This window comes from Zobellia russellii (assembly GCF_018728565.1).
Classification (GTDB): Bacteria; Bacteroidota; Bacteroidia; order Flavobacteriales; family Flavobacteriaceae; genus Zobellia; species Zobellia russellii.
This window is the reverse complement of record NZ_JACSOI010000001.1, coordinates 1-56366: the sequence shown is the minus strand read 5'-3', so window position 1 is coordinate 56366 and position 56366 is coordinate 1. Positions and strand designations below refer to the sequence as shown.

Here is a 56366-nt window from a genome sequence, read left to right as displayed (position 1 = left end):
ACAATACGCAGGTAGCTTGTTTGAGCAATCGTTACTGTTGGTGTTTGACGCACTTATACAGACGCTATGGGGTTTGGAAGGCAGTTCTGCCTCTGAGCTTTGGAAGCGACACGCAAATATGGAATAACAGATTTTGAATATAAATACATATAGATAAATAGCAAATTATGGCAAAGTTACAAGTAGCAATAGATTTATTAAAAATTGAGGATGCCATTGCATTGGCAACAAAAGTGGCACCTTACATTGATATTATTGAACTGGGTACACCGCTTATTAAAAGTGAAGGTCTATCCGGAATCAGAAAAATGAAAGATGCTTTTCCCGATAAATTGGTCTTGGCCGATTTTAAAACTGCGGATGCAGGTGAGTTGGAAGCTAATATGGCTTTTGGAGCAGGAGCGGATTATATTACCGTATTGGGAGCAACCGGAGACTCTACCATAGCAGGAGCAGTAAAAGCAGGAAAGGAACATGGTAAAGGTGTAGTGGTAGATACCATTGGAGTAAAGGATAGGGTAAAGCGTGCACAGGAAGCTATAGCTTTGGGCGCTGAGTTTGTAGAGTTACATGCCGGTTTGGACGAGCAGGCGGAAGATGGTTACTCAATTCAGGTTTTGATAGATGAAGCCGCAAGATCTGGGGTATCCGTTTCTATTGCAGGTGGTGTTAACAAAGGCAGTATAACTGCCGTTAAACAATCCGGTGTAACCGTAGCGGTAGCTGGTGCGGCCATATACGGAGCAGAAGACCCTGCAGAGGCGGCCAAGGAATTAAAGCAACTATTGGAAGCATAAGTACGCTGGGTACAAGTTAGGGCAAAAGCCAAATTGGGTTAAATGAGGCATTAAAGGAAGGCCCATTTTGGCAATTGCCTATTTCTTGAAAGTTATATGTGCTTTGGACAAAGACAAAGCAAGTACGATTGGTTTAGTATAGGCTTGCAGGATGATTACCGTTGTGCAAGCCTATAATTTTTTATTAGAAACTGCTCCTTAAAACCTAGTTTTAGATATAGGTTTAACCCCATGTTGGAAGCCTGCAGTGTTATATACTCAAATCCGTTTTTGATGATTTTGTTTATCAGCAATCTCATAATTTGGTCTGCGTAGCCTCTTCTTCTCATTTCTGGAGGTATGCCAATGGCATGGATACCCATAACCGAATTGGTTTGGTGCAGTATGGCCGTTCCCACGGCAAGCCCATCGGAATAGGCTATGTAATACTCAATTTCACTAAGTGTTTTACTAACGGTCTCCAGGCTAATTTCATATCCGAACGATTTTTGAAAGAGCACGGACCATAACTTGGCTTCGGTAGAATCCGTAACCCGTTCAATATTTACATCGCCCTGAATATCAAAAAAGTGCGAAGGTTTTAAGGACATGCCCACTTGTTCAAAAATGAAAACAAAGTCGTTGTTCTCTAAAACTGCACTTTGGTTATCATCATAAATATCCCAAACCGGTAAGGTAATAGGTGTGGCCGTTTCCCCTATTTTCTGTTTGATCAAATCAACTGTTTCTTGATTTATAGGTTGATGTAGCCATAACCTATTAGGCCATTCAGAAGCATGAATCTCGCAATATTCAAAAACCGGTGTTTTATGGTAGCTGTCAAAGGCCGCTCCGGCGGTTTCCCAGAGCGATTTTAGATTCTTTATGTTCGTATGTATTAATTCCGCCCTTGTTTTCATTTTATATTGATTAAAATAATTCCTGAAATGAGTATAACAAAACCTGCCCCTCTCTTAAATGTTATGGGTTCTACAGGTAGGTTTAGCCATCCAAAGTGCCCGGCAACAATAGAAAAGGCCAATTGCCCGAACAAACCCAAAGATATCATTGTGGATATGCCCAGTTTTGGAATGGTGTAATAGTAGAGGCTTATTCCCATTACACTAAATAATCCACCGGTAAACCAAAGGTAAAGGGGTATCTGTTTTACCTCGGTCCAATTTGCGGAGCTTTTAGAACTTAAGAGTACAAAGGTCACCGCAAAAATGGTACTGCTAAAAAATGCGGCAACAGATGCCAATAGGGGATTTTTTAACAGCACGGCCAAATTGGAGTTGAAACCACCTTGCGCGGCCAAAAAAACTCCACCTAACACGGCTAGAAAAGATAATGCGGTCTGGTTCATACAGCTTCAAATAATTCTTCCAATGGTTTTCTAACCTTAGGGCGATGTTGGGTGTGGTCTTCATGGGAGCGGTAGCCAATAGTTGCAACTACAGCGGCATTCAAGCCTTTTTCGGTAAGGCCTAGAATAGCGTTGTATTTATCGGCTTCAAAACCTTCCATAGGGCAGGAGTCAATTTTTAGTTCGGCACAAGCACTGAGCAAATTGCCAAGTGCCAAATAGGTCTGCCGGACCGTCCAATGAAAAGACTCCAATGCTGTCATTGCCTTAATTTTTCCTTTCATAAAGTTGCCATAGTCACTTAGGTTGTTCATTTCAATGTTCTGTGTGATGGCCGTCCGGTGTAGAAAATCATCTACGTGTGTATCTTCCACATGGGTATAATTACAAAAGACGATTAAATGCGAAGCGTCCGTAATTTGGTCTTGCCCCCAAGAAGCAGTTTTTAACTGTTCCCTTATTAACGGATTTTCAATTATGAGCACTTTGTACAACTGTAAACCGTATGATGAAGCGGATAGTTGAATGGCCTCCTTTATTTTTTCAAGATTGTCCGAAGCTATCTTTTTTGAGGCATCAAATTTTTTGGTGGCATAGCGCCATTTTAGATGGTCTATGTAATTCATGATATTCTTGTTTTAAATTGATTGGACAAAAATATCCGAACGGAAAACCTCTGGCATTTACATATGTTGATTCAGGCTCTTTTTTTTAAATCTTTACGGATTCTACTGAGCTGAGTAGGCGTTATACCTAGGTGGGAGGCCAAATGGAGTTGTTGTATTCTTTGGTCAATATTGGGGTGCTTGGCGCGCAATTTTAAATACCGTTCCGTGGCATTTTCCATAACCAAGGAAATTTCCCTTTGTTCTTTTTCTATGACCCAATTGTATTCTAAATAAGCAATATAGAAATCTTTCAAGTCGGTTTGGCGGCTAATGAATTCTCTGTATTTTTTATAGTTAAGACTTATGAGAATGGTATCCTCTAAAGCTTCTAAGGTGAAATTTGAGGGCTTGCCCAAAAGGCAGGAAACCGTAGAACCGGCAAAATCCGTTTCCAAAAAAATGTTCTTGTTGTAGATATTGCCTTCGGCATCCGTTACGTATGCCCGTAATGCTCCTTTGCATACAAAATGAATGCTTTTTGCTATTTGCCCGTTTTGGAGTAGGGTTTCGTCTTTTTTCAGCTTTCTAAACGTTACTATAGACTGAATTAAAGACCAGGATTGGGCCGAAATTTGAGTATAGCTTTCAAATTTTAGTTTTAAGTCCTTTATGTATTCTTCTTCTGTCAATAGCAATAAGATTGGTTCGGTGTCAAGCCATGTATTCAGCTTACACTACCACAACCTAAAAATACGTTTTCATTTCTAATCACAAACAAAAAAAGCCCCGTAAAGAGGCTTATATGAATCCGGTCCGTGGAGAATCAACGACTTGTGCAACGGTTACTTTTGTTGTAAACAGTTATTTCTCTGCCCAAATTAGCAAGTTTATCAATTCTATTTTAGCATTATCTTCTTCGGTTCTATTTCTAGTATTTTGAAATATTTCTACGATTTTGAATTCATTTTTCGCAGTTTTAATGTCCATAGCCATATCCCTAATACAGTCTGAGTTTCTTATCATAATGCCGTTGTACTTCGAATATAATTGGTCAATTAGAATTTTGTCTTTTGCTTTGGCTCTACTTTTAGGAATCGTTTCATTTAATAGAATGGCATATGTGTCTGGGAAAACACTTAAGGTTTCAAAAATCAATAAAGTATTTAAGTTACTGTAACCTAAAGCATTTTGATATACACTTGCATTGGTTTTTTTAAATTCATCTAAGTATTCTAATCGATTTTTTTCATACGATTTTGCAAGTTCCTCAATTTTTGCCCTGTCCTCAACTTCTATTTTTTGTTTTATTAGTTTTTTTAGTCCAAAATACTTGGGGAGAATCATTTTGCTCAATTTAACATAATACTCCATTCGAAATTGAACGTCCTGTTTGTAGATAGAATCTGTGCTTGTTTTTATTTCAAGTTCTTTAGAAATATTAGGTTTAGGACAATTTTGAGCAAACATTTTTACGTTTAAGCACATAACGGTTATTAGAAGTAAAATGTTCTTCATAATTGTTTACAACGGTTGGGCTAAGGTTCATTGCTGTGATTCGTCCGAAGGACAATCCAGCCGAACCTAAAGATAGCTTTTTGCGCAGGATTTCCGTTTAGGTAATACGCAAGCAATGAATTTTAGGTTTTGTTAGGTGTTGGCTTTATTTGTTAAAATTTGTTGGAACTAGATTATTTTCTGTCAAAATTCTGACAAGTTCGTTTACCTTGTATATCAATTCCTTTTGAGTTGGGAGTTTGCTGCGTCCGGAATTCAGAATTCCTTCGATGTGGTTTTCGCTCAGTTTGATACGCTTACTTTCAAGAAGTTCAAGAAAGTTTGTTGTTAGTTCAACATCACCTTCAAATTCGAATATTACTCGAACGGCATAAGAAAGTTTACCTTCGGAGCCATAGGGGTTTCCTTCCGTCCAATATGCATAACCATAATAACCATTATATATCCCTTCCAAAATTATGCCTCGTTTTTGAAATCCAGCCTTCAGTAATGGTTTAAAAGTTGGAGAGTCCAACCGCTTTGACATAATCTTTTTCAACTCAATTTCCTCGTACCAATAACCCATTGGGACTATAATTATTGCAGATATTATTCCAAGGACACCTCCCACAGTTAAACTTGTTATCAATGAATTTCCGGTAAGGAGCATTAAGACAACCAGAAGAACTGTAAATCCAATCAGCCATTCCAAAAATGCCCTAAAGTATCCTTTTGACTTAAAATCTCTATATGTTCGAACGATTTTCATTTAGGATAGAAGTGTAGCTTACACCTAACGGTAGGTATAACCGAAGTTACGGGATTAAAGTTACTGTTTTCGGCTTATCCCAGACTTTAGCAATTGGGAGTGGATTCGGACGTAGTCGAATCCGCCGTAATTGCGGTTATACATGGTTAGCTACAGTATTTTATTCTATTATGTCTAATTCTTTGTTGATTATGAATCTATTTAAATAATTAGATAAATTATCTAAATCCTGATATATTGAGAATTCATTTATTCCATATACTTCTAATTGTCTTTGAAGCTCTTTTTTTGAGTTTCCTAAAATCTTGAGTTTTACAATCTCATATTTTGGCAACAATTTTTCAAGACTTATTTTAGGTATATGTGATAAGCTAAAAACTCCTCTTTGGTTAATTACTCTAGCGGAAAGACCTCTTGGATAAAAAACACCTGATACTTCACTTTCAAATGGGCCAAATTTATCAGTCATTAACGTTTCATTATTGAAATCCATAATATAAACTGACCCATTGATGTTTTCCTTAAAATCGCAAGTAGCAAAAAAAAGTGCAACCAATGGATTTTTTGTCCAATCTAGAAGCCGAGTTGCTAATCCATGGTGTTGAGCAAGTGTTAATTCATCCCATGTGTCTTTAGGTTTATTAACTGTTAAGTGCTCAGAATATCTAAGCCAACCTCTGAGTATGAAATCTTCTTTAAAATATGCAGGTACAGTCTTAGCAAAATCATCACGCCCAATTTTGGGTATTAATTTCCAATCAAAATTTTGCTGACCTCTAAACAAATAATTAGCTGATGAGAATTCTTGAATCACTTCGTGATACTCAATAAATGTATTTATTTCAATTATCTTCATTTTCTCATATTGTAGCTAATAATTGTATTAAGCAACTAGTTGCTTTATCTCTATTTTAGACCTAATTTAATTAAATCCATCAAACTATAAAGGTTTACAATGGTTGAAGTGTCTTCTTACAGTACATTTATTCGTTTTCAAACGTTTACAAACGAAAACAATTGTTTTGTAACCGAATACAATTTGCACCCCGTTCTATGTTTGCAGTGTTGAATCATTGTGGTTCAATAGTATGAACTGTTTAACGTAAAAATTAGTAAAATGAACGCCTTAAAGAACAAAGTACAGTTGATAGGAAACTTGGGTCAGGACCCGGAAATCGTAAACATGGATAATGGTAATAAGCTGGCCAAATTTTCCATAGCTACTACAGAGAGTTATAAAAACGCACAAGGAGAGCGGGTAGACGATACCCAGTGGCACAATGTAGTGGCCTGGGGCAAGACCGCAGAAATTGTAGAAAATTATCTCACCAAGGGAAAACAGGTAGCGGTAGAGGGCAAGCTTACCCACCGCTCCTATGAGACCAAAGAGGGTGAAAAACGATACATTACAGAGGTACGTTGTAACGAACTTTTAATGTTGGGTAAATAGAATATACCGTTCTTTGTAAACCGGGCAGGACCAAATTGTGTAATAGCACACTTTGGTTTTGCCTCGGTTTATGGCAACGGCCCTTTGCGGGCAAGAATTTCAATACTATTCATGGCGCTTACTACAGAACAAGAACTACTTCCTCTTTTAAAAACAAATTTTGGTTACGATTCGTTTCGGCCCAACCAATGGAACATCATTAGCGATGTGCTCGCCCAAAAAGACGTTTTGGCCATTATGCCAACGGGTGGCGGAAAATCGCTTTGCTTTCAACTTCCGGCCTTGGCCATGAACGGTACCGCTATTGTTATTTCTCCGCTGATCGCTTTAATGAAAGATCAGGTAGATGCCTTAACGGGAAATGGTATTTCCGCGGCCTATTTTAATAGTTCTCTGGAAGCGGAAAAAAGAGAAGCGGTAGAAACCCAATTGTATAAGGGCGAGCTCAAATTATTATACGTGGCACCGGAGAGTTTGGGGCTCTTGCAACACATTCTTTCGGAAATAACCATTAGTCTCTTTGCCATAGACGAAGCGCATTGTATTTCTTCATGGGGGCATGATTTTAGGCCTGCCTATACCCAATTGGGCGGTTTAAAACAGCGGTTTCCAGAGGTTCCTATAATTGCGTTAACGGCCACTGCGGATAAAACCACTCAGGACGATATCCTGGATCAGTTGCGTATTCCACATGCGTTGCGGCATTTGGCCTCTTTCAATCGTCCTAATATTTCATTGGAAGTACGTCCGGCGCAAGACCGTATCGGTCAGATTTTGGAGTTTTTGGCAGAACGGCCCAATGAAAGCGGAATCATCTATTGCCTTAGCCGAAAAAGTACGCAGACCATTGCAGATAAGCTATTGGCATCCGGTTTCAATGCCAAATCCTACCATGCCGGACTTCCCGCAGAAGAGCGGAGCAAGGTACAAGAAGATTTTATTACCGATCGCGTGCCCATAATCGTGGCCACGATTGCCTTTGGTATGGGTATAGATAAAAGTAACGTGCGTTGGGTGATCCATTACAACCTGCCCAAGAACGTAGAGGGCTATTATCAGGAAATTGGCCGTGGCGGTAGGGATAGCCTACCTGCCCACGCTTTACTTTTTTATAGTTTTGCCGATGTGGCCCAGCTTCGCAGGTTTATCGCCAATAGCGAAAATGCAGATGTGGAATACGCCAAGTTGGAGCGGATGCAGCAATTTGCCGAAGCATTAAGCTGCCGCCGGATTGCCCTGCTCAATTATTTTGGGGAGCACATGACCCAGAATTGTGGCAATTGCGACATCTGTAACCGTCCGCCCCAATATTTTGATGCTACCGTCCTCACCCAAAAAATCTGTTCCGGAGTGGCGCGTTTAAAGGAAAAGGAAGCCATGGGCATGTTGGTTGATGTGCTTCGTGGGGCACAGAACGCCCAAGTGGTCGAGAAAGGGTATCAACATATCAAAACCTATGGCGCCGTCAAGGATGTGTCTTGGCAAGATTTACAACAGTATATCATTCAATTGCTGAATCAAGGGGTGCTTTCCATTAATTTTAGGGAAGGTGGCCGTCTTTCTCTTACGCCCCTCGCCAAAGAGGTACTATATGAGGGAAAGGAAATTCAGCTGGCTATTCTGGAGAAAAAAGAAAAATCGCAAGCCAAGAAAACCAGCAAGAGCAAAACGGCCGCAACCGGATTGTTCGAGCGGCTACGGGTGTTGCGCCAACAAATTGCAGCTGAGCAAAATGTTCCGGCTTACGTAGTTTTTAGCGATGCCAGTTTAAAGGATATGGAACAGAGGCTGCCTAAGAACGAAACGGAATTTATGGAAGTTTCAGGTGTAGGTCAGGCCAAATTGGAAAAGTATGCCGCTCCATTTTTAAAGGAAATAAAGGCGTTCAATCAACCGGTAAAGAAGAAGAAAAAGAATCCCAGTCATCAGCTTTCGTTTCAAATGTTGAAAGATGGTTTTTCGGTGGAAGAAATAGCAATGCAACGCGGTATTCAGGAAGGTAGCGTTTACAATCACCTACAAAAAGCACATGCCGAAGGCGCAGATGTAGATTTGAGTCGGTTTATTTCCAAAGACGAAATCACAAGCATTAAAAAAGCACAGTCCAAACTTGATCAGCCCGAAGGCCTAAAAGTGTTCTTTGAATATTTTGAGGAGAAAATGCCCTACTGGAAAATTCAAATGGGCTTGTACCTGATCGGGAAGTAAAATGCTGACTTCGGCTGTGCTCAGCCATGCATTTTACATGAACATGCAAAAAGCAAATTTTATGGGACCATACTATGTTTACATCTTAGAATGTGCCGATAAAAGTTTCTATGTAGGTTTCACCAATAACGTTGAGAGAAGGTTAGAAGAACACCAAACGGGATTTTACGAGAATGCCTATACGAATAAAAGACTATCGGTGAGGTTACTATATCACTTACAATTCACAAAAGCATATCAAGCGCTTCAGATTGAGAAACAGTTAAAAGGCTGGTCTCGTGCTAAGAAAATAGCATTAATGAACGGTAAGTTCAAAACGCTTCAAATTCTTTCTGAATGCCGGAATTACTCGCATTCAAAGTATAAACCAGAGTAGGGCGAGATTCGCAATGTCAGCAGCACAGTATGGCTGAGTACAGCCTGAAAATAGCTTTTGTTTATTAGCACCGTATGGCTGAGCGCAGACGAAGCCAGGTGCTACTGCCTCTTATCAATCACGCTAATAGGTTTCCTACCCAGTTTGGACATCCGTAGTTTCTGGATTTCCTCGTTAGGACAGATTTCAATATTTGGGGAAACCCGCAACTTGGACCTAAAATGGTCCTTAATGGCCTGCATCAATTTATGGTCTGCCGAGGAAGAAGCTATCTTTATCAGGATTTCATCCGTACCAATATCATTATGATATATCTCGAACACGTAACCGTCCACTTCCTCAAAATCGTTCAAAAGATTGTCCATTGCAGGCGGGTAGAGGGTAGTGCCCTTGTACTTTATCATTTGTTTTTTTCGGCCAACCACAGGTCCTAAACGCATGGTGTTCCTGCCACAAGCACAGGGTGAGGTATGCGCAACCACAATATCTCCGGTCTTAAAACGAAGTAAAGGCATGGCTTCTACACCCAAAGTGGTAATGGTGAGCTCTCCTTCTTTCCCATGGGCAACGGGCTGGTCGTTCTCATCTAAAATTTCCGCAATGATAAGCTCGGGATGATGATGCCCTCCTTGCTGCTCCGAGCATTCGGCAAAGGCGGTGCTCATTTCAGTGGAAGCGTAGGTGGAATACAGTTCAATATTCCATTTTTCCTTAATTTTTTGGGCAAGGACGTTCAATGAAAAATCTTGGTTTCGCAAAGATTCGCCAATGCAAATGGCACCTTTTACACCAGAAGCGTTAATATCTATCCCATGATTTTCGGCATATTGAATCAATTTCAACAAAAACGAAGGCACCACAATTAGATAGGTTGGTTGGAATTTCAGGATGGTGTCCCATTGCAATTCCGGAATACCCGCACCCACACGAATAATACCTGCTCCCAATTTTCTCACTCCTAGAAAATAGGCAAGACCGGCCATAAAACGGCGGTCCATAGTAGTGGTCATTTGTATAATATCATCTTCACCCACTCCCGAACAGGACAAAGAAATGGCTTCGTTATGCGCCAAGCGGTCTAAATCCTTATCGGTCTGGCCTAAAATTACAGGGTCGCCCAAAGTGCCCGATGTGGTCACAAAATCTATAATCTGCGATTTGGGCACGCAAAGAAAATCATTGTTATGTTGCTGTAATTGCTCCTTGGTGGTTACAGGCAGTCTGGCCAAGTCCTCAAGTGTATTAATGTCCGTTGGATGTATTTTATATTGACGAAAAAGACGTCTGTAGTAAGGCGACTTCTCGCTTACGTAACCTACGAGTTCTTTTAGCTTTTCTTCTTGAAACGCCTTGATTTCCGGGATGGATGCTTTTTCTATTTCTGGAATCATTATTTGAGCTTCCTTTTGGTTTTTTTAATGTACTTGTCTAGGACTTCCGTATCGGGTACTGTGGTTATCTCTTTGGAGCGTGCCGTCTCAAAAGCTTTGAGCGCTTCTTGATAGTTCTTTTCTTCATAGTGGTACTGTCCCACAAGAAAATGTACCTCCCAAAAGTCGGGATTTATGGCTACAAATTCGGACAGGACTGCAGGTTCAATTTTCTCTTCGGAAGCAATAGCAGCGGTTATTTCTCGGTTTAAATCTCTATAGCGCTCATAATGACGATAGGCCAAAGTACGCAGAAAAGGGTCTGGAGCTATATTTTTATCCGATAAAGAAATAGGTTTGGCCCCAGAGTTTTGGTCGGCATTTTTAAAGACCTCGTTTAGGTCATAAGCCACAAATTCTCCCAATTGATACGGGTTGCTGGAAACCCAAACCACAAGGTCTTCCGGTTGAAATACAATACCGTGGTGCGCCAACATTTGGTTGAGCGCCTTTTCATTCCCGTACCCGATACGTTTGTTATCCAGTCCGTTTTTGTTCCTTAGGATGTCTACCGCGAGCTCCGGGGTAACTTTGGGAGCTTCGTCCAAAAGTTCTTCCATTCGCTCATAACGGTATTGGGAATGGCTTTCAAATATGTGTTTACGGTTCTTTTTATCATCGGCGTATGCCTCACTTTGAAAGTGATTGGAGCAAACCAGTTGGTTCCCGTTTTCTACTTCGTAAACTCCAAAGTTATGCGGCGAAACCTCAATAAGAGCGGCTTTTTTATCTTTGGCACTTCCCACAAAAATAGATTCGGAAACAAAGACTTCGCGCTTTCGTGCAATGGCTATCGCTTCCTCAATAGTTGAGGCATATTGTAGAATTTCCCGTGTTACCAATGAAATGGGAGTCTTGGCCACTAGGGGGAATTTAGATTTTCCGGCATTGATGGTTACCGTTAGTCCTTGGTCGTTCATGCCAGAGACTACGCCCACCATACCTGCCCAGGTAACGGACATGAATTTGTGGCCTTCATCCGGGGCTACAAAAGCAATGATTTTGTTCTTGGCAAAATCATCTCCCGCATAAAAATCAAAGTTCCTGCCTATTAAAAGTTTGCCGTCCGCAGTATGGTCTCCCCAAGCAGCAAAGGAGGAACAACCTACCAATGCAAGGTCTTGCAGGGCATGGCCAATGTCATGCGCTCCATGAAAGTACATGACGCGTGGGTATGGTGCCGCTATACGGTCATAGTCTTTGGAGGCATATTGAGAAATGCCATAAATTTCTGCCTTGTACTGCTCATCTACATGCTTGTACATTTTTCGGTTGAACCAAGCCAAGAATTTCCGGAGCAGTTTCTGTTTTCCTTTTTTGGGTACGAGGTCGTCTATTTTTTCAATGAACACACGTTCCTGTTCCTGAAAAAGCTCTTGGGTAAGATTTCCTGTTTTAAGCCCCAGTTCATAAGGATTTCCGGAGACATAAAGTTCATAAAGCCCCTGTTGGTTCTTGGTCAAAAAATTAGTACCCAGTAGATATGTTGAATCTGTAAGTTGCTGCCGTTCCGTTACATTTGCTTCGTATTGGCTTATGTTGGGCAAGTCTTTTAGTGATTTAGAAACACCGCAGGACCCCAAAAGAAGGCCCAGGACCAGAAGAACGTATATTTTGGGTGCTATTTTTTTCGGCATTACATCAATCGGTAAAAGCTAATAGGAACACTTAAGAGGTAAAAGTACGCCGCCTCAACTATTTTTTATGGTTTTCAAGTTTTTTTCTGTCCGTTTTTTTGCCCATCGGTCTTTATAATCCAACCATTTTTGTCCGCGGTATTTGCGGGTTATGTTATCTATGTGGCGCATAATCATAACATTGTAGAGCATGTTGGCAAAACGCCCCGGGTGCCTAGGTAAGGCACGTAGCGTCATAGAAAAACCACCGTTTAAATAGCGTATGCTATGCCAATAGCCACTGGGCATATAGAGGGCATCTCCGTGTTTCATTTCGGCACGAATACATTGGGCATACTGTAAGGCCGGGTATTTCTCAAAATCCGGATGATCCATGTCTATATCTTCAATATTATGAATGGAAAAAGGCACTTTGTACAGGTATTTTGTTTGTTCGGGAGAGAAGAGGTTTACCACTTTGTCCCCGTCAAAATGAAAATGCATACTGTCCGGTAAATCAATATCATAATGCATAAATACTTTAGACTTGCCACCACCAAAGAAGAGTGCCGGTAATTTTTTAAAGAATTTAAGGCCAATATCCGGGTATTCAAAGTCTTTGAGCAATTCGGGCATTTCCTTTAGGATGTTGTAAAAGAAAATCCGTAGATCCGTGGGTTCGGTTTTTAGGATTTCAATGTACTCGCTTAACTTCATTTCCTTTTTGGGCGCATAAACACTTTCTTTATCCTTTGCCGGTTCATTGTTGTACAAGGGCACAATTTGGTCTCCGGCACGCTCTTGAATATAATCTAACTTCCATTTGGTATAGGCAGGCCAATCTTTGGTAAGCCCGGTAATTAAAACCGGCTTTTGTGGCTTGTAGTAGTTTTCAATGAAGTCCGCTTTTGAGATGTTTTCTACGCGTTCTACCGGAGTTGTTTTAAACTGTCCCATTATGCATCTATTTTTTCGTTGGTCTTTGTGTGCCCTTTGGTTATTTTTTCAAGCAAATATTCGCTACCTAGAATTTCGGAACAGGTAACTACGCTACTAATGGTCACGCCTAAAATACCGTGCATATTAATGCTCTGTCCGGTAAAAAATAGATTTTTTATTTTGGTTTTTGGGGAGATAAAGGTCTTTAGCGGATTGTTGAAATCTTTGGCGTAACCGTACATAGAACCCTCATTGCAACCAATATAATCCCTGTAGGACAATGGTGTAGATGTATGAATTGATTGTATGCTTTGCCGTATGTTCGGAAATTTTTGCTCAAGGGCGTTTAAAAACGCATCTATCTTGGTCTGTTTGAATTCTTCGTACGTCTCGCCCCTACTATTTTTTTGTGCTACCGTATTAAAAGTTCCGGACCAAGGCTCTAGTTCTTCATAGCGCATATAGGTTATGGCGGTCAATTGATCCGCCCACTCATCTTGGTTCTTACGGGTGCCCATAGAGACCATATAAGCTTCGGGCCAGGATTCTTGACTATAGCGATGCGAGTTCCAGACCGATTCATAATTTTTAAAGTGATAGTAATTATGGTTCAGGTATTTAAACGTTTTGGGCTTTAGTACAATGTGAATGCTAAAGGCCGAAATAGTGCTGTCTATACTCTGGATGCGGTTGGCGTACGACTTTCTAAAATGTTCTTGCCCTACCATCTTAATGGTAAGTTTGGGCTCTATATTGGATATGAAAAGGTCTCCTTTTATAACAGCACCGTTTTTTGTAGTGACCGATACTATTTGCTTGTTTTCAACATTAAACCGGGTAACCTCACTATGTTTATAGGTTTCGCCTCCGCTTTCCTTTAAACGCTTGATGAGCAATTTGGTTATTTGGCTGCCGCCATCTGCACATCTATAGGAACTTTGAATGTATGAATTAATGGATAGGGCATGCACATAGAACGGCGTTTTTCCTTCCTCACCTGCATACAATAAATTTGAGCCGGCAAGTACGGCACGTAACTTTTCGTTTTCCGTAACCGAGTCTATATATTTTTTGGCCGGTAAGGTAAAAAGCTCAGTGTCCTCATGATAGGGTTTACCAAGTCTTAGATTGTAAAGCGGAAAACGGCTGCAGGTTTCCTGAAGTTTTTTGCAATAGGTACTAATTGCTTCTTTTTCCTCCGGAAATTCCTTAACGAGCTTGTCTTCAAAATTTTTGTAACCCTGGGCATGCGGATATTCCTTTTCGTCACCATCAAAAGTAATCAGGTCAAAGCCGTCTTCATCTAGTCTTGTAAGGGTTAAGCCGTCCAAAATATCAAGATACTCAAAGTAACGGTAAAGGTTCTGGCCTTTTTCAAGTCCTCCTAAATAATGAACGCCAGTATCAAAAATGGCCCTGTCGCGAACAAAGGTCTGTAGGTTGCCTCCGTATTGGTTGTTCTTTTCCAGAACACAGACACTTTTGCCTTCGCGTGCCATAATAATAGCAGAAACGAGACCGCCCATGCCACTACCAACTATCACAACGTCATAATGTTCTTTCATTGACCCTTTGTCTTTTTTAGTAGCCTAAAGTTATCATTTTGTTCGCTAGTAATGAAACCTAACGTTTCTAGTGGCTCCACTTCAATTTCCCGTGCATTTTTTAAAAGAATCAATGTATTGAAATTGTTGTTTAGATGTTCCGCAAGCTGCTCCATTTCTAATTGAACGTCTAGAATAAGCACATCGGCAATTGTGGTAAGCGCTTCTTCCGGACTTTGGGCAATATTAATTTTGCTGTAGTGTCGGGTTAAGAAATTATGTTGGAGCAAAGAAGTGGCTTCTTGATCCTTAAGGTGTACCGTTATTTTTCTGTCTATGGAATCTAGGGCAAGGAGCATATCTAACTGACCAAAATCCTGTGACAGATGTACGATTCTACTTTTTAAGTCAATTTTTTTCAGAAGGGAGTAGTAAGTCTCTTTATGGTTTTCTAAATCTTGTTCAACCGCTTTATATATTTGGTCACCCTTATATCTGTAATTTTCCAGCAGCGTTTTCTTCCAGTAATCTTCATTTTCAATTTCGTTTCTAAGCCTTCTGAATTCGCTTCTAAAATAGGCACCCATCTGCTTGGCGCGCTCACTATAGTTTTTTCCGTATTGGGTGTCATGTGCCTTGATTCTTGGTAGCAGCTCAATGGTTATGCTACCATCTCGGATAATAAAACTGCCCTTGGGCAATACTTCGGAATTTCCGTGAATGAGCACCGGAAGAATGTCCAACTCAAATTGTTGTGCCAAATAGAAAGCTCCTTTGTGAAATCGCTTTATTTTATTGGTGGAAGATCTAGTGCCCTCCGGAAAAGCAATAATACTAAACCCTTGGGCCACTTTTTCCTTTAAAAAAGCCTCACCATTTTCTATGCCCCCAGAAACGGGGTAAGCTCCCGCCAGTTTTGCCGCACTACCAAAAACGGGAGAATTATAGACCCAATCATTAACCATGAATATAATCTTTGGATGCAGCATGCCAATGGCCAGGATATCCAAAAAGCTGGTATGGTTGGCAATAATCATTACGGATTTTTCAAAAGTTTCGTTAAGCGGATTTCTTATTTCCTTGGATACAAGAGGGTTGGTGTACAGTACGGAACCCATTAATTTAGAAACTGCTCTATGAAAGCCCCGGTTTTGTTTCGTACGGCTTTCCGGTGATAGTTTAAGTTTTAACCATCCGTATATGGAGTATAAAAATCCGCCTGTTCCAAAATACCCGAACGATAACACTGAATGTATAAAGTACCGTACCGAAATTGGGCGTTTATCCACACTGCCAATAAATAACCTAAACAATAAGGGCTGCACGGTAAAGGCCACGAATGCCGCAGATAGAATGCCTATTAATGATACCGTTGAAATTGTATAGAGAACAGGATGTTTCGCAAAAATTAAAACCCCCACCCCTGCAATTGTAGTAATCACCGAAAGTAAAATAGAGGTCTTATGGGTATGCAATACGGTTTCACCTGTCCTATATTCCGTGAGTAAACCGTTAGTGATAAATATGCTATAATCAACCCCAAGCCCAAAAATAAAGCTACAGATGATGATATTAAAAATATTGAATTCAATGTGAAAAAGCCCCATTATACCCACGGTTAAAAACCAAGTGAGAAAAATAGGAATACTCGTTACTACGGTTAGCGATAGGCTGCGGTAAAATAGCAAAAGGATAAGCAGCACTACAATAAGTGAGTACCCGATTAGGCTGTTAAAATCGTTTTTAAGGTTGCCCAAAAATGTCTCGTTTACTTGTTGGCGATCTATGAGAAGTGTGTTGGGTAAATTTTCGAACTGTTTGCGCAGCGCACCAATATGGTCATCATCTACCTTTACTAACGAGGTAATGGTGGTGCCGTTATCATCATGAACAATGTAATCGTCTAGAGAAAAAGATTTTATGGGTTCAAAATCGGTTACCTCCATCGGCTTAAAATCCGAATGTAATAAATCATAGAATTTGGAGAATGTAGTGGGTTTGAACCCAAACTGGGCACTGTTCTCAATTAGATTTTCTTTAGTGGTGTTTATTTTGTCCGGACTCCAAAATTGTTTCCATACCCTAATTTTTTCTTCCTGTGTTTTCTTGGAACGAATGAGTCCGCCAACAGAACTAAAACTCAATATGGACTTATTTTTTTCTAGGGTTTTAAGTGCGTCGTAAAGCGAGTCGTTTTGCGCTAAGACCGTTTGGGTATCATTGCCGTAAGTAGAAATGTAGATAGATTTTGAACTGATGTCAGTTAAAATTTCCAATCGTTTTCTAGCATCGCTAAGTACTTCGGTTTCATAGTTTAGCTTGGCAATGTCCTTGTTAAAAACAACTTTGTTATAAGTGAAAATACTAATGACCGAAAATAATACCAGTATAATAATGGCCCATTTGGATTGGTGAAAATCGAAAGCCGCCACACGGTCTAAAATGGTCTTTCTTGAACTTACCGCTTTACTGGCAGAGTAAACCTGGGGAATGAACAACAGGGCAAAAACGGAAGCGCCAAGCACACTTACCGCTGCAAAAATACCAAGGTCCTGCAAAGCTTGCGACTCTAAGAAGAGAAGGCATAGAAATGCGGAAGCGGTTGTAAGGCTGCTCATAAGGATAGAAGGTGCCACCTCTTTGTAAAGACTTTCCGCACCATTCCCGTTACGGATGTGGGTAAGGATATGCAACGCATAATCTAAAGTGACTCCCAGTAGCACCGAGCCTATACCCAAGGATATGGCCGAAATTTTCTCACGTAGTATACAGAGAAAGGCAATGGATAATAGGGCGCCAATAAGCGTAGGTAAAAATAGGATAAAGGGTAATGCCAACTTACGGTAGAACAACATTAAAATTATAATGAGCAAGGTCATGGCAATGCTTACCGTAAATTGAATATCGCTACGAATCTGTTTGGCATTGGCCACGGCAACAAGGGCCGCACCGTAATATTCACTGTGTACTTTTGTAGCGTATGCCTTATTCAACTGCTCTTGCAAATCATAGAGTGCGTTTGAAAAAGGTAGATTTTTATCCGTCTCGTTGGAACCAAAAGCAGGGGTGAGGAAAAGCAGGATATTTTTTTCCTCTTTATCCAGAAGAAACCCGTTCTTTAATTTAAAATCGTCTCCAACGCCTAGTTCTTGGAGCCTTTTGAGGGCAATAAAAGATAGCCGCAAAGGATCTTTGATGATGGTTTTTTTGGCTACAATACCGGATGGTGAAATCAGGGTACGGTAATTTTCGGCGGTTACTGTGGCAATACTATCGGGCTCAATCTTATTTGAAATGCTCGGGTAGTCTTCAGTTTCTAAAAAGAGAGGGAGGTTATTGTAGACCAAATCCAGTGTTTTGGGAACATCATCGGAATTTACCCGGCCTTGTACGCCTTTTATAAAGTTAGCTTGGTTCTTTTCCAAACTGTCCAAAATGGCCTTCGCATATTTGGTAAGGTCGTCTACGGTACCTTTTTCTTCTTTTTGTATGTTGATGATAATCTTGTCCGTAAATGTTATGGACTTTAAAACTTTTTGTACCCGCTGGGCTTCTTCATTGGCGGGAATAAGAGAGGTAATATCATCTTCAAATTGAATTTTGGATACAATAAGGGAGAGCCCAATTAGAACCAATAAGAGTACCGCAGTGGAAAAGAGCCGTTTGCGGGCAATGAACTTATATGCTTTAAAGAAGAAATTACCCATTGTCTACCACCATTTTTTTCTTTCCCAAGAATAGAATTGTAAAGTAACCTACAATTCCAAAAAATAGGGCAGATAGGATAGCCAAGGCAAAACTGCCGATTAAATAGGTTTTCAAATTTTGAAGCATTCCAAAGTTTTCGGTCATGTTCTCTATTGAAAAAGAAACCTCTTCGCCGGTAATCAATACGCCTATTTTTACACTAAAATAGATAATAAAAGGGATTAAAGGAGGAAGACTAACGTTAGAAAATGCAAAGGTAATTGCTTTGTTCAGGCCAAATAGCGCTGCCAAAGCAAAAACGAGAATGGTCTGAAAACCCCAAAACGGAGCGATGCCCAAAAATACGCCCAAGGCTATGGAAAGCGCCTTGGTCTTTGGAGGGTCGTCACTACGCAGCAGGTCTTCTAAAAGGAATTTTTTAAATCCTTTTTTTTTTATTTTCCGAAGGAAATTTCGGGGTTTGATGTATAAAATGGCTACAATTACCAACCAAGTGTTTAGGATGCTTATACGTGTAAAATCTGGTACGGTCCTAAAGTGGGACACCCTTTCCGTTTCATCGTACAGGATACGAACGGGAACATTTTTAACCAATGTTCCGTCCCATGCCAACCGAACGATAACTTCAATTTCAAATTCAAATTTCGGGGTGTAAAACTTTAAATCCTTCAGCTGTTTTAAAGGGTATAGGCGGTAACCACATTGGGTATCCTGAAGTTTGGTGCCAGTTTCGAACCAAAACCAAAAATTGGAAAATTTATTACCAAAACTACTTTTGCCCGGCACGTCTTCTTGCTGCATGTTTCGTGAACCAATGTACAATACATTGGGTGTTTCCTCTTTTTGCAGTTCATCTAAGAAAACAGATAGGTCTTCAGGAAAATGCTGACCGTCCGAATCTATGGTTATTGCATAATCATATCCTTGGGTAATTGCGGCTTTGAAACCCACTTGAAGCGCGTTTCCTTTGCCTTTGTTTTCCGGTAAATGAATTTGTTCAAGGGTAGGGTACTCCTTTAAAATTTCCGGTGTATCGTCAGTTGCGCCGTCATTAACGATGATAATGGAGTGGGTGCGTTCTAAAATACCATCAATTACCCGTCTTAAGGTTCCACCGTTATTGTATGTGGGTACCAATACGCAGCAATTAAGTTGCTGCATAGTATTTTGGAGTGTTGGGGTAGGGGTTGACACGAGCAATTTTTTTCAAAGGGTTCAGCAGACCGGTTCTGAATTTTCTACAAAGATACGTATTACGAATCTTGTAGCAATTGTCTTTCCGATTCGCTAAAAATCTCGGATTTGGAGATATATCCTTTAACGAAATCCTTGCTGTTTTTATTGGAAACGGAGTTAAAATTATCCAATATAAATTGCTTGTCTTCTTCAATGTTTTTAGTGTAGCCCGTAATCTTGGGTACATTCTCTTGTACGCTTAAACGAATGCACCGTATTTCTACACTTTTAGGCTTTGCCTCCAGAGCATATTCCAAAAGCTCCGCTCCTTCCTTAAAGTAATTCTTCTTTTCTTTTATTCCTTTGGCGTACTTGGCCATCATAGTGGTGACCGCTCCCTTATAAGCTACGAGCGTTTTGTCATCTGTCTTGGAGACGGACATTAGTTCTTCATGAAGGGTTTTTGTGGCCGCTTCACTATCCGCTGCCTCAATATAAGCCGTTCTAACTTTTGGCAAGTCTACTGGGCGTGCCATAGATAAAGCGGATACTATAAACAGAAAAACGAGCTTTAAATTCATAATGTCTAGGTTAGAACATTAAAAGTAGCACTAAGCTTTAGTGCCAATGTTTCTTCAAAGGAAGTGGTGTTTTTAACTTTTACCGTTTCATCATCCTCGGCAATGGTTAATGTAAGCTCAATAACATCATTTTTTTCGGGATTGATGATCGCCATAAACTTAATGTTTGACGCAACAGAGAGAAATAATCTTTTCCCAGTGGCCTGTTCGGTCAGCTCCTTGATAATCTGAATCATGCAAACTCCTGGCATTACAGGGTTTCCTGGAAAATGGCCTTTAAAGACCTCATGTGCGGCGTTCAGTTTAACCGTAGCCTGCACCGTTTGGTCTTCTTGTTTAAAATTTTCTACGGTGTATAAACCTTCGATCAACATGTGTTTATAGTTTAAATTTATATGCGGCACCTATCTGGAATACACCGTTAAGGTTACTTCCCGCTTCTTCGTACAGGTCATCTTCCCCAAAGAAATCAACGCTTATAGTACCCTGTTTGTAGCGTGCTTCAAGAATCAATCCAAAATCGAACTCATAACCTATTCCTCCAAAAACGGAGACGTCTACAGGTGAAATTTCGTCATCACCGTTAAAGTTGGTCAAATTAACAAAATTGTTTTCAAAGTTAATATCCACACCTAGGCCAACTATAAAATGAATGCCACTATTGGGGCTCACAAAGAATTTATTGGGTAACCCAATGGAGATGTAATTGATGTTAACGTCTCCATATTGGTCGGAGTTGGATTTTCCACCTTGATTGGAATACAATAGTTCTGGTTGTAGGGAGTAATAGTCAGAAAATGGAATGTCTACAAATGCTCCTACATAAATTCCGGATTTTGTGTCTAGGGTGGTGTTGCTAATGTTGGAGTTGTTCAATCCTAATTTTATTCCTGGGCGGGTCTGCGCGACTGCCGTTCCCGACAAGCCCAGAACCATTAGGGCAAAGAGTAGTTGTATTGTTTTCATTTCAACGCTTTTAATGCAATATGAAGTTTAAAATTATGGTGGGCTATTTCAATTTCTTTTGCAAATTGCTCTTCTATACGGGTGAATTTGAATTCTACTTTTTCTTTGTTTCGGTCTACGCGGGCAATTTTATGTAGTTGCCCATTGTTGTAATAAAAATAATGTTTTTTAGAGAGGATGTCCGTTTGTAAGACCGTATCCTGAGCTAGTTTAAAACTATTCTTTACCCTGGATTTCTCTTGTATCAAGGCTTTAAAATCCCTTTTTAATATATTAAGGAGTACTTTCTTATCCAATTCCTTTAGAACCCGATTTACCTTAAAATCATTCCCTTTAAAAGTGAAATCAAAAATGGTATTCCCTATTTCTGTGGTAAATGCAATGCGGTGGTGTCTCTCACCTAGCTTTTTCACAATGAACAGGCCACCAAAGGATTTGTTGAAAGCATCTATTTTAGCCTTGTAAACATAGTCTTTTTGGGTGTTGGAAAAATAAGGGTTCGTAGTTTTTTCCTGAAAATCGTTAGCAGGCTCAAATCCTTTTTGAGAGGGATAAGAAGCACAGCTTACTAGAAGAAAGAGGCAAAAACTACTGAGTAAAAACCGCATCGGACACGTTTTTGTTCACGACGCGATCTGAAAATTTAATGTGCGTATAATCGTCGGAAGGTTCAATCATCTTTACCTCGGTAACATCGCCTTGGGCGTTAAACGAAAGGTGAAAAGCCTTTATAAACTTGGAGAACTGCTCATCTTTAGGTATGAAGTAAACTAAGCTAGAATCGTTTATTTTAAAATATTTTATGTTGAATTCATCATCATTGAACATATCCCCGCGAATACTGGCGGTAATAAGTTGGTTCAATTGTTTGAATATCTTGTTGGAGCCCACATCCATATTACTTTTATTACCGTCATCGTTAATGAACAGTGTTTCATTTTTGAAGAGAACGGAATAGGCAAAAGGCTTGGTGTATTCCCACTTTACCAAATTGGGCACTTTAAAAGCCAACTTGCCCTGGGAGACGATATCATCCGAAAGGAAATCTAAATGCTTGTATTGCGTAAAATTGCTCAATACCGTAGTAGTAGCGTTTGCCCTGGTCTTTACCTTGACCTTTAAAGCCGTAGCTTCCACCGGGGTCATTTCTTTTTGAGCCACAGCGGATAAGGATATAAAAAATAAAAGAAAAAGTATCTTATGCATACGCTTCGATTTCTAGTAAACGGTCAACAGTGACCGAACTCAGATTTTTCTCTCGCAAAAATAACAATAACTGTTCCAAAACACGTATTGTTTTTTCGCTAGTGTCGTGAAGCAGTATAATATCACCTTTTGAAACCTTTTTCGTAATGCGTTCTAATATAGTTTTTTCGGACCTAGATGTGGTGTCCAGCGAACGTACGTTCCATCCAATAGCCTTTATGTTTAGTTGATTAACGGCTTTTGCAATCTGTGGATTGGTTACCCCAAAAGCTGGGCGGTAGAGTGTCATCTCTTTTCCGGTTAATGTGTGCACTGCTTTTTTTGTCCTAGTAAGTTCGTTCATTACTTTATCCAACGGAAAAAAACCGAAGGTATTGGCATGCGAGTAGGTATGGTTGCCAATAGTATGCCCTTGGGCAATAATTTTTTTTAGGATTTCCGGGTGTTTTTCAATCTGTTCGCCTATGCAGAAAAAAGTTGCTTTAGCATTATATTTTTCAAGTAAATCAAGAACTTTTGGGGTGAATTCCCTGTTGGGTCCGTCATCAAAAGTTATAGAAACCCAATGGTTGTGAAGGGCTTTGTTGGAGTGTAAGGCGTGTAAATGGTAGTTCCATTGGATAAAAAAAGAGCCGAATACGGTTATGGCGAACCAAACGAACAGTAATAAAAGAATAGTATGCCAAGGCGCATGACCAAAAAAATAAAGTGTTCCCAGTAGAAACAAAAGAGCAATGGCGGCGGTATTTACCCTATTCCACTTTAGCATTTTTGGATTAAGGTGAGGCTATGGTTTTCTCCTCGGTATTGGTTGTACACCAAGATGGTCTGTAGTTTAGCAGGCTTAATAGAATTTAGTTGAACACTGTCCGGAACGGTCTGGGTCTTTAAAATTTTATTGGCCAACCAAAAGGCAAACCCCGTTGCGGTATCATATTCTCCTGAAAGATGCTTGTAATAAGCTTGCGGTGTGTTTGTTAAAAGGGAGTTGCTAAGTTGCTCGTAATAATGGTCATAATTAGCATCACCATTGTTACCAAGAATAACCACGTCTATATCCTTAACGGTCATTTTGTTGCTTTCAAGAAAAGCAATGATTTTTGACTCTACTTGTTCTTTGGCAAGTGTATTGAACGTTTTTACTGCAAGTAATTCTGCATAGCAAGAGTTTGATTTTTCCTTGGAGAGCACAAAAAAGTGAGACCCTTCGCCCATGACCATACCTTCAGAATTAGATTGTAAAAGGTCTTTTGAGGCAACAGGTTCTTTTTTAATATGCCCGATCAGACGGTGTGTTGTTACGTGATGTTCAACCAATTCATCTACTCCTCCAACTAAAACCGTATCGGCCTCATTGTTCTGAAGCATCATTTTTGCATCTATAAGCGAAGACTCAAAAGAAACAGCCGAATGTACAAAAGTGAAATTATGTCCTTTACAGCCCAACCCTAGTGCAATTTGCCCGGCTACGGTATTGTGGGAAGACTGAATAAAGCGGGTAGGGGTCAAAAATTGTTCGTCGTTCTTTATGATGTCGCTAACGAAACGTTCCGAGTCTCCAATGCAACCTAGACCGGTACCAACAATAATGGCATCTACATTTTCTATTCCCGCCTCGGTAAGGGCGTTTTTAGAGCTTACGGTACTCATTTTAATACCACGGGCCATGCGTCGCGCCGCTGCTGGTGGAATGTATTCTTTGTAATTAGGGTTTATTACGTGAACCACGGAGTCCGTATACTCGGTTATTTCGTTAAGAAACTCGCTGTTGTCAAAAGTTTTCTGTGCCGAAACGGAACCTACGCTATTTATATATACTGGTTTCATCGGGCTTCTTTGGAAAAGATTAAAGTAGAACAGTTGCCGCCAAACCCAAAGGAATTTGAAAGTACATGACGTAACTCCTTTTGTTTTACCGTGGTTTGCGGGAGCAAATTAAACTCCTTCATGGGAGTCTTGAAATTCAGGTTGGGATAAATAATGTTGTTCTGCAACGCCAGAACAGAATATATGGCCTCTATGCCACCGGCAACCGCCAATGTATGGCCTGTAAACGCTTTGGTGGAGCTGAATTCCGGTACTTGGTCTCCAAACATACGGAGCAATGCACGACCTTCGGAAAGGTCGTTGTTAGGGGTTGCGGTACCATGGGCGTTCACATAATCTATATCCGAAGGGTTTAAACCCGAAACTTTTAATGCTTTTTCCATGGCAAGAACCGCTCCATCCCCATTTTCGGAAGATGCAGTTTGGTGAAAGGCGTCATTGGCATTGCCATACCCCGTTACATAGCCCAACACTTTTTTATTGTCCCTTTTTACAATTTCGTCGGATTCTAAAACAAGATAGGCAGCGGCTTCACCAAGATTCAACCCTTTTCTTTCATTGTCAAAGGGGGTGTTATAGGTGTCGGATAAAATCATCAAGGTCTTAAATCCGTTTATGGTGAATTTACAAAGGCTATCCGTACCACCCACCACTACACGGTCTAACTGTCCTGATTTTATCATACGCGCGCCTAGCATAATAGCATTTGCAGCAGAGGAACAAGCGGTACTTATGGTGGAAACAAAACTTTCCGTTAACCCTAAATGGTCTGCAAGTTTTTGGGTAGAATCCCCAGCGTGGAGTCCGTTAATATGACCCCAATGCTCATCGCTCTCAAGGTATTCAAAATAATACTTTTCGGATTGGTCCATACCACCCACGGTGGTCCCGGAAATAAGTCCGGTTTCGCAATCATTTATATCGGTAATTCCAGCTTGGTTTAGGGCTTCATCGGCAGCAAGCATAGCCAGAAGAGCAGTTCTTGATACCGCTATTTCTTTGCCAATACCAAGTTTTTGCTTTAATTGGTCATTGGTCATTTCAATCTCCCCGACCATAATATCGTTCTTATGAACGGTATCTACTTTAGAAATTCTTGAAATACCAATTTTACCGGAAACCAGCGCATCGTAGTTTTCTTGCACATTGTTTCCAATGGCAGAAATAGCGCCCATGCCAGTAATTGCTATGCCCTTGCACATATTAATTTGAATGTATTAATAGATATGGAATAAAAATACGAATCTTAGGCTTAAGTGCTATAGTTGTATACGGCTAACCGTGTAGTACAACCGTGTGCTTGGCAACTTAAAAGACGATAGAACCTTTAGTTGGTTCGGTTAGCAGCTATATAAGCGGCCATTGTATCTATAGATTCAAAGATTTTACGGCCCTCTTTTGGATCTGCCAATCTAATACCGTAATCTTTGTCCAACATTACAATTAGCTCTAGCGCATCAATTGAATCAAGACCAAGACCTTCACCAAAAAGTGGGTCGTCGTTTGCGATTTCGTCAACGGAAACATCCTCCAAATTTAATTGTTCGATGATTTTTTCCTTCAATTCTTGTTTAAGTTCGCTCATTTTGTTCTGTATAATTTGGTAAGTTCTCCTGTATTATGGGGCAACACACCTTTTTTAGCGATAACGTATAAAAACGCATCATATTTTCCTTTGTCATAATCAACCCAGCCACATAAAACCTCTTTGGCTTTGCCTGATATCAGCAAATCATTGGCATAATCTGACAATAAATAGGGGTTAAACTCGGCAAATATAAAGAAACTATTTTCAGAATACAGTTTGTGGCGAATGCTAATTTCACCCATACAGATATTCGGAAGTGTGTAAACAAACACAGCGGGACTAGCAAATGCTCCGGATTCGTTACTGATGGCAGCTTGGTGCTTACGGTCAGTATCCAAACTTGAGGCTTTGTTTGAAAGGACAAGGGCGGTATTTTGTTCGCTGGTGTCCCGTAAAAGTACCTCGGCTCCCATAAATGCCAGTTTGCTGAGGTTGTCCATTTTAAAAAACTTTGAATAATCGGTTTCAAAGTGTTTGTATGCTGATTTTATAAAAGCTGGAAATTCTTCGGAATCATCGGAAAAGAGAATCTCTCCGTTCTTTGAGACTTTACCGTTTCTAATATGGCAGTATGATTTTATGTGATATTCAGGACTGCTCATGAATTAACTTTTTTAAAAATTGCCGCTGTATTACAACCCCCAAAACCGGAAGCGGTCTTTAGGAAAATATGATTTTCTTTTGGTGTGGTCTTGGTAATAATATTTAATGGTTGCGATACACCTAGTTCTTGGAATCCCGGCGAAGCAAAAAGAGTATTCGTATGTAAGGAGTGCATCCCGATGATGGTTTCCAATAGTCCGGAAGCCCCAAGCGTATGTCCAAAATAACCTTTTAAACTGTTTAAAGGTGTGTTTTGTAAGTTGGCCCTGTTGAAGGAAATGGCTTCCATTTCATCATTGTACATGGTAGCCGTACCATGGGCCGAGATGTAATCTATAGCGTCTGCATCAACTTTTGCTTGTTTCATTGCAGAAACAATACTTCGGTATAATCCTTCCCCCGTTCTTGATGGGCCCGAGATGTGGTTGGCATCGTTACAGGAGGCCTCGCCAATAATTTGCACAGATTCGTCTACAAGAAGGGCTTTGTCCTTGGTAACAAGTATGCTACAGCCTACCTCCCCTATATTAATACCTGCGCGAGTTTTGCAATAAGGTCTGCAGGGAGATTCACTTAAGGCTTGAAACGAGTTAAAGCCGGTTAAAATAAATTTACTTACCAAATCCCCAGCAACTACAAACAAGTGGTCATAGCGTTCTTGGTGTATCAGTCTTTTGGCTACGGCCAAGGCTAAAACTCCGGACACACAAGCGTTGGATAGCACTATGGCTTCGTTTTTAAACCCGAAAAAAGTTTCTAATTTTTTTCCTAGCTCACCAAGATATGCCCGGTTTTCGTCAAACGGACTATCCGCATCCAAGACATCTATATTTCCTTTTGTGGTGGAAACGATCAAACCTACACGTTCCGTAAGTTCTATGCCCGATTTCTTAAGCGTATCCGCCAAGGAAACCAGAAGTATTTGCTCAAGTCTCGTGTGAGCTTCCTTAGAATCTAATTTTTGAAATTCGCTTTCTAGGTTTTCCTGATGGATTAGAGAGGAGTAAAACGGATTTGGCAGAACTTTGGAATCATCTACCAATGTAAGTCCGGTTACCTCATTTTTAATACTATCTACCGCGGAAGCACTATCAAAGCCATATGCGGAAACAATGTTGTTATGTGACAAGTAAACGTTATTCATCTAAAAGGCCAACTTTTTTCTTCCAATCTGCAAAAAACTTTGGGATTACCAAGGATAATTCGCCCCCCAATTCAACAAAAACCTGAACCGTTTCTCCAGTGCAAACAACAGCCCCTTTAGGATTATAGATTTCATATTTAAAAATCATCTTTGCCGCTTGAGAGTCTACATAAGTTGTTTTTATGGTTGCAACATCTCCATAGCTTAATGGAAGCTTATGTTCACAGGAAGACTTTACGATAGGGGTTGAAAAGTTATGGTCTTTTTGGTCTAGGTACGAAATACCGTGGTGCCTACCAAAGGCCTCGCGACCATCTTCAAAATACTGAATATAATTGCCGTGCCAGACAATACCTAGAGGGTCCGTTTCTGCAAACCTTACACGGACTTCACTCGTGAAACTAATTTCTTTTTTGGTGTTAGACGGCATTTTTTCTTTCGTTATAAATTATGGCGATGAGCGTGGTGACCACAAAAAATATGAGTAACAGGGATATTTCGGGTATAATCTCAATAAAGGTCGCGTTGCGCAAAAATACATCATAAAATGCACTTAGCCCCCAATTCATTGGAGATAGGCTAGAGAGTACTTGCATGAATTTTGGCATGGCGAAAACAGGAACCCAAACCCCGCCAATTGCGGCCAAAATCACAACGAAAGTGGCTCCAAATGGTGCGGATTGTTCTTGTGTCTTGGCAACGGTACCCAATAGGAGGCCAAGGCCAACCGCCGCTAGACCGGCAAAAAAAGCAACTACGAACAATAGGGGCAATCTGCCGGAAACATCTAGTTTAGGTAAACCGATGAGAGGGAAAAGAAAAATTCCCAATGCTAACATAAGAGCAAATTGAACTAATGATACACCTAGGAAAACAATAGTTTTACCGCCTAATACGGTAGCGTAGGAAACAGGGTTGGTTCGTAATCGTACAAATGTGCCCTGATTCTTTTCTTTCACCATATTAATGGCCAATGGCAGAATTATAAAAAATATGGCAAAGAGGGTCCAGGCAGGAATATTATGTTGTGTAGAGTTAGGTATTAGTGCTTCTTTGTGCTTACTAGGTACAATTTCCGTAAAAGTGATGAATTTTTCGGTTTCAAAAATAGCTTCTGAGGGGTCGTCCGTTAATTGCTCTTGAAAGGCTCTGTAGATGGTTTCGGTTTCTATTTTAGAAATCATCTTATCAATATTACTTCGCACGGAACTTTTGAACGATTGCTGCGTTGCAGGGTCAAAATACAGTTTCACCTCTTTGGGTTCCAATTTGGACTTTACTTCGGGAATGTTTTCTTCGCCATCACTGAACTTAGCTAAGATGCCATCTACGTTCTCGTTAATTTTAATGTCTAGTTGAGAGGATAAGTCTTTTGGTATTACAATAGCCAATTGATAATCGCCCTTTAAGACTTGTTGTTTGGCTTCCTCATCCGTAGCGGCCATATCTACTTGAAACAATTTGGAATCGGCCAGGCTTTTTAAAATATCTTCGGATACTTTTCCTTTGTCCATATCTACCAAAAGAATAGGTAGTTTGGTCTCTTTTATACTTTTGAATGAATTGTCCTGAATTGTGGTAATGACAATGACCAATAGCAAGGGCATAAGAAATAGTACGGCCAACCCACCAATATCTCGGGTAATGAGTAAAAACTCTTTGTATGTAGAGGCCCAAAGTTTATGCATGGTCACGTAAAGCTTTACCGGTTTTGGCCAAGAATACTTCTTCTAGATGTGCTGCATTTTCTTCTTGGGCTATAAGTTCTTTAGGTGTGCCAATGCACACCAGTGTGCCGTGGTCAATAATACCTACGCGGGTGCAAAATTGTTCGGCCTCGTTCAAGTGATGTGAAGTGTAAATAATGGTAGTACCCGCACTGTTCAATTCCTTTAGGTAAGCCATAATAACGTTCTTAGACTGTACGTCCACACCAACGGTAGGTTCATCTAAAAATAGAACTTTTGGATTGTGTAAGATGCTGGATATTAGGTTTATGCGGCGTTTCATCCCTCCGGAAAAACTTTTAATTTTTTTATGGGCGAATTTTGATAGTCCCATGGTCTCAAGATGGGCATGGATATCGTCTTTTAAGGACTGACCTTTAAGTCCGTACATGCTTCCAAAATAGACGAGGTTCTCATAGGCCGTTAATGACGGATAGAGAGCGTATTCCTGAGGAACAATGCCTATTATTTGTTTTAGTTTGTTTTTATGGTCTTTGTAATTCAGCCCGTCTATAGTAAAGTGTCCTGAAGTGGGTTTTAGTAGAGAGCTAAGCATTGATATAAGGGTGGTCTTCCCAGCTCCATTTGGACCTAAGAGGCCAAAAATCTCACCTTCGGTTATGGTTAAATCCAAATCACGGACGGAAAAATCGTCGGCCCCTTTATACATCTTAGAAAGCTGGTTGATTTGGATCATGACATCAAAACTAATCGAAATTAACAAGATAAACCACGGTTTGTCTTATTAAAGACGATAAGGTTAAAAAGAGGGTATTAAATGGCCTTTTTAAGTTTTTTGAAAAATTCCGCTTCGCTATTGGCAATAGCTTCAAGTTCATCGGCCACCTTGTTGTAGGCATCATTTTCGGGGCTACGGTTTTTGTAGATACGTGAGGCATTCAATGCAAAGTCTCGCCAGTCATCTCCAATTTTGGTCATTTCCTTTGAGAGTTCGTTTAGTTTTTCGTTGTCTAGAACTTGGCTTGCCTCCTGTAGAAAAGCGGCATAGATATAACGGAAACCTCCGCCACCTGTGCCTATTTCTTCTTGCATACGTACAATCTGGCCTAAATAATGATTAGCCACTTTAGCACCTTTTTTCTTGGGCCATTTACGAATAAGCTTGGAAATGGTCTTAATGCCGTTTGTTCCTACAATAGGAAAAGGGGCGGTCATTTCGCGACAGGTCTGTTTAATACCCTTTATAATCGCACTTTTCAACTCTAATTTTTCAGGAAATGAGGTTGGGTAATAGATATGGCCTTTGGGGGCGAATGCGCCTTTGGCAAAGCGTACTTTTTCAAGCTGTTTTTCGGTTAGGGTGGTAACCTGTTCCATAACAGGGTCACTGATTAAGTAGTTGCCCTCTTCCTTGCCATAGACCACTAGGTTATGTGCGTTAAAGTGAAAGCGGTAATCATCCGGAAAGTACATAAGGTTGTAAACACCCACTTGTAGGCCTACGGGGTTGTTCTTGGACAGATTTTCATCCAGGCGTGATTTTGCCGCTTCCGGATTGCTGAATTTTTCCCGTTTTATTTTGATACCTACTCTTTTGGCGAACCGGTTAAAAATAAAACCTGGCATAGCCCTATAGGTAACTACCGGAGCATGGTTTACTTTTAAAAAGGGAATATAACAGAACAAAAGGCCGGAACCTATGCCAAAGACCATGGGTTCGCTTACCTCAAAACCGTTGTGGCGCATTAGGTTACTTACCACACCGTTTTCGCAGTGTGCCGATTGTTTGTGGGTAAATTCTATTTGCATGCGGATGTTTAAGAAATGTGTTTCAATTCTTCAATACTGATTTCGAAAATATCAGCATATTTTTGAAGCGTTTTTTGGTTAAGTTTTTGAAAAACCTTTGGTTTAAAATGTCGCTTTACGCGCCATTGCCAAAGTCCAACATAGCTAGATAGAATGGGGAGGTCCATTTTGTGTAGCTCCATATAATATTCAATGGGGCTGGTCTCATTGTTTTCTACCCGTTTCTTAGCCGCGGCTACGCGCTCTTCAATATCTTTTATGGCGTTGCTAAGAGCAATAGTTTTAGGGTCCCATCCAGAACTCAGTTCTGTAGTGTACTCGCCATTTTCATCAACGGCATAAGTGAGTTCTTTGGTTTGGGCAGAATCTAAAAGGCCTTTGTCCTGTGGTACTTCTTCTTTTTTCACTGGTCGTTATTTTGGGGGATTGTCACTATTTTTCCCTCTTAAACCTCATGGATCAAAAAGTTCAAAGTACAAGCTACGATTAATTCTTCATTTCTGAAAGTTTCAGAAGCTATGGTGCAGCTGCTAAAAGCTTCATTATCATATCTGGAAACGAGATTGCCTTTGGTTACAATGGTTTCGCCCACTTTAGGCAATGCGGTAATATGTACTTTTTTTACAGCACTTATATAGCCAATGACCTTACTTTTACTTCCGTCTTTATCATCATCGTCAAAAAAACTTTGACCAACAATGGCGGCGCAGGTTTGGGCCGCGTTTTCAATAAGTCCGGTTTCGGATAGGTATTCATTGGCGACAAAAATACAGGATTCTTCTACTTTAAAATGCGTTTCAACCGAAGTTTCATCAAGATAGGGCGTTACACTTGCCATAAGCATAGGTTCCCTATGGGGCAGGAAATTCTTGATGTCTATGTTTACGCGTGCTTCCAAATTAGTTTGCCAGTGCGGTTTTCATTTCACTTGTAGCCAGTATAATTCCTTCGCAGGTTACAGTGGCGGATACCATGGTTATGCCCATGATGTCATGAAGGATTTCTACCGTGGTTTCCAGTTCTTGGCCTACAAATGGCAAGGCATTAACGGTAGCTTTTTTTATGGCGCCTATATATCCCGTCGGAGCGGGTTTCTGGGCCAAATAGTATTTGTAACCGGTGTGCAATGCCACGGTCTGTGCCATATTTTCAATAAGGCCCGGGGCCATAAACCGGTTTTCAAAAACAAACAGATTGTCTTCTGGAACAATAAGCCCGGAAACAATTTTTTTTTCTGAATATTCAAGCAATTTGCCCACCATAATAAAAGGTGGTTTTTGCGGAATAAGGTTTTGTAGAAACTCTTTGTCGGTAATGGTTTCTTTCAATACATTCATGCTAGCACACAGTTAGATAGGCGTAAGTGTATGAAAAACGAGCACTTTCCGGAACATGCAACAATATTCTATCACCCTTTTTTAGTTTATCCGAAGAAACCAGTTCTTCTAGCATAAGGTATATGGATGCCGCACCTACGTTACCCACATGTTCAAGATTTAAAAACCATTTATCCCACGGCATTTCTACTCCTTGTTCCTTCATTTCGTCATAAAGTCCCTGTTTAAAGAAGTACGAAGAAATATGGGGGAGGTAATAGTCAACATCATTGGGGCCAATACCATGTTTTTCATAAACCATTTTTAGGCAATCCACACCTTTTTTTAAGATGTTTTCACCCAGCAGTTTTACATCCTGCTTAATGGCAAAAACAGATTTTTTAGCCCAATCTTCCGGAGCAAATTCACTCCATGGTTTTAGTTCGCCGCTCTCAAGCTTCTCGCCACCGGCGTACATGCAGGTCTCCATTTCATAAGCGTATGAAAAACCTTCCATCCACTCAATTTTTATTGGCGTATCTCCTTTGGGTTCGTTTTCCACTAAGATGGCTCCTGACCCATCGGAAAGCATCCATCGTAAAAAATCTTTATCAAAGGCAATCATTGGGTTCTCTTCCAATTCCTTTAAATGCTCAATTTCTTCCTGGTAGAAATCTGCTTTGGTCCAAGTAGAAACTTTTTCTGAACCGGTACATACGGCATTGTTTACCTGCCCTGTTTTAATGGCCATATAGCCATATTTTAAGGCGTTCATGCCGGAACAGCAAACACCGGAGGCCGAATTTATTTCCATATTGCCGTTTTTCAATACACCGTGTACCATGGCCGCATGAGACGGTAAAAGTTGGTCTGGTGTAGAGGTTCCGCAGGAAAGAAGTTCTATGTTTTGCTTGCTGAAATCAGAATCGCAAAGTTCTTCTATTGCTGCTGCGGTGAGCTGGGCATTATTATGGGTTACATTGCCATCTTCGTCAATGGCATAGTACCTTTTCTTGATTTTGTTGTTACGTAGAATTATGCTTTTTGCCCTAGACTTTTGTCCGTCTATAAACCCTAATTTCTCTTCAATTTGGTCGTTTTCGACAGGTGAGTTGGGCAAAAATTTAGATATTTTGGTAATGTAAGCGTTTTTCATGTGTCAGTCTTACTCCTTATAGTCTACAGAGGCGTAATATTTGTTTTCCCTTTTGATTTTCCTATACATTGGGATATAAGTGAGCAAAAATACAATAAAAACTATAGGTGCGATTATCCAAATGGCAAATATCAGGTAATAGTTGAAGAAACGTAGCCATTTTTTACGGGCAGGGTCTCCTTGGTCTCCCTTCTTTTTAATAAGGTTGGCCCATTTGGAAAACAATATGTTTCCACGTTTGTCCATCTGAACCAGTAAGTTACTGATTTTGGAAGCATCCAAACCATTCAATTTTTCTTGTAGGGAAGAAAAATCAGATTTTAAAAGAGCTTCGTTAATCGGATGGCCAAATTTATCTGCGGATGCAATGGTGTTGTCAGAAACTCCAGGTTTTGGAAAAACGCCCCAAAGGCGGTCCTTTTTGCCTTTTAGCATCCAATGCACAATAGTAATTACGCTAATATGATTGATGTTTTTGTCCACCAAGGCAATGTTTCCCACTAGTTTGGCATTTAATCCAATGAGCATTTTTTTCACCTTTTCCTGTGACATGGCCCACATATTGCGTACCCCAATTACGGTAATGACCGGGGTATTGTTCAAAAGGGTTTTTGCCGCATCTGATTTTAAAAAGGAATTTAAGGGTATGGAAGGGGATAGGTACCAGACTTGGTGTCCTAAAATTACCAAATCATACTTCTTGGAAAGCACCGAAGCATCAGGTTTATTAATGGGTGTTGGAATTTGAAGGAAGGATTCCGGAAAAACATCAAAGAACCGCTCTTTCTTCCATGGGAAATCGTAAGGTTCCTCAGGAATAATTTGGTGGTAGGTGATGTTAATTGACTCTCGGTTTAAAGGAGATAATACAGAATCTATAATTGTACGTAATTGCCCTGTTTGGGTGTAGTATACAACAAGTACTTCTTTCATTTTCATAAGGTTATGGTACAGCAGTTAGAAACGTAATGATTAATAGCTGCCTTAGGGATAGACCAAATATCCTATTTATTTGTCTTATCTCCCCAAAAATCAAAATAATTAAACCATTGTAGTGGATATTTTTTAATAATCCACTCTAGGTTTTCGGTATATTTTTCCAGTAGACCTTGGGCATCACCACGTTTTACCTCTGCAGTTCGTGCGTATAGGTGGTAATGTTTTTTGGATTCTTTCATAACGTAAACAAACAAAACCGGGACTTTTAATCTGGAAGCCAATAAATAAGGACCCATTGGAAATTTTGCCGTGGCTCCTAAGTATTGCTGTTCCAAGAATTTTGTACCCTCAATGTAGCGGTCTCCCGTAAAACATACCAACTCGCCGTTTGTTAGGGCCGTATGAATTTCAAAGATATGGGACATATCTTCTTTTATTAGAATAAGCTTGATGTTGGATTTTGAGGTAACACTTTCCATATAGGCCTTGATTTCTTCGTGCTCGCGATCCCATGTTACCAAGTTGATCGAAGAAAAGGCATTTATATCTTGGAGAAAATGTTGTGCAACTTCAAAATTACCAATATGGGCGCTGAGTAAAATACCTCCTTTTTTCTGTTCTAGAAGACTTTCAATCTTTTCAATTCCGTCAAAATCATAGGTAAACCTGTCCCTTAAACCTGCGGATATGGCCGCCTTATCTATAATTGTCTGGCCAAAGACGTAATAGTTGCGGTAGACGTTAAAGAGACTTTTTAAAGTAGAATACCCAAGTCTTTTGTGAAAATAGTAGAATATAGCCTTAGTACTCGCTACAGAAAATATACAGTAATAAAAAACTACGAAATGAAGGAGTAGGTATGAAGCACCTAGCCCTAGTTTTTTGATAAAGAAAATATAAATTCTATATCCTAAAACAGTGCCTTTGGATTTTCCTTCCCATTCTGTTGCCATATTTGGGTTTTCTCAGGGGAGTATCAGTGAAGTTTACGCTCAATAAGGTCGTAAAAATTCTGTAGGGTAGTAACGTTTATAAAGTCTTCACCTACTAGTTTTACGCCAAAATTGCTTTCTACGGCCACTACTAAATCAACAAAATCTAAGCTGTCTAAACCTAGGGTATCTTTAAGATTAGCATCGGCAGCGATTTCTTCTTCTTCGACCTCAAACTCGTCGATAAGGAAATCATCTATTTTTTGAATAATAACTTCTTTGGTCATCACCATCTTTCGCTAGCATTTTTTTAATATCAAAGCGGAGTTTGTACCACCAAACCCGAATGAATTGGACAAAAATACGTCAATTTTTTTATTTAACGTTTCTTTAACTATGTTTAATTTTGCTGCATCTTCATCAATATTTTCTAGATTGATGTTGGGTGCAACAAACGAATTTTGCATCATAATCATGCTGTAAATAACCTCGCTTGCACCAGCCATCCAACATTCATGTCCGGTCATAGATTTTGTTGAGCTTACCGGTGGGTTATGCTTGCCAAAAACTTCATAAATGGCTTTTGCTTCATTGGCATCGCCTACTGGGGTAGAAGTAGCATGTGCATTCACATAATCTATAACCGAGGCTTCTATATTGGCATCTTGCAGTGCATTTCGCATAGCACGCGAAGGTCCGTCTACATTTGGTGTAGAGATGTGTCCTCCATTTGAAGAGAACCCATATCCTATAACCTCTGCCAAAATAGGTGCTCCTCTTTTAACTGCGGAATCATAGCTCTCTAATATTAAAGTTGCTCCGCCACCGCTAGGTACCAAACCGTTTCTGGCTTGGTCAAAAGGTCTTGAGGCTTTTGCCGGATCGCCATCTGTAGTGGCAAAAACACCAAGGCCATCAAAACTGCCCATGGCCAGTTTATTTATTTCTTGTGCGCCACCGGTTATAATACAGTCCTGAAGACCACTTTTTATAAGGTGATAGCCCATACCAATAGAATGAGACCCACTAGCGCAAGCAGCACTAATAGTAAAGTTCACCCCTCTAAGCCTAAATATGGTAGAAAGGTTCATAGTTACGGTAGAGTTCATTGCCTTAAAAATAGCTCCAGACCCTACTAATGTGGTGTCTTTTTTTTCTCGTAATATATCGGTAGATTCTACAACAGATCTTGCGGTACTGTCATTACCGTAGATGACACCAACTTCGTTTTCATCAAAAAAACTGTCTTCTATCTTGGCATTTTTTAGGGCTTCAATAGTAGCCATGTAGGCATACTGGCCTTCTTCACCAAGGCTAAGTCTTTGTCTTCTGGATAGTAATTTTTTCAGATTAGGTTCTTCAACCATTCCTGTGAGCCCAGAGCGATAACCGAAATCAAGTCGTTCTTGATCATTGACGATACCTGATTTACCTTCGTATAGGGATGTTTTTACCTCGTCTAGGTTTTTGCCTATACAAGAATATATACCCATACCTGTGATTACTACTCTTTTCATTGCCCCTTCTGAAATTTAAGAATAAATACCGCCGTTGATATTAATGACTTCACCAGTAATATAACCCGATTTTTTTGAAGCTAAAAAAGATACCACATGTGCTACTTCTTCCGCTTCTCCAAACCTATTTGCCGGAATCATTCTCTTTAATTCCTTTTCGTCTAGGTCATTGGTCATATCCGTTCTAATAAAACCGGGTGCAACAGCATTTACTGTAACGTTTCTTTTGGCAATTTCTTGTGCAAGTGCTTTTGTTGCTCCAATAACTGCCCCTTTTGCGGCGGAGTAATTGGTTTGGCCGGGTGTGCCTTTAAGCCCTGAAACGGAAACCATATTAATAATCCGTCCGTATTTGTTGACCAAAAGCTTTTGGATAAGGGCGTTGGTAACATTAAAGAAACCATGAAGGCTGGTATCTATTACTTTGGACCAATCTTCATATTTCATCCACATGAACATGCCATCTTGTGTTATACCGGCATTGTTGACGATTACCTCTATAACATCGTTTTCATGTGCTTCTTGCCAAGCTTCCAAAGCGGCATTTACAGCTTTCGCATCGGTTACGTTAAAGGCCATAAGCTCACCTTTTCCGCCAGCTTCTTCTACCAATCTAAGTGTTTCGTCCGCAGCTGCTTTGTTGCTATTGTAATTTATAAGAATTTGGTAGTCCAAGTCTTTGGCCAGTTGTACACATACGGCACGTCCTATTCCTCTAGACCCTCCTGTTACCAATGCGTATTTTTTCTTTTCCGCTTTCTTTTCGTTCATCTAAGAATTGTAGATTTTATAACCCCTAAGGTTTTGGGTGTATGGTTTCCGTTCGCTAGTCTTTGTTTAAAGCTAGTGAAATTAATAATTAAAAAAAGGAACAACCTTATTTAACGGATACAAACGGTTCTGCATTTTGATACCACTTATCGGCCAACAAGTTGCCTTGTTCGTCAAAGTAGCCCCAACCTTTTTTTGATTTTACACGGGCAAGCCCATTTACAAAGCCTTTTTCCTCGGCACCTTTTAGGAAAGCAAAGTTTCCGGAAATACCATATTCCATTGGAATAATAATTTTACCGGTAGTGTCTATAAAGCCCCAATTCTTGTCCTTAACAGGAGCAAGGCCATTTTTAGAAAATACCTCTGCATCTCTAAATTGTGGTTCAATGACCATTTCTCCCTTTTCGTTAATGTATCCCCATTTTTTACCAATTGCAACGGGAGCCAAGCCGTTTGAAAAGGCTCTGGCCTTATCAAATGTAGGTTCCAGTACCCATTCTCCTTTACTATTTACAAAACCTGCTTTTTTCTCTCGGGAAGCATAGGTTAGTTTAGAGTCGCCATGAAAATTGTAAACCTTGGTAGCGTTGTCTATTGGGTTAAAGTTACCGTTGTGTATGATTCCAAAAGTCCCATCTTTTTTACCATAAACTCCGGCCTCTTTAAAAGTGTTACCTATTTCATCGTATTCAACGGGAATAACAACTTTTCCTGATGTATCAATCATTCCCCATAGTTCTCCTTTACTTACTTTGGCATGGCCATTTCGGAATTTTTTTATGGCATCGTAAGTGGGTTCCAAAATTAGCTTTCCATTGGTTCCTAGAAGTCCAATTTTATCTCCTGAACGGAAAAGGGCAACTCCTTCTTCAAAGTCATAATATTTTTCGCTACTTGGTGTTTCAAGTTTTTTGCCATTGGTGTCAATATATCTCCATTGGTCATCCTTGAGAACTAAGGCATAGCCTGAATTGAACATTTTTACCCTATCATATTCAGGTTTAATGGCCCATTCCCCTTTGGTGTTTATGAATCCCCAGAAATCGTTTTCCATGGCAGCGGCCAATCCGTTTGAAAAGCTATCCGCTTTGTCAAATTCTGGTTGAATAACATAGGCTCCGGTTTTATCTATGAAGCCAAATTTTCCATCTTCTCTGACCAAAGCATATTCCTGTGCACAAAGCGTGAATGCGTTGACGAGAAGTACGAATAAAAATGCTAGTTTTTTCATTTTACTTCTTTGTTTTGATGGTTAATAATATAGTTTTTTACCTCGTTTACATAAGGGTACATAATAGTGTCATCTTTAAACGGGGGAACTATTTTACGAACCGCGTCGTACATCATTCTTGTTTTTGAGGAAACTTTGTCCTTTAGATCTAGGTATTCTATTGCTTGGACAACGGTAATCATTTCAATGGCTATCACCTCAAATCCATTTTCTATTACTTTTTTGGTAATATTGGCTGCATTGGTACCCATACTAACAATGTCTTGATTGTCATTGTTATTAGGTATACTATGCACGTACATAGGGTTTGAAAGCATTTGGTTTTCTGCCGTCGTAGATGTTGCCGTAAACTGTACACCTTGCATCCCAAAATTAAGGCCTAAGGTTCCTAGGTTTACAAAAGGAGGTAGAATGTCGTTAAGTTTTGAGTTCAGAAGGTAATTAAGTTGTCTTTCGGCCAACATGGTCATCTTGGTTACAACTAGTTTAAGCTTGTCCATTTCCAACGAGATATAGTCTCCGTGAAAATTCCCTCCGTGGTATACATGTTTCTTTTCTACATTAACAATAGGATTGTCATTGGCAGAATTAACCTCTTCTATGAGTGTTTTTTCTACATGGTCCAAAGTGTCCAGCACTGGCCCTAAAATTTGGGGAACACAACGTAGAGAGTAATATTCTTGCACTTTTTCCTCAAAAACGGAAACGCCATTATTGTCAACATACAAATGATGTTCCCTTTTACGGGTAAGAGTGCTATCCTTTAAGTGGCTACGCATGGCCCGTGCAATTTCACGTTGGCCTTTATGCCGCTTGGTTTGGTTAAGGTCTTCCGATAAATGATCATCGTATGCCTGAACAATTTCATTTATGGCAGAGGAACAACAAATAGTCCATTCCAATAGTCTACGGGTGTATATAGCATTTACAATACCTATACCGGTCATTACGGATGTTCCGTTTATTAGACCTAAACCTTCGCGTAATTCAACTTTAATTGGTGTTATGTTCAGTTCTTCAAAAACCTCCGGAGTAGGTCTTCTTTCACCTTTATAGAACACTTCGCCTTCACCTATAAGAACAAGGGCTAGATGCGCCAACTGAACCAAATCTCCACTGGCGCCAACACCACCGTGCTCATAAATAAGTGGTGTAACATCTTTATTTATTAAGTCGGTCATTGTTTCCAAAACGGATGGATGAACCCCCGAGTTGCCCAGACTAAGTGTATTCAAACGGGCAAGCATGGCCGCCTTTACATATTTGGGAGGAATAGGATTGCCGGTGCCGGAAGCATGGCTTCGTATTAGATTATATTGTAATTGAATGGTTTCAGAGTCCTTAATTTTATACTGTGCCATGGGCCCAAAACCCGTGTTAACACCATATATAACCTTGTTCTTTGAAAACTCTTTAAGAAAATCAAAACTGTCTTGTACCGTTTTAATTACCTTGTCATCTATAGATAAAACATCTTCTTTAAAAATGATACTGTAGAACTCTTCAATTCCTAACTTTCCTTTTATTTTCGGCATCTATGGTTGATTCTATGAGGTATTTGTAATATTTTAGTGACGTCTGTAAATAAGACTTGGCAACCTAAAATTAGCGATTTTGGATTGCAAATTTATAATAATTAGTGAATCAATGTCTTAATTTAGCACACAATACAATGTTCTGGTAACAGAAACCGTTTCCGAAACCAATAGAAACCTTGGATTCTTTCATTTTAAAATCAAATAAATGCAACAAGAAAATGTTGACGTACTCATTATAGGCGCAGGACCATCCGGTTCCGTTGCTGCTGCCTATCTTCATAAACAAGGGCTTAAAATTAAGGTTGTTGAGAAGAGTAAATTTCCCCGGTTTGTAATTGGCGAAAGTTTAATTCCAAGATGTATGGACCATTTTGAAGCGGTTGGCTTGTTAGATTGTCTTAAAGCCATGAATTTTGAAGTTAAGGACGGCGCCCGTTTTATGAACAATAAAGGGGTCGTGTGTAATTTTGATTTTAGTAAGAAGCATGGAGATGGATGGGATTGGACGTGGCAAGTGCCGCGGGCAGATTTTGATAAGGCCTTAACGGACGAGTTGCAATCCTGGGGCGTGGATATTGCTTTTGAACAAGAGGTGACCGCAGTTGATTTTTCCGAAGACGGTTCGTCTAGCACAACTATAAAAGGTATAGATGGAAAAGTATCTACGGTTCACGCTAAATTTATAGTAGACTCCAGTGGTTTTGGTAGGGTGTTGCCCCGTTTGCTAGATCTGGAGAAACCATCTGAAATACCCATGCATTCTTCAATTTTTACCCATGTTGAAGATATTAAAAGACCTGAAGGCAAGGAAGGAACCATCATTACTTTTGATGTAATTGATACCGATACTTGGCTCTGGGTAATTCCTTTTTCCAACGGTTCTACAAGTATTGGGTTCGTAGGAAAGACGGATTATATGGAATCTTTTGAAGGCACGAATACGGAGAAACTTCAGCAAATGATGAAGCTTTCGCCATATTACTTTGATAGGTTTGATGGGGTTGATTATACGTTTGAACCGCGAATGATTAAGAACATTGCAAAGTCTGTAAAACAACTATATGGTAAGGGTTTTGTGCTTACTGGTAATAGTGCGGAATTTTTGGATCCTGTATTTTCATCTGGGGTTACGTTTGCTGTGGAGTCGGCACATTTGGCATCTCAGTTAATAGCCAAAGAATTAAATGGTGAAAAAGTAGATTGGCAGACCGAATATACGGATTATATGTTGGAAGGAGTGAATGTATTTTCTACTTACGTAAAGGAGTGGTATACCGGAAATCTACAAACAATTTTCTTCCACAGTACGGAAAATCCGGTTATTAAGGAGCAGATTTGTGCTGTGCTGGCGGGTTATGTATGGGATAAGACCAATCCGTTCGTAAAGAACCATAATAGATTGGTAAAGACCGTTGCCCGTATAGCGGATATGGAAATGGAAGCCCAGGACAACTCTTAAAAATCTATTCAGGGTCTAGTTGATGTGGCCGTATAAAATTTGGTTGGTAGTATTCTAGTTGTTCAAAACGGCTTGTGCTTGAGCAAGGCTTAAGTCTATTTCTTCATCTAATTGACTTACCTTTTTCTCTTCTTCTAACAACCATTCTTGTTTTTTAGGAGAGAGCGTCTTGCCTTTTAGCATTTCATCTGCATCAAAACGTTTTCCAAAGTTCTCCATCCAAACCATCATAGACTCGTTCGCATTTTTTAAATCTGCGATGGCGTTCTCATATTTTGATTTTTTATACGAGGCGTTTGCTTTGGTCTGCAGCTTGTTTATTAGTTTGGAAACTAAAGGCATTTTATCCATTACCACATCATGGGATTTCATGACCTCTTCCATTTTTGTAGGCGGGGTAGTGGTGGTTTGTGCATTAATAGCAGCTGTACCCAAAACAAAAATTGTAGCAACGGTTAAAAACAAGTTTTTCATAGCAATAGGACTTTAGAAATTCTGTGCTTGGTAAAAATACGGGTTACGCAGGGCTAGAGGTTTTATTTATCTGCTAACGCATTGTTTTTTCGGTATACTACGCAATGCAATGTTTATTTTTTCAATAATTCTTCGGCATTTTGGATGCTTCCGTTTATTTGATCGCGTAAGTCCTTCACTTTTTCTTCCTCTTCATTTAACCAGATTTGCTTTTCTTTTGACAGTTCTTTGCCGTTGAGAATCTCATCTGCGGTAAAACGTGAGCCAAAGTTTTGCATCCAATCCATCATACTTTTGTGCGCGGCCTGGAGGTCTTTACGGGCTTCCTTATATTTTAGGCCAACCTCTGTGCTGTCTTCCTTGCTGCTCAGTTCACCAACAAGTTTCCCCATTTTACTTATTTCCGGCATTACTTCGTCATGTATGGCCATAACGCTTTTCATCTGGGTAGTTTCTTTTTTTGAATTGCAGGAAAAGGTTAACAAGGTAAATACAAATGCTACAAATAGGGCTATTTTTTTCATCATTAGTTTTTTGCAAATATAATACTCCTGCAACGGTTAAAATAGCAGACGGAAATCAAAATTATGTGATAGTTGAAATTTGTGATTGTTTGGGTGTTTTGATATACAAGTACGCGTTGTGTTTTCTAAAAAAAGCCGCATCTTTACTTCTTTGTTTTAGACGCTATTCAACCCCAAGGAAATTTGAACGATTACAGTAAAAAATGGCTTTATTTAGTTCTACTATCTTTAGTGTGGGGCTCCTCGTTTATACTTATTAAAAAGGCTTTGGTGGGTCTAACACCAATGCAATTGGGAGGCTTACGAATTGTATTTGCTTCATTAGTATTGTTTTTGTTCGGTTTTAGAACTGTTCGTACTTTAAGTCTTAAAGATTGGAAATGGATAACATGGGCAGGTTTGTTAAGTTCTTTTTTTCCGCCTTTTTTGTTCGCTTTGGCACAGACCCAGATTGATAGTGGCGTGACGTCTATATTTAATTCGGTTGTGCCGCTGTTAACTACCATTGTAGGAGTGCTTCTTTTTGGGGCAATTATTACCAAAAGGCAGGTTGCCGGGGTGTTCATTGGTTTGGCGGGTACGGTGGCGTTAATTGTTGCGGGAATGGATTTTAATCCCGATCAAAATTATTGGTACGCCATATTTATACTGCTTTCCGCTCTAGGTTATGCGCTTAATATTAATATTATAAAGAAACATTTATCACACTTAAGACCGTTGGCGGTTACAACTTCTAGTTTCGCAATAGCGTTTCTTCCAGCATTGGCCCTAGTCTTTTATTCAGGGTTTTTTAACGAGGTTTCCGGCAATGTAGAAATGCAATCTTCTTTATGGTATCTTCTTGCATTGGCTATTATTGGTACTTCTATTGCTAATATTTTCTTCAACAAACTTATAAAGTTATCAAGTCCGGTTTTTGCTGCTTCGGTAACGTACACCATTCCCTTAGTGGCCATCTTTTGGGCGGTTCTTGACGGAGAATCACTTAATACCTATCAATTGATAGGTGGGGTTGTGATTTTGTTGGGTGTCTGGATGGTCAACAGAAAAAAATAAGATTCTTTGTGCAAGTCTTTCCAATGCAATTATGATATTGAAAGAAGTAAGTTACAGAAATCATCGCTTTGTTGAAAATTGATTATTCCAGCGCTGCCAGTATTGTGGTTACCTTTAATGATAACGACGGGGATTAAGACCTATGGTTTTACTTCACTAACCATTTTATTTATAAAACTTGGGTGCAGTTGGGTAGTTTCAAAGCAACCATTTCTTTAATAAATACGGCCAAAGAATAGGGTGAATTCCCCATTGCTTTGGCCGTATAAAGAGTTATGTTTACCTATCGTTCTTACTCAAAATCGGTTTCAGAAACTCCTTCGTTCACTTTTATTTCCGAAACAATAAATTCAAAGCGTTGAGGTCCTACGGTCTGTGCCATTATAAACGGGAACTGTATGCCGGAAACCTCTTTGTAATCCATGTAGTTTATGGTGCTGGTCATAGTTTGGCCACCCATTTCGGCTGTTGTAGTTTCTTGAACTTTAAGTCCGCTTGCCACATCGTAGAAGGCTGTTTTTTCAGCAGATATTTTAAGTTTATAGGCTTTCTTGCCATCAATATTTTCCACACCTTCTAAAGTAATAGCACTGTTAAGGTAATTGAGCTCGGGAAAAGGGGCGGCTTCATCCTTTACTTTTACAATTTCTTCCGGACCCATATCTTTTTGTTGTCCTTGCATCACCATATAGCCTTTGTCTCCATTAAATACTTGTTTGCTCATGGAGTTGCCGGCAACTTTTACATCTTGCATAAACTGGTCTTTTGCCGTTTTTTTAACTTCAAGGTTCAGTTTCATGCCTTGCATTTCCGCTTCGGCCAAAAGAAAATAGGACTCAACTCCGGCCAATTTTTCTTTTCCTCCTATTGCTTTAATATAGTTGTTCAGAACTGTTTGCGCGGTAACATCTGCCGGCGGACTAGCGTTATAGTCCGGTTTTTCGGTAGCATTGGCATACTTGTCAAAATATTTGACCGGAACCTTTTTGCCCTTGAACATTACATTCTCTAGATTTTCAAGTATTTCACTGCCCTTACCGGCTACAACGATACGAATGTTGTTCGGTTTTAAGTATTTCTCTGCCGCTTGCTGTACGTCTTCTATGGTAATCGCATTTATTCTCTCAAGATAAGTCTTGTAAAAATCTTTGGGCAGGCCTTCGGTTTCAATATCCAAGGCATAATCTGCAATGGTAGAAGGGTCTTCCAATGCCATTACAAAGCGGCCAGTGTATTTAGCTTTTGTGTTTTCTAGTTCTTCCTTGGTAACCGGTTCGGTACGAATGCGTTCAATTTCCTTTAAAATTTCAACAACGGAACTATCCGTTACGGCATTACGGACACTGGCAGTAGCCCTAAAACGAGCAGGTACATATTTGTCATTGCCCAGACGGGAGTATGAACCGTAAGTATAGGCCTTGTCTTCACGTAGATTTAGGAACAAACGTCCTTCTCCGCCACCGCCCAAGATTTCATTGGCCATTAGTGCAGATAAGAAATCCGGGTCTTTTTTCTGTAGGCTTACCAAGTTCTCTACCGTAATTTTAGATTGAACGGCGTTGGGAACGTCTACAAAATTGATTTGTGTGTATTGGGCGTCCGCAGGTTTAGAGAAACCAAAAGAAGGCGGTACCGCTTTGGTCCAAGGTGTAAATTGTTCCTCTACCAAAGTTTTTACTTCATCAAACTTTATATCTCCCACAATAACCAAATAGGCATTGGCAGGAACAAAGTAGTCTTCGTAAAATTGAATAACGTCCGTAAGGGTTACTTTGTCAACGCTTTCTTCGGTCATGAACTCTCCATAAGGGTGTTTTTTAGTGTAGGCCAGAGCCAAACCAACCCTACCCGAAATAGCGGAAACACTTTTTTCTTCGGATTTTAGGCCGGTTATAATTTTCTGCTTTTCCTTATCAAATTCATCTAGGGTAAAGTTTGGGTTTAAACCGGCATCTGCCATAAGCTCCAATACTCTAGGGAAGTATTTGGAAAGCGAGCTGGCAAAGGCACTTTGGGAACCAAAATTAATACGTGCTCCCAGAAAATCCACCTCCTCGTTAAAGTCGTCTTTTTTGATGTTTTTAGAACCTTTGCCCAACAAACTACCGGTTAAAACGGAAACACCTGCCTTGGCTCCTTCTAGAATAGGAGGGTTGTCTATACTTAGTTGAATGGAAACCCGTGGGAGTTTATTGTTTTCTACAACTAGGACCTTTAATCCGTTTCTGAGTTCAAATGTTTGTGGATCTTTCAGGTTTATTTCCGGAGCCGGACCTGCTTCCGGCATTTGGCTACGGTCTATCTGAGCCTGTCCTACGAGGACAAAGGCAAGAAGGAATAGGGTTGTAATAATATTTTTCATGAATAGTGTTTTTTCTTTTGGCGAAATAATAAAAATGGAACGGCGGTTTCTTTGATCCCGCTATGCATAGTTTTTAATTGGATTGTGATTCTTCAGGAAGATAATCTATAATTACCCGTTGTTCGGGTCTTAGGTACTTGTTCGCTACTTCCATGATTTCTTCACGGGTAATGGACCTAAAAATGTCTATTTCTTTATTGATAAGCTCTGTATCGCCATACAACAAATAGTTACGCGCCAATGAATTTGCTATGCCTTCTACGCTAGAATTTGAGTTTACGAATTGGTTCTCGAACTTGTTCAGTAGTTTTTGATGGTCTTTTTCTGAAATTAGGCTATCCCTAACTTTCGCAATTTCCTCCTCCATTTCCGTATTTAGGGTTTCAAGACTTGTTTCTCCTACGGGAAACGCATATACCAAGTACATGCCGTAGTCTTCCTGTCCTACATTAAAAGCGCCAACTTGCAGCGCCTGTTTTTGGTCGTCTACAATTTTCTTGTATAACTTGGAACTACGACCATCACTCAAATAAGTGGATATCATATCCAGAACATAGGCATCTCTTTCTTTAAAACCAGGGGTTCTATATGAAATAACTGAGGCGGGAATCTGTATGTTGGGGTCATAGGCCTTGGTTCTAACCTCCTTAAGTATTGGGTCTTCTTTGGGATAGTTACGTGTTATTTCCTTACCTCTTGGTATGGAACCAAAATAGTCTTCCACCATTTTTTTGGTGTCGGCTATATCAATGTCACCGGCAACTACCAATACCGCATTGTTAGGTATGTAGTATTTATGGTTATAGGCAACAACATCATCTAGAGTTGCGGCGTCCAAATCTTTCATATAGCCAATGTTCGGGTCTTTGTAAGGGTGCTTTTTGAACAGATTTTTACCTACAACGGGAATGAGTTGGCCGTAGGGCCTGTTGTCATATCGAAGCCTTTTTTCTTCCTTGACCACTTCTTGTTGTGTGTCAATACCTTTTTGGTCAATAACGGGGTGCAACATGCGCTCGGATTCTAGCCAAAGCCCTAATTTTAGATTATTGGAAGGGAACACCTCGTAATAATAGGTGCGGTCTTGGGAAGTGTTCGCATTGTTTTTGCCTCCGTTGGAAGAAACGATTTCAAGCCATTTGCCGCGCTCTATGTTCTTGGTGCCCTCAAAAAGCAAATGTTCAAAAAAATGGGCAAAACCGGTACGCCCTTCGGTACGGTCCTTTCCGCCCACATGGTACATAACCGAGGTTGTTACTATAGGCGCTGTATTGTCTTGGTGAAGAATTACATGAAGTCCATTGTTGAGTTCGTATTCTTCATAAGTTACTTCTTGGGCCTGAAGGCAGAGCCCGACTATAAGAAGAAAGCCTCCTGTAAATAGTTTGTTTTTCATTGTGTAGTGTTTAGATATTTTGTTAGTAGTTGACCAACTGATATTGTTACACGAATATATCTGTTTTGTAAGAAAAGTTGACTCTATCGCTTTTAATTAACACCTTTTTATAGCATCGTTTTAAAATAATTATTACCTTAAAGAATTGAACTTCAAAATATTATAAAAATGAAACAATTTGCTCAACCCATTAGATTTGGAATCGCTACGAGCGGTTGCTTGATTGCTTATTTTTTGATACTCTCATTGTTTAATTTGCACACTAATATTTTCTTTAGCCTTTTTAATGGTGTCATTACAGGCTTTGGAATTTATGAAGCAATCAAGTATTTTAAATTGAAAAATCCGGATAGTTTTGACTATGGAAAGGGGTTTACCGCTGGTTTGGTAACCGGTTTTGTAGCTACATTGGTATTTACCATATTTTTCGCCTTCTACAGTACGGAACTAAACGGTATGTTTTTGGAACAACTGTCTACTGCCTGGTTCAATGATTACAAAAGTTTTGAAGGGATAGTATTCTTTACCGTTGCTATAATGGGGTTTGCTACATCTTTAGTGTTGACTTTATCGTTTATGCAACTCTTTAAAACAAGTCGTAATCTTAAGAGAAAATTGGTCAATCATCCCTGATAAAGAGGTTGATTGAAATAATGTAAAAGCTGCAATTTTATTTTGCGGCTTTATTTTTGGGCTTTGGACCCAAAAAAATGAGGGTAAAATATATAAAAAACACTTGTGGGTTAACGATTTAGACGTATATTTGCATCCGCTTATTGAAAAAATGGGCGGAAACAATAAACTAATATATACACAATTATGTACGCAATCGTAGAGATGGCAGGGCAGCAATTTAAAGTTGCGAAAGACCAAAAAGTGTATGTTCACCGTTTACAGACTGAAGAAGGTAAAAAGGTAACTTTTGACAATGTACTTCTTTTAGCGGACGGAACGAACATTACTGTAGGCGCCCCGGCTATAGACGGAGCCACTGTTGAGGCAAAAGTCGTTAAACACCTAAGAGGTGACAAAGTAATCGTTTTTAAGAAGAAAAGACGTAAAGGGTACCGTGTTAAGAACGGTCACCGTCAAGCTTTGACCGAAATCGTAATCGAGAGCATCGTTGCGAAAGGTGGTAAGAAAGCTGCTGCTCCTAAGAAAGAGGAGAAGCCTGCTAAAAAGGAAGCTGCACCAAAAGCTGCCGCTCCTAAGAAATCCGGAAAAGCGGACGACTTGAAAAAAGTTGAAGGAATCGGTCCAAAAATTGCCGAGACTTTAATCGCTGCAGGAATTTCTACCTTTGCCGAATTGGCAAAGACAGATGCTGCTAAGATTTCTGAAATCATCGCAGATGTACGTGGTAACCACGTAACAGACACATGGCCTGCACAAGCTAAATTAGCCGCTGAAGGTAAGTGGGATGAGTTGAAGAAATGGCAAGACGAATTAGATGGTGGTAAAGCATAATTGCTAACCCCTTAAAGTATAATCAATATTGTGCAACCTGAAGTTTTCTAACGGAAGCACTTTTAAAAACCTAATATCATGGCACACAAAAAAGGTGTAGGTAGTTCTAAAAACGGTAGGGAATCAGAATCGAAACGCTTGGGCGTAAAGATTTTTGGTGGCCAAGCCGCTATTGCCGGAAATATCATCGTTAGACAACGTGGTACAAGACACAATCCAGGTGAGAATGTGTATGCCGGTAAAGACCATACATTGCATGCCCGTGTAGACGGACTAGTAAAGTTTGAAAAGAAAGCTGGTGGAAAATCTTATGTTTCCATAGAGCCGTTTGAGGCTTAAGAAGTATTTCTTTTATCGTATAAAAACCCTTTCCAAGTTTTTGGAGAGGGTTTTTTTGTGTTTACATGTCAGTTGAATTTTGACGAAATAGTGTCTCCTGATTTAATGGAAAAAACAAAAACCCCTTACACTTCTGTAAGGGGTTTCAATTCTAAATAAAAAAATTATGTCTTGACTACAATATTCTAGTATCTGTAATACTCAGGCTTAAATGGACCTTCAACCGTTACGCCAATATATTCGGCTTGTTCCGGATTAAGTTCCGTAAGCTCGGCACCTAAACGAGACAGGTGTAAAGCAGCTACCTTTTCATCTAAGTGTTTAGGTAGCATATATACTTCGTTTTTGTAATTAGCGCTGTTGTTCCAAAGCTCTATCTGTGCCAAAGTTTGGTTCGTGAACGAGTTACTCATTACAAAGCTTGGGTGCCCTGTAGCGCAACCTAGGTTTACCAAACGACCTTCGGCCAATACAATAATATCCTTGCCGTCAATAGTATATTTATCTACTTGAGGTTTTATGGTATCCTTGGTAGCTCCATGAGTTTTGTTCAACCAGGTCATATCGATTTCATTATCGAAGTGGCCAATGTTACAAACAATAACCTTGTCTTTCATAGCCTCAAAGTGCTCTGGGCGAATGATGTCTTTATTACCTGTTGTGGTAATAACAACATCTGCGGTACCTACTACAGTTTCCAATTTTTTAACCTCAAAACCGTCCATACAGGCTTGAAGCGCACATATAGGATCAATTTCAGTAACGGTCACAATTGATCCGGCACCTCTAAAAGAAGCAGCAGTACCTTTACCAACATCACCATAACCGGCAACTACAACTTTTTTACCAGCAAGCATGGTATCAGTAGCACGGCGGATAGCATCTACGGCACTTTCACGACATCCGTATTTATTGTCAAATTTTGATTTAGTAACCGAATCATTTACGTTAATGGCCGGCATAGGTAAGGTTCCCTTTTTTACACGTTCGTACAAACGGTGAACTCCAGTAGTGGTTTCCTCGGAAAGACCTTTAATGGCTCCTGCCAATTCTGGATAATCATCCAGCACCATATTGGTAAGGTCGCCACCATCATCTAAAATCATGTTTAGGGGCTGGCGCTCTTCACCAAAGAACAAAGTTTGTTCAATACACCAGTTAAACTCCTCTTCGGTCATACCTTTCCAGGCGTATACTGGAATACCGGCAGCGGCAATGGCAGCGGCAGCATGGTCCTGAGTAGAGAATATATTACAAGAGCTCCAAGTAACATCGGCACCCAAGGCTACCAAAGTTTCAATAAGCACAGCGGTTTGGATGGTCATGTGAAGACATCCGGCAATTCGGGAACCTTTTAAAGGTTGCTCTTCTCCGTACTCTTCACGTAAGGCCATAAGTCCTGGCATTTCGGCTTCTGCAAGTTCAATTTCCTTTCTTCCCCAGTCTGCCAAAGAAATATCTTTTACCTTATAAGGCACATAAGAAACAGTTTTGGTATCCATATTCTTTTTTATTTTTTACTTTCGTTATATTAGCTAAACAGCTATTTGTGGTTGCAAAGTTAAGAAAAACGTATAGAACCATATGCCTCTTTATAAGATAGTAAAGGTAAATAAGGACACTAAGGTGTACATCTGGAAGGTTACCGAAACAGAACAGGAGCTTTCTAAGGGTATAGACCTGACCGCGCATTGTCAAAACCGAATGGATGGTATGAAATCCGAACTACATCGTAGAGGGTTTTTAAGTATCAGGCATTTAATGGCTGAGGCCGGTTATGTTGATAAGGACCTTTTTTATGATGAATTTGGTAAACCCCATTTAAATGATGGTAATAAGATAAGCATTACCCATTCAAACCATTTTACGGGTATCATTATAAGTAGTAAGAACGAAGTAGGTATTGATATTGAAATGCAGCGCGAAAAAATACTGCGTATTGCCCATAAATTTACTCCTATTGAAGAGTACCGTACCATTGCCAATACAGATGCCCTAATACGGAAGCTTACCATAGTTTGGGGGAGTAAAGAAGCACTTTACAAGATATATGCACAACAAGGCCTTAGTTTTATACATCATATAGATGTATCGGACTTTACTTTTGACAGTGCGGCTACCACTGCCGAAATTTTATACCACGGAGATTTATCCCACTATCAAATACGTTTTATGGAGTTTGAAGGTTTCACTTGTGTTTATGCACTAAAGAGTTGAAATCAATAGTACGAGAACTAAAGAGCACGTTTATAGTACCCCTTATAATAATCCTAGAAAATGAACATATCTGTAGAGCTTACTTTTTCTCCTCTTCAAGACGATTTTGAAAAGCACATTATAAATTTCATCAAAAAACTCCGCGCTTCCGGTCTTATGGTTTTGGAAAATCCGTTGAGCACTCAAGTTTACGGTGAATATGATCAGGTAATGGATGTTTTAAAAAATGATATAAAAGAAGCTTTTGAATTAATGGATAAAGGTCTGTTGTTTATGAAAGTAGTAAAGTCTGACAGAAGCTCGTATGAACCCCATTTTTGATTGGATTTTTGCCCAGTACGAAGGCACGCCTTTACACTTGGTAGTGCTAGAAATTATTGGGGTAATTTTTGGTTTTCTTAGTGTCTGGTTCTCAAAGAAAGAGAATATTTTGGTTTTTCCTACCGGAATTATAAGCACGGCCATCTTTGTCTATATTCTACTGGTTTTTGGACTTTTAGGAGATATGCTTATAAACGCTTACTATTTTAGTATGAGCGTATACGGGTGGTATGTATGGACAAGAAAAGTTGATGATACCCATTTTATTCCCATTACACGTACCTCTAAAAAGGAGAAACAATGGTCTGTTTTGCTGTTCGTGGGTACTATAATTTTTGTATGTCTGATTTATCTGTTTTTTGATAAATTCAATAACTGGACGGCCTATGTGGACACCTTTACTACTGCAATTTTCTTTGTGGGAATGTGGCTTATGGCCAAGAAAAAAATAGAAAATTGGGTGTATTGGATTATTGGGGATATCATTAGCGTTCCCCTTTATTGGTACAAAGGCCTTATATTTACTTCTCTGCAATATTTCTTGTTTACAATTATTGCAGTTTATGGTTATCTCGCATGGAAAAAAAGTTTGAACAAGAGCCCTCAGACATTGTTAAAGTAGTATTGTTCGGTCCGGAATCTACCGGAAAAACCACACTTTCCGATCAGTTGGCAAGGCACTATAATACCGTTTGGGTGGCAGAATACGCAAGAGAGTATCTGCAGAACAAGTGGAACAATGAACGAAAGACCTGCGAGCCTAAAGATTTTTTGCCTATTGCCGAGGGACAGATGAAGTTAGAGAACGAACTCTCCAAAAAGGCTTCGGACCTACTCATTTGCGATACCGATTTGCTGGAGACCAAAGTATATTCAGAAGCTTATTATCTTGGGTATTGCGATCCGGTTTTGGAGAAGCATGCATTAAATAATCATTATGATTTGTATTTGCTTACCTATATAGATGTGCCTTGGGTGGGCGATGATTTAAGGGATAAGCCCAATGAGCGGGAGCGCATGTTCCTCTACTTTAAAGAAACCTTGGAAAAATATAATCGTAATTTCATTATATTGAAGGGCGATAGAAAGGAGCGCCTAGAAACCGCTGTAGAACACATAGATAAATTATTGAATAAAAGATTAGATGACACTAACAGAAAATGATTTGGCTTTATTGGCCAAAAAGGGAATTTCAGAAAAAAAGGTACACGACCAAATAGAAACCTTTAAAGAAGGTATTCCGTTTGTGCAGTTGGAAAAAGCCGTTACCGTTGGTGAAGGTCTTTCTAAGTTTACCCAGGCCGAAGAGAAGGAACTGATACAAAAATTTGATGCCTCGCAGAGTAACTTATCCTTGTTAAAGTTTGTGCCTGCATCCGGAGCAGCATCGCGTATGTTTAAGGCGTTATTTAATTTTTTGGATGCGTATAATCCATCAAAAGAAACGTTAGACAGTTATTTTGAGCGTACAAATAACAAAGCTTTAAAAGCTTTTTCCGAGGGGATGACCAACTTTGCCTTTTATGATTTGGTAAAACAACGTATTGCGGGTAAAACTTCGTCCAAGGATGAAGAAGTGTATTTATTTGTAAAGGAAATGATGTCAGAAGATGCCTTGAACTATGGTTTTTACCCTAAAGGTCTTTTGCCGTTCCATAATTACGGAGATCATACCGCTACTCCTTTTGAGGAGCATTTAAAAGAAGCGGCGGTTTATGCCAAAACTGGCGATACGGCAGAGTTGCATTTTACGATAAGTGAGCAGCATGGCGATATGTTCAATACGGAATTCAATACCGTAAAAGAGCGTGTTTCCGCAGCAACCAATACTTCTTTCAAAGTAACGTATTCCAATCAAAAAACATCTACGGATACCATAGCTGTAGATATGCAAAATGAGCCATTTAGAAATGGCGATGGTTCTGTTCTGTTCAGACCAGGTGGTCATGGTGCACTTATAGAAAACTTGAACGAGCAAGAGGCGGATATCATTTTCATAAAGAATATAGACAATGTTACCGTGCCAAAATTTGCAGGTGAGGTTGCAGATAGTAAAAAGGTACTGGCCGGTGTGCTCATAACGGTTCAAGAAAAAGCGTTTGACTTTGCAAAGCGTTTGGATAGTGGAGATGTAACTGCACAGCAGTTAGATGAAATCAAGAGCTTTTTAGAGAACGATCTTAATGTTCGTTTTTCAGATAGTTTTTCAGGTTTTAGCATAGGTGAACAAATAGAGGTTTTAAAGGATAAAATCAATAGGCCTATACGTATCTGTGGTATGGTTAAGAATGAGGGAGAACCTGGCGGAGGTCCGTTTTGGATCAATGATAGAAAGGGTAATATATCGCTTCAGATAATAGAATCGGCTCAAATAGATATGGAGAATGACCAACAGGCCGGTATTCTTAAGAATTCAACTCACTTTAATCCTGTTGATTTAGTGTGTGCTGTTAAAAACTACAAAGGCGAAAAGTATAACTTAATGAATTTTGTAGATGTAAAACAAGGTTTCATTACCGGTAAAACTAAAGAAGGTAGGGAGTTGAAGGCATTGGAGCTTCCTGGATTGTGGAATGGTGCCATGGCTTTTTGGAATACCATATTTGTAGAAGTACCTTCTTCTACTTTCAACCCGGTTAAAACTGTAAACGACTTGTTAAGACCTGCCCATCAGGTAAAATAGGTTGTCTTACTGGTAACTCAAATAATTGTTTACTCAAAAAGTGTGTAATTTTTATACACTTTTTTTGTTTTTTACACATGTGTATACATTGTGTCTTAAACAGGTTATTGGTGTATTGTGTTGATATTTAGGTGTTTGTAGTCTGTTTAAGTTAGAAAACACTCTTGGCATTATTTTCTCTCTATACTAAGCAGTATCAAAACAAATCAATAATTTAAACACACACAAAATGAAAAATTTAATGTTTGCTGCAGTATTGTCTTTAGGTACAATGACTGCTTTTGCTCAAGAAGAAGAAACAGTAGTAGAAGAAGTAGCAACTGAGGTTGTTGAGTCTCAAGATGCATATGCTGAAATAGCTGCGGAAGAAGTTCCTGCTGCTATCTCTGAAGCTCTAGAAGCTGCTCACCCAGGAGCAACTATCTCTAAAGCTTACATGAACGAAGAAGCTGAATATAAATTAGAAGTTGCTAAAGAAGATGGCGAAACAGCTGAATTGTATGCTGACGCTGAAGGTAACTGGATTGAAAAATAAGCTAAGTAGTTAGCTATTAAGTAAAAATGTTAGTAGAAAAGCCCTGTCTCATATGAGGCAGGGCTTTTCGATTTTAGTGATTTTCAAGTTTTGTTACTTAAGTTTTCCAAGTGCTCAATTTTACTTGCTCCTCGTTCATTGTCTGTATGGATTGTTAGGAGTTGTATTGCAATTGAACCATAGAAGGGTGGGTACGTGTATAATTTACACATTACACACCTAAAAATACACACATTTACACACTCTAAATATGTTTATAATATCATAAGTATCTATAATACAGTTATTTGTGTTGTTCTGGGTGTTTTGGTATCATTATTTCTATATACATATCAGAATATTAAATAAAGCATACGATTATGAAAAAAATATTTATCACAGCAGTTTTCGCAATAGGAAGTCTTTCAGCTTTTGCTCAAGAAGAAGCACCAGCAATTGAAGCAACAGCAACAGAGGCAGTAGCCGCTCAGGATGATTTTTCTGAAGTATCAGCAGATGAATTGCCAGAAGCTGTAACAGCAGCAGTTGCTAAAAACTATCCTACTGCATCTATAGACAAAGCATACGCTAACGAAGCGAAACAATACAAGCTAGAAGTATCTCTAGAAGATGGTACTGCAGGTACTTTATATGCTGACGAAAATGGTAACTGGATTGAAATGTAAATAACTTGAGTTATTTGTTTTGTATCAAGTTGGTTTGGTCAGAAAGGGGTTGCATCTGCAGCCCCTTTCTATATTTAATAAGGTTTCGGTTTTAAACTATTTTGTCCGCTATGAAGGGCTCCTCTTAATCGGAAGTGAAGTATCCGGTGTAATCTACATCCGGATTTTTTGGATTATCACTTTTCTGTATTTGTCATTTTATAGCTCGTTATGGGAGCCAATAGTTTTGGTGTTGCTTTCTGTAATACCATTTCGCTTTAATTGTAGGCCAATTGTGCACTTAACAGGTTGGTAATCGAGTAATGTATACTGTGGAATTATTACCCAAATGAAACAGTATTTTACAATAATACACACTTTAAAAAAAGAGTAAATACTGTAAATGCCTGTTATTTAGTGTATTGTGATTTTTTAAAATATTGGTATCATCTTTTCTATATACTAAGGGAAATCAATTATTAATAAACATAAGACCTTAATATCATGAAAAAATTATTTATCACATCTGTATTCGCTTTAGGAAGTTTAACTGCATTCGCTCAAGAAGAGCAAGCAACTGAAGCTCAGGATACAGCCACTGAAGCTGTAGCTCA

The 56366-nt window shown here is 39.6% G+C and carries 61 protein-coding genes (1 of these 61 running past the window's edge); 17 read left to right on the top strand and 44 right to left on the bottom strand.

The features are described from left to right. Both hxlB and hxlA read left to right on the top strand, forming a co-directional pair. Positions 1-127: the final stretch of a 6-phospho-3-hexuloisomerase gene (gene hxlB, locus H9565_RS00305; RefSeq protein WP_215436037.1), read on the top strand. Its footprint begins 458 nt before the window's first position; 127 of the gene's 585 nt are visible here — the last part of the coding sequence; its start codon lies beyond the left edge, outside the window; the stop codon is at positions 125-127. A gap of 40 nt (positions 128-167) precedes the next feature. Then, on the top strand, positions 168-797 hold the full coding sequence (gene hxlA / locus H9565_RS00300; protein WP_215436034.1) for a 3-hexulose-6-phosphate synthase: 630 nt from the start codon (positions 168-170) through the stop codon (positions 795-797). A 155-nt stretch (positions 798-952) separates the two neighbouring features. Here the strand turns inward: hxlA and H9565_RS00295 are convergent, their stop codons facing one another. The 7 genes from H9565_RS00295 to H9565_RS00265 all read right to left on the bottom strand — a co-directional run bounded on the left by H9565_RS00295 (position 953) and on the right by H9565_RS00265 (position 5869). Next, positions 953-1696, bottom strand: a complete 744-nt coding sequence (locus H9565_RS00295) for a GNAT family N-acetyltransferase (RefSeq protein WP_215436033.1) — start codon at positions 1694-1696, stop codon at positions 953-955. Beyond that, a complete protein-coding gene (locus H9565_RS00290; protein ID WP_215436032.1) occupies positions 1693-2142 on the bottom strand; it encodes a DMT family transporter in 450 nt (149 codons plus the stop codon). The genes H9565_RS00295 and H9565_RS00290 overlap by 4 nt, the downstream gene beginning before the upstream one ends. Then, complete coding sequence (locus tag H9565_RS00285) at positions 2139-2768, bottom strand: NAD(P)H-dependent oxidoreductase (protein ID WP_215436031.1); 630 nt, start codon at positions 2766-2768, stop codon at positions 2139-2141. Before H9565_RS00285 ends, H9565_RS00290 begins: the two co-directional genes overlap by 4 nt. 71 nt (positions 2769-2839) lie before the next feature. After that, positions 2840-3439, bottom strand: a complete 600-nt coding sequence (locus H9565_RS00280) for a Crp/Fnr family transcriptional regulator (protein ID WP_246560100.1) — start codon at positions 3437-3439, stop codon at positions 2840-2842. Positions 3440-3611: 172 nt separating this feature from the next. Next, a complete protein-coding gene (locus H9565_RS00275) occupies positions 3612-4265 on the bottom strand; it encodes a hypothetical protein (RefSeq protein WP_215436029.1) in 654 nt (217 codons plus the stop codon). A gap of 145 nt (positions 4266-4410) precedes the next feature. Next, positions 4411-5013 (bottom strand): hypothetical protein, encoded by a 603-nt coding sequence (locus H9565_RS00270; RefSeq protein ID WP_215436028.1) that lies wholly within the window; start codon positions 5011-5013, stop codon positions 4411-4413. Between the two features lie 160 nt (positions 5014-5173). Beyond that, on the bottom strand, positions 5174-5869 hold the full coding sequence (locus tag H9565_RS00265) for an FRG domain-containing protein (protein WP_215436026.1): 696 nt from the start codon (positions 5867-5869) through the stop codon (positions 5174-5176). A 261-nt stretch (positions 5870-6130) separates the two neighbouring features. Here H9565_RS00265 and H9565_RS00260 point away from each other — a divergent pair, with 261 nt between their 5' ends. From H9565_RS00260 to H9565_RS00250, 3 genes are all read left to right on the top strand, one after another. After that, positions 6131-6463: a single-stranded DNA-binding protein gene (locus tag H9565_RS00260; RefSeq protein ID WP_038237398.1), complete on the top strand. Its 333-nt coding sequence runs from the start codon at positions 6131-6133 to the stop codon at positions 6461-6463. A gap of 111 nt (positions 6464-6574) precedes the next feature. Next, positions 6575-8671: a DNA helicase RecQ gene (recQ, locus tag H9565_RS00255; RefSeq protein WP_215436024.1), complete on the top strand. Its 2097-nt coding sequence runs from the start codon at positions 6575-6577 to the stop codon at positions 8669-8671. Positions 8672-8732: 61 nt separating this feature from the next. Beyond that, the gene (locus H9565_RS00250) at positions 8733-9047 is read left to right on the top strand and encodes a GIY-YIG nuclease family protein (RefSeq protein WP_215436021.1); all 315 of its coding nucleotides are present in this window, start codon (positions 8733-8735) and stop codon (positions 9045-9047) included. 101 nt (positions 9048-9148) lie between these two features. On the opposite strand, the gene H9565_RS00245 is transcribed toward H9565_RS00250, so the two are convergent. From H9565_RS00245 to H9565_RS00090, 32 genes are all read right to left on the bottom strand, one after another. Further along, complete coding sequence (locus H9565_RS00245) at positions 9149-10438, bottom strand: phenylacetate--CoA ligase family protein (protein ID WP_215436017.1); 1290 nt, start codon at positions 10436-10438, stop codon at positions 9149-9151. Beyond that, on the bottom strand, positions 10438-12114 hold the full coding sequence (locus H9565_RS00240) for a C45 family autoproteolytic acyltransferase/hydolase (RefSeq protein ID WP_215436014.1): 1677 nt from the start codon (positions 12112-12114) through the stop codon (positions 10438-10440). The genes H9565_RS00245 and H9565_RS00240 overlap by 1 nt, the downstream gene beginning before the upstream one ends. A 54-nt stretch (positions 12115-12168) precedes the next feature. Then, positions 12169-13050 carry a cupin-like domain-containing protein gene (locus tag H9565_RS00235; RefSeq protein ID WP_215436011.1) on the bottom strand — a complete coding sequence of 294 codons (882 nt, stop codon included), beginning with the start codon at positions 13048-13050 and terminating at the stop codon, positions 12169-12171. Beyond that, positions 13050-14597, bottom strand: a complete 1548-nt coding sequence (locus tag H9565_RS00230) for a phytoene desaturase family protein (protein WP_215436008.1) — start codon at positions 14595-14597, stop codon at positions 13050-13052. The genes H9565_RS00235 and H9565_RS00230 overlap by 1 nt, the downstream gene beginning before the upstream one ends. Beyond that, positions 14594-18283 (bottom strand): 1-acyl-sn-glycerol-3-phosphate acyltransferase, encoded by a 3690-nt coding sequence (locus H9565_RS00225; protein ID WP_215436006.1) that lies wholly within the window; start codon positions 18281-18283, stop codon positions 14594-14596. The genes H9565_RS00230 and H9565_RS00225 overlap by 4 nt, the downstream gene beginning before the upstream one ends. After that, entirely contained in the window at positions 18276-19445 is a 1170-nt protein-coding gene (locus H9565_RS00220; protein ID WP_215436004.1) for a DUF2062 domain-containing protein, read from the bottom strand. The genes H9565_RS00225 and H9565_RS00220 overlap by 8 nt, the downstream gene beginning before the upstream one ends. Before the next feature lie 92 nt (positions 19446-19537). Further along, positions 19538-20041, bottom strand: a complete 504-nt coding sequence (locus tag H9565_RS00215; RefSeq protein ID WP_215436002.1) for a ubiquitin-like protein Pup — start codon at positions 20039-20041, stop codon at positions 19538-19540. A 5-nt stretch (positions 20042-20046) separates the two neighbouring features. Then, positions 20047-20415: a hotdog family protein gene (locus H9565_RS00210; protein ID WP_215436000.1), complete on the bottom strand. Its 369-nt coding sequence runs from the start codon at positions 20413-20415 to the stop codon at positions 20047-20049. A gap of 4 nt (positions 20416-20419) precedes the next feature. Beyond that, on the bottom strand, positions 20420-21007 hold the full coding sequence (locus H9565_RS00205) for a porin family protein (protein ID WP_215435998.1): 588 nt from the start codon (positions 21005-21007) through the stop codon (positions 20420-20422). Next, positions 21004-21615 (bottom strand): hypothetical protein, encoded by a 612-nt coding sequence (locus H9565_RS00200; RefSeq protein WP_215435996.1) that lies wholly within the window; start codon positions 21613-21615, stop codon positions 21004-21006. Before H9565_RS00200 ends, H9565_RS00205 begins: the two co-directional genes overlap by 4 nt. Then, complete coding sequence (locus H9565_RS00195; protein WP_215435994.1) at positions 21596-22213, bottom strand: LolA family protein; 618 nt, start codon at positions 22211-22213, stop codon at positions 21596-21598. Before H9565_RS00195 ends, H9565_RS00200 begins: the two co-directional genes overlap by 20 nt. Further along, positions 22206-22982 (bottom strand): polysaccharide deacetylase family protein, encoded by a 777-nt coding sequence (locus H9565_RS00190; RefSeq protein WP_215435992.1) that lies wholly within the window; start codon positions 22980-22982, stop codon positions 22206-22208. Before H9565_RS00190 ends, H9565_RS00195 begins: the two co-directional genes overlap by 8 nt. After that, positions 22976-24040 carry a beta-ketoacyl synthase N-terminal-like domain-containing protein gene (locus H9565_RS00185; protein WP_215435990.1) on the bottom strand — a complete coding sequence of 355 codons (1065 nt, stop codon included), beginning with the start codon at positions 24038-24040 and terminating at the stop codon, positions 22976-22978. Before H9565_RS00185 ends, H9565_RS00190 begins: the two co-directional genes overlap by 7 nt. Next, the gene (locus H9565_RS00180; RefSeq protein ID WP_215435988.1) at positions 24037-25242 is read right to left on the bottom strand and encodes a beta-ketoacyl-[acyl-carrier-protein] synthase family protein; all 1206 of its coding nucleotides are present in this window, start codon (positions 25240-25242) and stop codon (positions 24037-24039) included. Before H9565_RS00180 ends, H9565_RS00185 begins: the two co-directional genes overlap by 4 nt. Positions 25243-25367: 125 nt before the next feature. Then, positions 25368-25625: a phosphopantetheine-binding protein gene (locus H9565_RS00175; protein WP_038237427.1), complete on the bottom strand. Its 258-nt coding sequence runs from the start codon at positions 25623-25625 to the stop codon at positions 25368-25370. Further along, positions 25622-26230: a 3-oxoacyl-ACP synthase gene (locus H9565_RS00170; RefSeq protein WP_215435986.1), complete on the bottom strand. Its 609-nt coding sequence runs from the start codon at positions 26228-26230 to the stop codon at positions 25622-25624. The genes H9565_RS00175 and H9565_RS00170 overlap by 4 nt, the downstream gene beginning before the upstream one ends. Beyond that, on the bottom strand, positions 26227-27375 hold the full coding sequence (locus H9565_RS00165; RefSeq protein ID WP_215435985.1) for a beta-ketoacyl-[acyl-carrier-protein] synthase family protein: 1149 nt from the start codon (positions 27373-27375) through the stop codon (positions 26227-26229). The genes H9565_RS00170 and H9565_RS00165 overlap by 4 nt, the downstream gene beginning before the upstream one ends. After that, the gene (locus H9565_RS00160) at positions 27368-27805 is read right to left on the bottom strand and encodes an acyl-CoA thioesterase (protein WP_215435982.1); all 438 of its coding nucleotides are present in this window, start codon (positions 27803-27805) and stop codon (positions 27368-27370) included. The genes H9565_RS00165 and H9565_RS00160 overlap by 8 nt, the downstream gene beginning before the upstream one ends. Further along, complete coding sequence (locus tag H9565_RS00155) at positions 27795-29063, bottom strand: ABC transporter permease (RefSeq protein WP_215435979.1); 1269 nt, start codon at positions 29061-29063, stop codon at positions 27795-27797. Before H9565_RS00155 ends, H9565_RS00160 begins: the two co-directional genes overlap by 11 nt. Then, positions 29056-29799, bottom strand: a complete 744-nt coding sequence (locus H9565_RS00150; protein ID WP_215438181.1) for an ABC transporter ATP-binding protein — start codon at positions 29797-29799, stop codon at positions 29056-29058. The genes H9565_RS00155 and H9565_RS00150 overlap by 8 nt, the downstream gene beginning before the upstream one ends. A gap of 77 nt (positions 29800-29876) precedes the next feature. Further along, positions 29877-30872 carry a BtrH N-terminal domain-containing protein gene (locus tag H9565_RS00145; RefSeq protein WP_215435976.1) on the bottom strand — a complete coding sequence of 332 codons (996 nt, stop codon included), beginning with the start codon at positions 30870-30872 and terminating at the stop codon, positions 29877-29879. 8 nt (positions 30873-30880) lie between these two features. Then, positions 30881-31279, bottom strand: coding sequence for a hypothetical protein (locus H9565_RS00140; protein ID WP_215435973.1), 399 nt, complete (start codon positions 31277-31279; stop codon positions 30881-30883). 38 nt (positions 31280-31317) lie between these two features. Then, on the bottom strand, positions 31318-31770 hold the full coding sequence (locus H9565_RS00135) for an ABC transporter permease (protein WP_246560097.1): 453 nt from the start codon (positions 31768-31770) through the stop codon (positions 31318-31320). A 1-nt stretch (position 31771) separates the two neighbouring features. Next, positions 31772-32209 carry a hypothetical protein gene (locus H9565_RS00130; protein ID WP_215435968.1) on the bottom strand — a complete coding sequence of 146 codons (438 nt, stop codon included), beginning with the start codon at positions 32207-32209 and terminating at the stop codon, positions 31772-31774. Position 32210: 1 nt separating this feature from the next. Next, entirely contained in the window at positions 32211-33344 is a 1134-nt protein-coding gene (locus tag H9565_RS00125) for a beta-ketoacyl-ACP synthase III (RefSeq protein ID WP_215435965.1), read from the bottom strand. Positions 33345-33353: 9 nt separating this feature from the next. Continuing rightward, positions 33354-34277 (bottom strand): NADPH-dependent FMN reductase family protein, encoded by a 924-nt coding sequence (locus H9565_RS00120; RefSeq protein WP_215435962.1) that lies wholly within the window; start codon positions 34275-34277, stop codon positions 33354-33356. A 71-nt stretch (positions 34278-34348) separates the two neighbouring features. Next, a complete protein-coding gene (locus H9565_RS00115; RefSeq protein WP_215435960.1) occupies positions 34349-35236 on the bottom strand; it encodes an LpxL/LpxP family acyltransferase in 888 nt (295 codons plus the stop codon). Positions 35237-35259: 23 nt separating this feature from the next. After that, entirely contained in the window at positions 35260-35502 is a 243-nt protein-coding gene (locus H9565_RS00110) for an acyl carrier protein (protein WP_038237449.1), read from the bottom strand. Positions 35503-35514: 12 nt separating this feature from the next. Next, positions 35515-36732: a beta-ketoacyl-[acyl-carrier-protein] synthase family protein gene (locus H9565_RS00105; protein ID WP_215435958.1), complete on the bottom strand. Its 1218-nt coding sequence runs from the start codon at positions 36730-36732 to the stop codon at positions 35515-35517. Between the two features lie 15 nt (positions 36733-36747). Further along, positions 36748-37503, bottom strand: a complete 756-nt coding sequence (gene fabG / locus H9565_RS00100; RefSeq protein ID WP_215435955.1) for a 3-oxoacyl-ACP reductase FabG — start codon at positions 37501-37503, stop codon at positions 36748-36750. A 106-nt stretch (positions 37504-37609) separates the two neighbouring features. Continuing rightward, positions 37610-38737 (bottom strand): WG repeat-containing protein, encoded by a 1128-nt coding sequence (locus H9565_RS00095; protein WP_215435952.1) that lies wholly within the window; start codon positions 38735-38737, stop codon positions 37610-37612. Next, a complete protein-coding gene (locus H9565_RS00090) occupies positions 38734-40272 on the bottom strand; it encodes an HAL/PAL/TAL family ammonia-lyase (protein WP_215435949.1) in 1539 nt (512 codons plus the stop codon). Before H9565_RS00090 ends, H9565_RS00095 begins: the two co-directional genes overlap by 4 nt. Positions 40273-40480: 208 nt before the next feature. Between H9565_RS00090 and H9565_RS00085 the strand changes: the two genes are divergently transcribed. Beyond that, on the top strand, positions 40481-41734 hold the full coding sequence (locus H9565_RS00085) for an NAD(P)/FAD-dependent oxidoreductase (protein ID WP_215435946.1): 1254 nt from the start codon (positions 40481-40483) through the stop codon (positions 41732-41734). 54 nt (positions 41735-41788) lie between these two features. Here H9565_RS00085 and H9565_RS00080 read toward each other — a convergent pair whose 3' ends face one another. Next, positions 41789-42208, bottom strand: coding sequence for a hypothetical protein (locus tag H9565_RS00080; RefSeq protein WP_215435943.1), 420 nt, complete (start codon positions 42206-42208; stop codon positions 41789-41791). Positions 42209-42321: 113 nt separating this feature from the next. After that, the gene (locus H9565_RS00075; protein WP_246560094.1) at positions 42322-42735 is read right to left on the bottom strand and encodes a hypothetical protein; all 414 of its coding nucleotides are present in this window, start codon (positions 42733-42735) and stop codon (positions 42322-42324) included. Between the two features lie 180 nt (positions 42736-42915). Here H9565_RS00075 and H9565_RS00070 point away from each other — a divergent pair, with 180 nt between their 5' ends. Further along, entirely contained in the window at positions 42916-43788 is an 873-nt protein-coding gene (locus H9565_RS00070; protein ID WP_215435939.1) for a DMT family transporter, read from the top strand. A gap of 292 nt (positions 43789-44080) precedes the next feature. On the opposite strand, the gene H9565_RS00065 is transcribed toward H9565_RS00070, so the two are convergent. Further along, positions 44081-46150, bottom strand: coding sequence for a M16 family metallopeptidase (locus H9565_RS00065; RefSeq protein ID WP_215435936.1), 2070 nt, complete (start codon positions 46148-46150; stop codon positions 44081-44083). Between the two features lie 73 nt (positions 46151-46223). Next, a complete protein-coding gene (locus H9565_RS00060; RefSeq protein ID WP_215435933.1) occupies positions 46224-47546 on the bottom strand; it encodes a M16 family metallopeptidase in 1323 nt (440 codons plus the stop codon). Positions 47547-47714: 168 nt separating this feature from the next. On the opposite strand from H9565_RS00060, the gene H9565_RS00055 reads away from it, so the two are divergent. The 3 genes from H9565_RS00055 to rpmA all read left to right on the top strand — a co-directional run bounded on the left by H9565_RS00055 (position 47715) and on the right by rpmA (position 49352). Then, positions 47715-48179, top strand: a complete 465-nt coding sequence (locus tag H9565_RS00055; protein ID WP_215435929.1) for a DUF4199 domain-containing protein — start codon at positions 47715-47717, stop codon at positions 48177-48179. A 186-nt stretch (positions 48180-48365) separates the two neighbouring features. Next, a complete protein-coding gene (gene rplU, locus H9565_RS00050) occupies positions 48366-49013 on the top strand; it encodes a 50S ribosomal protein L21 (protein WP_215435927.1) in 648 nt (215 codons plus the stop codon). A 78-nt stretch (positions 49014-49091) separates the two neighbouring features. Next, positions 49092-49352: a 50S ribosomal protein L27 gene (gene rpmA, locus H9565_RS00045; RefSeq protein WP_013992723.1), complete on the top strand. Its 261-nt coding sequence runs from the start codon at positions 49092-49094 to the stop codon at positions 49350-49352. A 185-nt stretch (positions 49353-49537) separates the two neighbouring features. On the opposite strand, the gene ahcY is transcribed toward rpmA, so the two are convergent. Beyond that, the gene (gene ahcY, locus H9565_RS00040; RefSeq protein WP_215435924.1) at positions 49538-50854 is read right to left on the bottom strand and encodes an adenosylhomocysteinase; all 1317 of its coding nucleotides are present in this window, start codon (positions 50852-50854) and stop codon (positions 49538-49540) included. 82 nt (positions 50855-50936) lie between these two features. On the opposite strand from ahcY, the gene H9565_RS00035 reads away from it, so the two are divergent. The 7 genes from H9565_RS00035 to H9565_RS00005 all read left to right on the top strand — a co-directional run bounded on the left by H9565_RS00035 (position 50937) and on the right by H9565_RS00005 (position 55773). Further along, positions 50937-51569 (top strand): 4'-phosphopantetheinyl transferase family protein, encoded by a 633-nt coding sequence (locus tag H9565_RS00035; RefSeq protein ID WP_215435921.1) that lies wholly within the window; start codon positions 50937-50939, stop codon positions 51567-51569. Positions 51570-51629: 60 nt separating this feature from the next. Next, on the top strand, positions 51630-51890 hold the full coding sequence (locus tag H9565_RS00030) for a thiamine-binding protein (protein ID WP_215435918.1): 261 nt from the start codon (positions 51630-51632) through the stop codon (positions 51888-51890). Continuing rightward, positions 51874-52512 (top strand): nicotinamide riboside transporter PnuC, encoded by a 639-nt coding sequence (pnuC, locus tag H9565_RS00025; RefSeq protein ID WP_215435917.1) that lies wholly within the window; start codon positions 51874-51876, stop codon positions 52510-52512. The genes H9565_RS00030 and pnuC overlap by 17 nt, the downstream gene beginning before the upstream one ends. After that, positions 52467-53054 (top strand): AAA family ATPase, encoded by a 588-nt coding sequence (locus H9565_RS00020; protein ID WP_215435915.1) that lies wholly within the window; start codon positions 52467-52469, stop codon positions 53052-53054. Before pnuC ends, H9565_RS00020 begins: the two co-directional genes overlap by 46 nt. Then, positions 53035-54573 (top strand): DUF4301 family protein, encoded by a 1539-nt coding sequence (locus H9565_RS00015; RefSeq protein ID WP_215435914.1) that lies wholly within the window; start codon positions 53035-53037, stop codon positions 54571-54573. The genes H9565_RS00020 and H9565_RS00015 overlap by 20 nt, the downstream gene beginning before the upstream one ends. A gap of 229 nt (positions 54574-54802) precedes the next feature. Next, positions 54803-55108 carry a hypothetical protein gene (locus tag H9565_RS00010; protein WP_215435913.1) on the top strand — a complete coding sequence of 102 codons (306 nt, stop codon included), beginning with the start codon at positions 54803-54805 and terminating at the stop codon, positions 55106-55108. Between the two features lie 359 nt (positions 55109-55467). Next, positions 55468-55773: a hypothetical protein gene (locus H9565_RS00005; RefSeq protein ID WP_215435912.1), complete on the top strand. Its 306-nt coding sequence runs from the start codon at positions 55468-55470 to the stop codon at positions 55771-55773. The last annotated feature ends 593 nt before the right edge of the window (positions 55774-56366 follow it).

Excerpts from the sequence above, each read along its gene's own strand:
- H9565_RS00185 (WP_215435990.1), bottom strand. The coding sequence starts at position 24,040 with ATGAAACCAGTATATATAAATAGCGTAGGTTCCGTTTCGGCACAGAAA.
- H9565_RS00130 (WP_215435968.1), bottom strand. The coding sequence starts at position 32,209 with ATGAATGTATTGAAAGAAACCATTACCGACAAAGAGTTTCTACAAAAC.
- H9565_RS00085 (WP_215435946.1), top strand. The coding sequence starts at position 40,481 with ATGCAACAAGAAAATGTTGACGTACTCATTATAGGCGCAGGACCATCC.
- H9565_RS00200 (WP_215435996.1), bottom strand. The coding sequence starts at position 21,615 with ATGCGGTTTTTACTCAGTAGTTTTTGCCTCTTTCTTCTAGTAAGCTGT.
- H9565_RS00150 (WP_215438181.1), bottom strand. The coding sequence starts at position 29,799 with ATGATCCAAATCAACCAGCTTTCTAAGATGTATAAAGGGGCCGACGAT.
- H9565_RS00030 (WP_215435918.1), top strand. The coding sequence starts at position 51,630 with ATGAACATATCTGTAGAGCTTACTTTTTCTCCTCTTCAAGACGATTTT.
- H9565_RS00175 (WP_038237427.1), bottom strand. The coding sequence starts at position 25,625 with ATGAGCGAACTTAAACAAGAATTGAAGGAAAAAATCATCGAACAATTA.
- H9565_RS00080 (WP_215435943.1), bottom strand. The coding sequence starts at position 42,208 with ATGAAAAACTTGTTTTTAACCGTTGCTACAATTTTTGTTTTGGGTACA.
- H9565_RS00145 (WP_215435976.1), bottom strand. The coding sequence starts at position 30,872 with ATGCAAATAGAATTTACCCACAAACAATCGGCACACTGCGAAAACGGT.
- recQ (WP_215436024.1), top strand. The coding sequence starts at position 6,575 with ATGGCGCTTACTACAGAACAAGAACTACTTCCTCTTTTAAAAACAAAT.
- H9565_RS00275 (WP_215436029.1), bottom strand. The coding sequence starts at position 4,265 with ATGAAGAACATTTTACTTCTAATAACCGTTATGTGCTTAAACGTAAAA.
- H9565_RS00090 (WP_215435949.1), bottom strand. The coding sequence starts at position 40,272 with ATGCCGAAAATAAAAGGAAAGTTAGGAATTGAAGAGTTCTACAGTATC.
- H9565_RS00195 (WP_215435994.1), bottom strand. The coding sequence starts at position 22,213 with ATGCATAAGATACTTTTTCTTTTATTTTTTATATCCTTATCCGCTGTG.
- H9565_RS00155 (WP_215435979.1), bottom strand. The coding sequence starts at position 29,063 with ATGCATAAACTTTGGGCCTCTACATACAAAGAGTTTTTACTCATTACC.
- hxlA (WP_215436034.1), top strand. The coding sequence starts at position 168 with ATGGCAAAGTTACAAGTAGCAATAGATTTATTAAAAATTGAGGATGCC.
- H9565_RS00015 (WP_215435914.1), top strand. The coding sequence starts at position 53,035 with ATGACACTAACAGAAAATGATTTGGCTTTATTGGCCAAAAAGGGAATT.
- H9565_RS00225 (WP_215436006.1), bottom strand. The coding sequence starts at position 18,283 with ATGGGTAATTTCTTCTTTAAAGCATATAAGTTCATTGCCCGCAAACGG.
- H9565_RS00230 (WP_215436008.1), bottom strand. The coding sequence starts at position 14,597 with ATGAAAGAACATTATGACGTTGTGATAGTTGGTAGTGGCATGGGCGGT.
- H9565_RS00055 (WP_215435929.1), top strand. The coding sequence starts at position 47,715 with ATGAAACAATTTGCTCAACCCATTAGATTTGGAATCGCTACGAGCGGT.
- H9565_RS00120 (WP_215435962.1), bottom strand. The coding sequence starts at position 34,277 with ATGAAAGAAGTACTTGTTGTATACTACACCCAAACAGGGCAATTACGT.
- H9565_RS00115 (WP_215435960.1), bottom strand. The coding sequence starts at position 35,236 with ATGGCAACAGAATGGGAAGGAAAATCCAAAGGCACTGTTTTAGGATAT.
- H9565_RS00160 (WP_215435982.1), bottom strand. The coding sequence starts at position 27,805 with ATGCCGTCTAACACCAAAAAAGAAATTAGTTTCACGAGTGAAGTCCGT.
- H9565_RS00220 (WP_215436004.1), bottom strand. The coding sequence starts at position 19,445 with ATGCAGCAACTTAATTGCTGCGTATTGGTACCCACATACAATAACGGT.
- H9565_RS00010 (WP_215435913.1), top strand. The coding sequence starts at position 54,803 with ATGAAAAATTTAATGTTTGCTGCAGTATTGTCTTTAGGTACAATGACT.
- H9565_RS00245 (WP_215436017.1), bottom strand. The coding sequence starts at position 10,438 with ATGATTCCAGAAATAGAAAAAGCATCCATCCCGGAAATCAAGGCGTTT.
- rpmA (WP_013992723.1), top strand. The coding sequence starts at position 49,092 with ATGGCACACAAAAAAGGTGTAGGTAGTTCTAAAAACGGTAGGGAATCA.
- H9565_RS00210 (WP_215436000.1), bottom strand. The coding sequence starts at position 20,415 with ATGTTGATCGAAGGTTTATACACCGTAGAAAATTTTAAACAAGAAGAC.
- H9565_RS00250 (WP_215436021.1), top strand. The coding sequence starts at position 8,733 with ATGGGACCATACTATGTTTACATCTTAGAATGTGCCGATAAAAGTTTC.
- H9565_RS00060 (WP_215435933.1), bottom strand. The coding sequence starts at position 47,546 with ATGAAAAACAAACTATTTACAGGAGGCTTTCTTCTTATAGTCGGGCTC.
- H9565_RS00285 (WP_215436031.1), bottom strand. The coding sequence starts at position 2,768 with ATGAATTACATAGACCATCTAAAATGGCGCTATGCCACCAAAAAATTT.
- H9565_RS00180 (WP_215435988.1), bottom strand. The coding sequence starts at position 25,242 with ATGTGCAAGGGCATAGCAATTACTGGCATGGGCGCTATTTCTGCCATT.
- H9565_RS00065 (WP_215435936.1), bottom strand. The coding sequence starts at position 46,150 with ATGAAAAATATTATTACAACCCTATTCCTTCTTGCCTTTGTCCTCGTA.
- H9565_RS00105 (WP_215435958.1), bottom strand. The coding sequence starts at position 36,732 with ATGAAAAGAGTAGTAATCACAGGTATGGGTATATATTCTTGTATAGGC.
- H9565_RS00170 (WP_215435986.1), bottom strand. The coding sequence starts at position 26,230 with ATGAGCAGTCCTGAATATCACATAAAATCATACTGCCATATTAGAAAC.
- H9565_RS00295 (WP_215436033.1), bottom strand. The coding sequence starts at position 1,696 with ATGAAAACAAGGGCGGAATTAATACATACGAACATAAAGAATCTAAAA.
- H9565_RS00005 (WP_215435912.1), top strand. The coding sequence starts at position 55,468 with ATGAAAAAAATATTTATCACAGCAGTTTTCGCAATAGGAAGTCTTTCA.
- H9565_RS00265 (WP_215436026.1), bottom strand. The coding sequence starts at position 5,869 with ATGAAGATAATTGAAATAAATACATTTATTGAGTATCACGAAGTGATT.
- H9565_RS00125 (WP_215435965.1), bottom strand. The coding sequence starts at position 33,344 with ATGAAAAACGCTTACATTACCAAAATATCTAAATTTTTGCCCAACTCA.
- H9565_RS00035 (WP_215435921.1), top strand. The coding sequence starts at position 50,937 with ATGCCTCTTTATAAGATAGTAAAGGTAAATAAGGACACTAAGGTGTAC.
- H9565_RS00240 (WP_215436014.1), bottom strand. The coding sequence starts at position 12,114 with ATGCCGAAAAAAATAGCACCCAAAATATACGTTCTTCTGGTCCTGGGC.
- H9565_RS00075 (WP_246560094.1), bottom strand. The coding sequence starts at position 42,735 with ATGATGAAAAAAATAGCCCTATTTGTAGCATTTGTATTTACCTTGTTA.
- H9565_RS00110 (WP_038237449.1), bottom strand. The coding sequence starts at position 35,502 with ATGACCAAAGAAGTTATTATTCAAAAAATAGATGATTTCCTTATCGAC.
- H9565_RS00095 (WP_215435952.1), bottom strand. The coding sequence starts at position 38,737 with ATGAAAAAACTAGCATTTTTATTCGTACTTCTCGTCAACGCATTCACG.
- H9565_RS00270 (WP_215436028.1), bottom strand. The coding sequence starts at position 5,013 with ATGAAAATCGTTCGAACATATAGAGATTTTAAGTCAAAAGGATACTTT.
- H9565_RS00020 (WP_215435915.1), top strand. The coding sequence starts at position 52,467 with ATGGAAAAAAAGTTTGAACAAGAGCCCTCAGACATTGTTAAAGTAGTA.
- fabG (WP_215435955.1), bottom strand. The coding sequence starts at position 37,503 with ATGAACGAAAAGAAAGCGGAAAAGAAAAAATACGCATTGGTAACAGGA.
- H9565_RS00190 (WP_215435992.1), bottom strand. The coding sequence starts at position 22,982 with ATGCTAAAGTGGAATAGGGTAAATACCGCCGCCATTGCTCTTTTGTTT.
- H9565_RS00165 (WP_215435985.1), bottom strand. The coding sequence starts at position 27,375 with ATGAATAACGTTTACTTGTCACATAACAACATTGTTTCCGCATATGGC.
- pnuC (WP_215435917.1), top strand. The coding sequence starts at position 51,874 with ATGAACCCCATTTTTGATTGGATTTTTGCCCAGTACGAAGGCACGCCT.
- H9565_RS00235 (WP_215436011.1), bottom strand. The coding sequence starts at position 13,050 with ATGGGACAGTTTAAAACAACTCCGGTAGAACGCGTAGAAAACATCTCA.
- H9565_RS00260 (WP_038237398.1), top strand. The coding sequence starts at position 6,131 with ATGAACGCCTTAAAGAACAAAGTACAGTTGATAGGAAACTTGGGTCAG.
- H9565_RS00215 (WP_215436002.1), bottom strand. The coding sequence starts at position 20,041 with ATGAATTTAAAGCTCGTTTTTCTGTTTATAGTATCCGCTTTATCTATG.
- rplU (WP_215435927.1), top strand. The coding sequence starts at position 48,366 with ATGTACGCAATCGTAGAGATGGCAGGGCAGCAATTTAAAGTTGCGAAA.
- H9565_RS00290 (WP_215436032.1), bottom strand. The coding sequence starts at position 2,142 with ATGAACCAGACCGCATTATCTTTTCTAGCCGTGTTAGGTGGAGTTTTT.
- H9565_RS00205 (WP_215435998.1), bottom strand. The coding sequence starts at position 21,007 with ATGAAAACAATACAACTACTCTTTGCCCTAATGGTTCTGGGCTTGTCG.
- ahcY (WP_215435924.1), bottom strand. The coding sequence starts at position 50,854 with ATGGATACCAAAACTGTTTCTTATGTGCCTTATAAGGTAAAAGATATT.